Raw genomic sequence first — 47,577 nt, forward strand, 5'->3', positions numbered from 1 at the left:
GACGATCACGTGATCCTCGCGGCGCGTCACGAGGTATATGTCCAGGCGCGGGAACGCAACCCCGCACGCTGGTCAGGCTGCACGCGAGACTGGACACCAATCGGCGCCGTCACCCTCAATCCGGAGCGCGAGTCAGTCGTCACGATGGCCTCGCACGCCACACTTAAACAGCCTTTGGCTGCATGACTGAGGCGACAAGTACCTTGACACGCGCCGACTGCACGTTCCCAGACTTCAGCAGAAAACTTGTTCGACTTGTTCATGGCGCCATTTTCTCAGGAGTTGGAGCCTCCACCAAATCCGGGGCGGTTCACCTCGCGCAATTTGCTTCAGGTTGAGCACTGGAATGCGGGTGCCCATACGTCCTCAATGTCGCCGCCCCGACGGACTCGCTTCCCGCCTTGCTTTCCAGAAGGCGTATCCAATTGATTGAGTATGGGTCAATGGCACGTCCAGATCAAGACCGGCTATACGATGCTTTTACGTAGGTGAACGATTGAGCGATATGCCGCCATGAATTAGTGTTAGCACGCCTACAAGTATTCGCTCGACTACAAGGTGACAAAGACTTGCGCGCACCGCAGTTGTGCATGCGCAATGAGATTCAAGGTTGAATTCCCATCTCAACGCATCTCGTTATCGTGCTACCCAGCTTTCACGGTAACGAGATGATTTCAACGAGCACGTTCAGGCGACTGTTACCAATTATGCGCATCGCATAATTGACTGGCACTCGCTTCGTTGTCCGAGACAAGGACCGACTATTCGGCCTTTGTGAAATGCCGGGACGAGAGATTCGTTTTCTTCTTTAAATGGTTGCTACCACATGAAAGATGAAGTGGTCCGCTTCGCGGTGTCTTGCTTGACTTTCGAAATCCACAACCTAGCTTGAAGGGGATTCGCGCCTCCGATGCGGCTGAAAATCATGAGGTCTGCGATTCGATAGAGATCGATTTCAACGTAGCTAATGCCGCTTGATATTGTCCGCGGGCTGGGGTGCTAGCCATGTTAGTCGGTGCCACGATTATCGATTGATCCGAGGGAAACGATCGTTTAGGTCATTCCGACGCGAACTCGATGCTTGGACATCGCGGCGGCGTCGGCTATCCGTTCTACGGAATTGAACGGCACACTTCTGTACAAGCCAGTGTCTTTTCAGGACCGTCGTTCATGACGCCCGAGGTGATGTGCGATGTGCGTGTCGACTTGGTACCCCGGACGCCGCATCGATGACCCCTGAGCGATGGATGCAACGCGTCTGCGCGAACGGCAAGAATATCAACGCGATCGTTTTCGCGCTGTCGGAAATCGATCATCGAGGCGTCGCACATGAATATGCTGAGTTGTGGAGTTTGTGCAGTGGCTGCACTGGAATCATTGGGCCGCATGGCATACGACGAGTTGCGGGCACAGGTTCCGTCGGAACTCAAGATGATATGGCAGCCACAAGCGTCCGTTCGGGCTGAGTGTGACCTGCTGATACTTTTGGTCCGTGCGGAATCACTGGAACTTGCGACTGGTGAGATCATGCGCCTTCGCGCCGTGTCGCCTGCGTGCAGCATCATAGTTATCTGCATTGATCTTCAGGCAGAGCAGATTACTGCCTTGCTCTGCGCAGGTGCATTCGATTTTGTGTCGTCGCCATATGCGGACAACGAACTGTGCACGCGCGTGCGGCGCGCGGCAGGTTTGCTATCGCGTCTTCGACTGGATGAATCAGCCGCGATAGAGACGGCGCGCGCCCATGGTCTGATCGGCTCCAGCGCCAGTTTTGTGAAGCAGCTCTCAGCACTTCCGATTATCGCCGGTTGCGATGCCAATGTGCTGATCCTCGGCGAGACGGGGACAGGCAAGGAAGTCTTTGCCCGGACCATTCACTACCTGTCGCCGCGCGCCTCTCGCCCGCTGGTGGGAGTCAACTGCGGCGCCATTCCCTCCGAGTTGATGGAGAGCGAACTGTTCGGCTGCGTACGGGGTGCTTATACGTCGGCCCATGCGGCGCGCAGCGGGCTGGTTCGTGAAGCGGAAGGTGGGACGCTGTTTCTCGACGAGATCGATTCGCTGCCTTTGGACGCACAGACCAAGCTGCTGCGTTTCCTCCAGGAGAAGGAATATCGCCCCGTTGGCAGCAGCAGCGTTTGCCATGCCGATGTGCGGGTGATTGCCGCGAGCAATCACAGTCTGGCGGGGCTGGTGGAACAGGGCGCGTTCCGGCGCGATCTGTACTTCCGTATTAATGTATTGAACATGGTGTTGCCCGCGTTGCGCGAGCGCCACGATGATATTCCCGAACTCGCGAGACGTTTCATTGACGAGGCCTGCCGCAAAGGCGGTCGCGCAGTGATCGGGCTGACGCCACAGGCCTTGCGAAAATTGCTGACTTACGACTGGCCGGGCAATGTGCGCGAACTGCAGAACGTCATCGAGCGCGCTGTATTGTTCTGTCACGGCTGCGTCATCGGCGCCGACGACCTGCAACTGCCCGAAGATGGTGCGCAAGACCCGGGCGTCGAATCGTTCCGCGAGGCCAAGGCCCGCACCGTCGAGGCGTTTGAGCGCAACTACATTGAACGCTTGCTGATGGTGAACGCAGGCAACGTCACGCGCGCCGCGTCGGCCGCGCAGAAGAACCGGCGGGCATTTTTCGCGCTGATGCGCAAGCATGCGATTGCACCGGAGCGGTTTCGTGCCTGAATGACATACCTGGTCAACGTCAGAGACATTCTCGAGTGGTCACTCCTGCGTCGCTTCAATAGACGGCGCCTTCCGTGTCCCGGATAGTTACGCCCATCCGTTCGGCGTAGGCGAGCACATCTTCCGGAACGTCTTTGAGAAGTACAGGTACCTCCAGGATCGGTCTGCCCTTGAGAAGCTGGTTTGCAATGCCCAGCTCTTTCATCCGTTTGGTGTTCGCAATCCGGGCGCCTGGATGATACTTTTCCGCCAGTTCAAGGATGTAATCCATGGCGCGCTCGGTTTCCATCACGGCGCCGCGCGGATACTTTCTCGATACGATCTCCAGGCCTTCTACGTATGAATCCAGATATACATATTTGCCAGGGATGCCTGTTGAAATAGTGACTTCATTATAGCGATAGAGATGCGCCCGCTCGGCGTTGAAGGTATTGCCTCGCTCGCGCCCCAGTTCTGCTTCGTCGCGCTCCAGCTGTGTCTGATTGAACAAATCGCTCGGACGTCTGTCGGGCAGCGCGGCTGCAGCATCGTCGACTGCGTCGACATCCGCGCCCGAGGACATCTCGCCCATGTGATGCCCGGGGAGTTCGCTGCCCGCCCGCTCGACGTCGCCCTCCAACTCGCGCAGCATACGCTCTGCGGCTTTTGGATCGGTTTTCGACTTCGCGTAGATTTCTGCGAGCCGATGTTCGGAGCCTGTGTCAATCAGATAGCGCTCGCCTTGCGAGGAGTCCATCAGGGACGTGAGCCTTTTGCCAATGTCTTCCTGTAGCGCTACGTCATAGTCGCCCAGCAGATGGTCGCTCGCAATCATGTGGATTGCATAGTGGCCGTTGCCTTTCGGTTGCGCGTCGAAAGACTTGATCCAGGAGAACTGAAGCTTGAGGCCCATCAACTGCGCGATCAGCCCGGGGACTGGCACACCCGCTAAGCTGTCCGCTGACATGATTGTCTTTGCTTCGGCTTCGGCGGCGCCCAACTCCGCTTCCTTGCGTGCGCTACTGCCTTCTGTTTCCTGTACGTTGCTGCCCCCAGCCTGCTCCTCGATTTTCTTTGTGGCCTCATTGCCTTCGGCGAGTGCCTCTTGTCGCCCGAGCTGCGAGCCTTCACGTTCGGTCAGACTTCCGGTCTCCCTTCCGAGAACACCCAGCTCTTTCGCCTCGACGTGTGCTGCTTTGCCGCCGAGCCTGGCGAAGACCTGTTCGCCGAAAGCAATCAGTTTTTCCCCAATTTGACCGATGGCCCTGGAGACGGTTCTGAATGCCCCACTTGCCGTTTCTTTTATTGCGGAACCCAGGCTTTTGATGCCGTCAAGCAGAAATCTTCCGAGAGACCTGAGTAGTTTGAAAGCCTCTCCCAGTGCCTCCATGGGCCAGTTGATGAATTTCGCAATCCCGATCAGGATCGAATCGGCCTCCGTCCACGTACCAGCGGAGAGGGCATCGAGCACTACCTGGAACACCCACGTGCCGGTGAGCCAGCCAATCTTGTCGCCAAGTTCGGATTCCGCCGCGTCGCCCTTGAAGAACTCCGTGAGTTGACCGGCCAGCCAAGCGCCGCCCTCGGCAATCTTGGTTCGCGCCGCCTCCCAGGCGCTCGACAATCGGCGGATCGTCTCGTCGAACGTCATGTTGCCGCCGTTGAAATAGTCCTGTACAGCACCCCAAAAATTTCCCTTCACCGTGGCGACATTAGGGCCGATGTTCTGTGCGGCTTCTTGCGCAGCGGTTTTGAGCGTTGGAAGATTAGCGCTATCGATGACTTGCTCCGCGGTGTTCTCGGCACTCGCCGTGAACTGCGAGGCTGCGCTCGTCGCATCTGGCGCACGGTTTGTCTGCATGGCCGATTGCTTGGCGTGCGCGGCTGCAAGCGTCGATGCCGGCGCTGCATACGACTGTGTCAAGACGGGTGCATGCTCCGAAGCGCCCGTCGCCGGCGGCGAAGACGGTCCCTCATCCGTAGCTGGCGAGCGTTCGGAAGGGTTCGTGACGCCCGCGAGACTCAACAGATACTGCGTCGCCTTGTCGAGACCTTCAAGCACGGTCCAGATGGCCTTGATTGGGTCGCTGATGCCCTCCCACACGCCCTGCGCGAAACCCTTGACGAAGCCGAGCAAGAAATCGGGATCGGAGCCGCTCAGGATTTTTGCGATCTTGTTGGAAACGGCCTCCTTCACTTCCGTGGGAGACGCACGTAAGGTCTTCAGGAATGCCAGTACGCCCGGCTTCAGCAGTGACCAAAGCAAACCAAACGTCGGCAGCGCCGGAACCTTCGATATGGCCTTGATCGCGATGTCGAGCACGAAGTCCAGGATAGGCGCCTTCACGCAATGGGGGAGTTTTCCCCAAGCCCAGCCCGCAAGCAAAACGGGAATGGTCGGCGGCGCGGCGATCGCGATGATTATGCTCGACATGACGCCCTTGTACGGCTGGACGAACCGGTCGATGCTCTTCGCGCTGGATTCGATGCTGGCGAGCACTTGCGTCGCTTCTTGCTCGACGTCTGCGACCATGGTCTTGAGGGCGCTGTGAGCGTCGTCGAACAGGTTGTGCGCGAAGCTCAACAGAGGCAGTCCGGTCACTTTCGACGCCGCATCGAGCATTGCGTCAGCCAGCCACGAGAGATTCTCCGAGAGCCAATTCAGCCCGCTCTTGAGCGTCTCCTCGAAGTTGTTGACGTTTGCGCCAATGCTTTCCAGCATGTCGCGGATATCGGCCGGCGCCTCACGGATCTGTTGCGGCGAAAGGCCGTTCTCCCAGATCCACTTCACCACTTGCACAAGCTTGGGACCGTATTTGATGATCGCGTGGATTTGCCCCATTGGCGTCAACAGCGCCACGACCGACGCGATCTTCTTCAATGGCTCGATGGCCGGCGCGACTGCGGCCTTGAGCGCATTCCAGACTTTTGCCGCCTCGCTCTTGATCCAGCCCCACACGGTGTCTTCGCTGCTGCCATCGAAGCCCAGCAGCGTGACGAGCTGGCTCCAGACATCGCCTAGCGCTGTCCTGGCCTTGTTGAACCAGCCGGCTATGGTACTTGCGACGGCCTTCAACGTTGACCACGTTCCCGACACATATTGCTTGAGTCCGTCGAAGAATGGCTCGGCGATTACCTTTAGCACGTTCGTCAAAAAGTCGGATACCTTGCCGAGCGCGCCGGTGACGGCGTCCACTATCGGGTTCTCGATCAGTTTGCCGACAAAATCGGAGAGATTGTGCATGGAGGCGGCGAATGCCTTGCACGCTTGTTTGTCGCCTTTCGTCAGATTCGTGATAAAGCCTTTTGCTTGGCCTAGCCAAGAACCCAGGCCCCTGGAGAGCTGGTCGATGCTGAAGCCACCGAGCGCCGCGGGCAGATGGGCATCCAGCGCCTCGGAGACCTTGCGCTTGGCAAAGTCGACCGGCCCTTCGTCGATGATGTCAGCTAGGCCGGGGGAGACCACACGGAGCACCTTCATCAATTGCTGGCCGGTGAAATCGGCGACTTTCTTCGCGCCGGAAGCGACGGCCGATTCAGCCTCGTCGACATTGGTCTTTCCCCAGTCGAGCGCCTCGCCCCAAAGACCCTTTCGCTGAACGAGGCCAGCACCGCTGCCACGCACCCGAAACGTTCGGCCGGCGAGTACAGCGCGCGCGGCGGCGTCTGCTTCGACCTCGGACGGATCGTGCGGCGCGCTGACGTTAAACGTGCGCTTGCGCGAAGGGGCAAGTGCGTTTCCGTTGCGGTTCTGCACAACATGCGCGAGTTCGTGCGCGAGCAGTTCGCGGGAGCCTGCGACTTGCGGCTGGTAGCGACCCGACGCGAAATAGATGGATTGTCCGACCGTGTACGCCTGAGCGGCGAGCGCGTTGCTTGCGCTGTTGGCGAGTGCGTCGGTATGGACGCGCACGTTGCTCAGGTCGACACCATACGCACGTTCCATGTCTCTGCGCACGTCTGTCCCAAGTCTTTCACCGTAGCTGTGCAGCAGTGCTTCGCGCACGATCCGCTCGGTGCGTGAACGGATCGCTTGCTGGGGCGACGCGGCATCTGGCGAAGAGGCTGACGGTAACTCCGGCCATGGTTTGCAATGCAGCCCCGGTTCGTCGTGGTCCTCTGCGGCGCAACCATTGTACTTGCGTTTGAGCAGAACGGTCTCCAAGGCAGGCTCGTCGTCATTTTCCGCGGCGCAGGCGACACATTGACGCTGCGCGAACAATGGCGGAGCGTCGTTGACTCTTTCGGCAGGTAAGACTCGTTCTTCGTAGTTGTCTGCACGTGGCACGGCCTGAATACGCGGGAGGGATAGATGCGCCGGCCGCGCCGCCGGGTTAGCGCGTAGCGGGGACATTGGCAGAACTCTAGCGTCGCCAGGCGCCAGTGCAGGAAATGACGAAAAAGACGCCAGCGACATGGTCGGTTCGAAACCACGCAACTCCTGGCTATGCACAGCTTGGTCGGCGCGCTCACGCGCACGCATGATATTGGCCGCGTGCTGCGATATGGAGGGAGCAGGGCCTTTGACGGCGTTGGCGGATTGCGTGCCCATGGCGATGACCAACGAGCAGAGCCACTACGGCTGTGCTCGCCCCTTCTCCTGAATCGCCGCCTTTGTCGCATTCTCGATGGCATCCAGCGCTTGCTGATCATTCACGCCGGCCCCTTCGGCCGCCAGACGCGCCAACTTTGCCGCGCCCGTTTTCACGCTGTCGCGCGCGGCCTCCTTGATCTTGTCGCGTGCCTGCTTGGACAACCCGTGCGCGACGCGATCGACGACCGGGTCGATGACCCTTTCGCCGATAAAGTCGATCACCGATTTCGGACCCACCCCTTTCGGTGCAGTCGGTATGGGTTTCCAGAAATCCAGCGGCAGTTCGTCGGGGCGGTATGGCGGCCCGCGGTACGACGGATCGAGCGAGCCGTGATAGTTGATATCCGGCGGTGGCGTCTGCGCCAGTCCCGATGTCTTTTCGTCCCCCTTGGGCTCGAGCTTCGGCACTACGCTCACGCTTTGTGCAGCCTGCGGTTCGAAGCGTATGTCCACGCGTCTGTTTTGCGCATTGGGCGCTTCATCCCGGGTCTTCACCGCTTGTGGCGCGGCTTCCCCGGCGCTGGAGGTCGTGACAATGGCCGCCGGCACACCCAGCTTTTCCAGCGCATCGGCCGCTGCCATGGCACGTGCCGCGCCCAGTTCGAGGTTATGCGCCTCAGTGCCCACCGTGTCGGTGTGGCCGATCACGGTAACGGTGGATTGCGGGTAGTGATGCAACAAAGAGGTGATGCTGTATGCGGTTTTTTTCAACTCGGCGATATGAGCCGGCTTCAGGTCGGACTTCCCGGTATCGAAACCGCTCAAGGTGGCCGATCCAATCGAGGCAGCAAGAAATAGTGACGCGTGATCCAGCATCTGGTTGAGAACCGGCTCGTGCGCCGGTTCGCTCGCCTCCTTCTGCGGCTCGCGTTGCGCAGCCGCGGTGGCGGCGATTCGCGGACGGGCGGTTTGGCCTTGCATCAGCGCATCGGCAACGTGGTCGGCTTCCCGCTCGCTCGCGTCCGTCGGTTGACTCACCGCGCGCGTGCGGGGGCCGTCGGGTTGCGCCACATGCGCCAGTTCGTGCGCAAGCAAATGCTGACCGTCGGCAGAGTCCGGCCGGTATTGTCCGACGCCGAACACGATGTCCTGTCCGACGGTGTAGGCCTGCGCCTCGATGCCTTCGGCCGAGCGCGAGGCTTGTTCGCCGGTGTGGATGCGCACATCGCTCAAATCCGTCTGCAGATGCGCGGCGAAGCGCGCCTCAAGCGCATCGTCGAGTGGCCGGCCGGCGCTTTGCGTGGCCTGCCGGATGAGCGGATAGTTCGACGATCCGCGAGCTCCGGCAGCGCGCTCGCCAAGCGCCAGCGCCGGAATGCTGGATGACAATGGCGGTGTCACACTCGGCGTGGCATCCGGCGCCCGCGTGCGCTGAGCGGCCTCCGGTGCGGGGTCCCGAGCCGTCGCACCATGCCGCTTCAGCGAAGGCACAGGGCGGACCACATCGCCGGCGGGTTTGGCAGGTCCGGATGTCATTTCAAGTCCTCGTCAGGCGCTGGCCGAGCTGCACGCAGAGCCGATAGAAATCGAGGTCCTCGCTTTGCATGCGCCGCTCAAGGCGTCGTGCGACATTGGCGTCGCTCTTGCTGGATCCGAGCAGATGGGTATAGCCCGCCTGCGCAGCCCGGGCCGGGTTGAAGGCGTCGGCCCAGCTGGGAAACAGGTGTCTGACGTGCACTCCGCGATACGGCGAGTCCGGATGGAAACGGTGGTAGTCGAGGCAGACCGAGAGCAGCAATTGCTCGACCCGCATGTTGTAGCCGTCCTTATCCGGCAGCTCGTGCCACGCGGCCGCGTTGGCGGGGTCGCGCACCAGCTTGAGTCCGAGCGTCGCGAAATAGCGCAGAAAGTCGACATGCTGACCACCCACGATGCCACAGTTTTCCTCGCGAAAGGACGGCTCTCCCAGCGAGCGCGACCATTCCCATTCCACCGGCAACGAGAGCCCATGTCGCGCAAATGCGGTTTCGATATCCGACGGCGCCGCATACAGGTCCAGCGGCGGGTGATACTCAGGGCACTGCGCGAATACCGGCGCGTTGACCACGGCAGGCGGCAGAGGCTTCCAGAGAAAGACGTCTGCATCGATATGAATGAACGGGCGCTCCTGCAAGCTATACGCATACAGCTTGCCGAGCGCCCACCAGCCTTCTTCCACATCGCGCAACGCTTCGAGCTCGGTGCTGACCTCGCCGAACTCGAGCCCGAGCTGGTCGATCAGCAGTGTTTTCCCAGCCCTGTCCGTGACCAGCACGGTCTCCGGATAGTGCTTGCGCGCGAGCCGCAGCGACAGGCCCCACGCAAGCAGGTGATGGTGCGGCGCGCACCAGGATTTCCCCTTGTGTGCAGTGAAGGGCTTGCTCCAGAACGACCATACGGCGCGCATCGCTTCAGCTCCGCTTGCGTTTGGGGGAAGCGGGCCGTTTCGCCGGCGTCGCCTTGGGAGTGGGCGCCTCGGTGTTCTGCGTGACTGACGGGGCGCTTGCCTCGCCCGGCTGCGTTTTCATCTCCGTCTCTGTCTCCGTAACCGTCTTCGTCTCCGCGATGGGCTGCGCCTGCGCTGGCGCGGGCGCCGGCTTGCCGCCGCGTCCTATCACTGTGAACGAGGCGGTCTGAGAAGTGGCCTGATTGAGCGCCGAAGGCAATGAAGCCGTCAAGGTGAAGCGAGACTGCTGGTCGCTCACCGGCGCGCCGTTGATGGTGACGTTCACCCTCACGCCGCTGTCGCCCGCGTTGACCGCCACGGTCGAAGGCACGCTCGCGATGCTGGAATCACCGGACATGGCGAGCTGAATCGTGGCGGCTACCGTGGCCGCATAGTTGAGCTCGATGGTGGCTTGCTGCACAAGTGGCTTGATCGGGTTAGGCTCAGCATTGACGATGCCCGCTGTTCCTTCGATATCAGCGACGAAGAGCTGCGCATAAGTAAAGGCGACGCTTTCCAAAGCCAGTGCCGGATACAGATAGAACCAGCTTTCGAAATCGCTCGCGCGTGCGTCGTTGCCGGTAGGCAATTGCAGGTCGATACGTTCGCGCTGTTCTGTCTTGCTGATGACGCTCTGGCCGAAAGCCTGTCCATCCAGGTAGAGTTGCGCGCCCGCCGCTGTGCTGGCATAGAGCGCGCGCCCCGGCAACTTCACACGCGCGCGCACCGGCGTGCCCAGAAATGCCCACGGCACGAGCCCGCTGTTGATGGCCTGAAGGTCTGCGATCTGGTGCGAGCTGACATTCTCGCTGGGTAGTGTCCACGTCACGGCTGTGCCCTGGCGCTGAACCGTCGAATCGAGAATGAACTCGGTGCGTATGACGGTCGGTGTCGGGTAGCCATTTTGCACGGGCGCGTTCAGTTCGTTCCCGAGAGCGGCCTGTGTCTGTAGCTGAATCGGCGTCTCGAGCGTCACGATGAAATTGGCGGATGATAGCGGACCCGTCGGTGGCTGATCGAAATCGACCTCCAAGCCGTGAGCCACCAGCGCGTCGAATGTCATCACATCGTCGTTCTGCCAGTTGATGGCGGTAATGTGCAAGGCCTTGGCATTGACGAAGCCGCCCAGTTCGGTGAGGCTGGGGAACCGCCGCCGGCAGTCTTCCACCTTGAACGGGGAATAGACTTCCTCGGCAAACGCCGCTTCCCGAAACATGCCCGTGTCGGTCGTCACCGAGTCATCAGTGTCGCTCAGGCCGATGCATGCCAGCGGTGCGCGGTAGATGTGCGCGTAGTACGCAGGCTGACACGGTTTTCCGTCGTTGCCGCAAGGCGGCCAGTCGATCTGGCCGGTGGCGTTGCGCGCGGCGATGGTCCACGCGTCCCCCGCGAAATAAGTGCCGGTGCCGAAGCGGATCTGGATGCCGTTTTCAATGATGAACCATTTATCGGATAGCGCAACACCATCGGCTGTGGCAGCACTGCCGACCTGATCCCAGCGCCGCAAGCGGGCGTTGCGCGTGGTGTCCACCGGCTGCACTGTCGTGGTCATGACCAGCGTCATGGACGGCCGGTCGATATGCTGGATCTGATACAACTGCCCTGGCTGGTTCGGCTCTTCGCCGAACAGATTGGTGTCGTCGCTGATCTCGACCCATTGGCCTTCCTGGAAACCTAGGTTGGCATCCATGCCAAGGCTGTTCACCGTCACCTTGTTGCCTGACACGGATGCGATCGCAACCACAATCGAGCCGTTTTCGCGCGACCATTTCAGCGTTGCCGTAGCCAGCGTTCCCGAACGATGGATCTCGAACCGGTAGAGCTGGTTCTCCTGTCCCGTGTAACCTGCGGCGGGGATAGGCTGGCAGCCGCAGTCGTCGCCCCGGTCCGCGACCTGCGCGCACAACGTGCCGGTACGTTCGACAGGTGTTGCGCGATACATGGCGTCGCAACTGCAGGCGCGAACCTTCAGCGCGAAAGATGACGGGTCCTGCGCGGTAAAGCCCGATGCGTTGGCCGACGACGGCGTGCCGGGCGCAAATGGATAGGCGACAACGCGCCATACCGTTTGCATGCGCGTGGTGGTGTCCGCCTGACCCAGTGCCGGTTCGCCCAGACAACTGTCGTCGAGCGCGGTCACCATGCGCTGCCATACCTCGAGGTAGACGCACAGGCATGCGTTGCGGCGGTTGCGGCGCATTTCATCGAGGAGGAACCCGATCTGGTCGGTTTCGTCTTGTGCGATCCGGAACGGCTGTTGATCGTAAGCCAATGCCGCTGCGTTTTCGCACAGCAGCCCGTGCACGTAATAGCGGCCCGCGCCAATGCTCAGGTTGTTGCCGGTCACGGTGATGGCGAAACCTGGATCATGCATCGGCGCCCCATACTCGCCGATCACGTCGACCGTTTCAACCGCGCGGCGGTGCCGGTCGATGAAGCGCTGTTCGTTATGGTCCGCGTCGTAGGCAACGCGCCCTTGCTGATCGAGCACGTCCGTGTAATGTTTGTTCTGCTCGAAGCGGATCCGGCTGAAATCACCTTTCATGGCATGCCCCTCTTGCCTGTACATAGGGTGTGCGTCGTGGTGGAACGCCTGCCTACAACAAATTCGCGCCGATGCCTGGCAAACCGGCCAGTTCGTCATCCTCATCGTCACAACAGCTTCGCTGCCGGCCGGAGTAATAGCCGTAATAGATGAACGCGGGGAGTTCAGGCCGCGGCAACGGGCGTGATGGATGCAGGAAAAGTCCGCTTTCCAGCAAGACAGGCAAGTACTCTGGCGTGCGTATCTGCACGTTGGAGACAGCCTCCGTTTCCTGTATCTGGTGATACACGCCCATTTGCGAGCCGTTGTCCGCGCCATGCCACACTGCCATCGGCACATCGCCGCTCAGCAGGCCATAGGCGGGCAGTCCGTAGCGCAACGTAATGAAACTGGGCGCGAACGCTGCGGCGTTGTCTGGATCCGGTGGCAGGCATTCATAGCATCTGGGCGTGATGGCTTGGGTGGGCAGAGAACAGAAGCGTATGCAGCCGTCCTGCCGCCGGCTGCACCATAGCGCGGCCGGCCACGGATCGTGCCGCCCAAGACGGGCAAAGAAAATCGTGTTGCTGGCCAATCGCATCGTGCGGGTACGCACCTTGCCGATGATCGTGCTGTCCTCGACATGCAGGTCAGCGCCGGCTGAGTAGCCGTCTGACCCGGCGTAGGCCACGCAACAAGGCGACGTGGCGTCGACCATGCTGTTGCACAGGCGGACGGCGCCTGCTTGGTTCGCCGCAATGGGACCGGTGATGCAGCGGGTCACGCACAGCGTGGCGTCGTTTTCCACGATCACGCCCGGCTCGCATTGCTTCAGTCCCGGATTGGCCGCTCCGAGCCCCGGCACCAGCGTGCAATCGGAAAGCTGCACGGCTACCGGGTCTTTTCCAATGACAATCTGTCCTTCGATCAACAGGCCGTTGACAATGAGCTGTCCAACCGGCGGCACTTCACCTTCGAGCATGGGCGGCGGCATGCCCGCGATGTCGATATCGCCGAGCAGGGTGACACACGCATTGTTCCAGATCATGTCGCGTGGACCGCCCAAGGGTACGGGCACAGCGGCGGCAATCGCGAGCGTGCTGCCCGATGCGAGGGTGATGGCGTTCGCGCCCGTCAGGTCGATCACATAACGCTCGAAGCCCGGCAGTACGATCACACCGGTCGAGCCGGCCGGTTGCAGATTCCATTGGGCGACGGCTGCCTCCAGGTCGGGACAGGCAGAGGTGCCGACCTGCGCGAAAAAATCCGCCTGCGCCGGATTCTTTGTGGGAATTTCCTGGCCAAGCGTGGCGGTACGATCGTAGGGGCCGCCGCCGATTGCGGCCGGGAAGCCGTAGACGTAGGTCACACGCAGCGATTGTGGCGGCGTAAGGTCGGCCGCGTATTGAATGCGCCCGAGTTCCGGATCGATCGCAATCTTGCCGGCCGCCACGGCACACCAATTGCCATCCACGCGGTCGGCAAGATTGGCGCAGCAGATTTGCGACGGCGCAACCGGCGCGCCATCGGCGAACAGCATCATGCTCTGGCCGTAAAAGTCAGCGAGTTGCCGCAGGAATTCACCGCGGCGAATCGGCTGGGGCACATCCAGCCGGGTGTTGATCACAGTGAAAGGCAGCCCAGCCGCCGGCGGCAACGAAAACAGCGGAATGTCGAGGCCGAGCGCATTGAACTTGAAGCGGCGAGCATCCACCACGAAAGCCGGCGCCTGTTCGTATTGCCAGGGGCTGCAGAGCCATAAATGCACCGCAATGTCGGAGACGTTGATACGTCCCGGGCCGTGCAGCGCGATGTCCAGTGGCGTCGGATCGGGATCGGGCACATCGCGCATACGCGGCGCGATACGGCGCACGTCCAGCGTACGGTTGCTCATGTCAAACGCGGTGTCGTCAAGATCGTCCAGCACCGCATTGCGGCGCAGGTCGATACATGCGACATGATGCGGCCGGGGCAGGCGAAGGCTCTGCGTGGTGATCAGCCGCCGGAATTCCTCCACCACCACCGCGGGGCGTCCGGAGACGTCCATGGCCACCTGCTGCAGCGCAATGGGCGTGCCCTTGCGACGGCGATAGCCAATGGTGTTTGCGACTTCCGCACGGCTGTCGAGACCTGCCGACGTCTGGTAGATCGAGTTGTAGCCAATCAGGTCGCCAATATAAGGAATGACCCATGGCATGCACGTCGTGATGAACTGGTCGTCGTAGAGCTGTTCGATGTTCTGTTCGACGATGCCGGTTTGAGTGGCGATCACCTCGAAGAGTGCCTGCAGCGGTCCGCCATTTGCGGCGTCGCGCGTGCGATAGACCGCGGGCATCAGTGCAAACAGATCGGCGGCGTCGAGGCTCATGACCATGCTCCGATGGCGTTCTGGCAGGCGGGATCGAGCAGCAGCATTTGCGCGCCCCGTGGCGGCGACGCACCGGCGGCGCATAGCTGCCCGGGAACGGCGCCGGGTGAGCTGCCGGTGAGAAACAGCGCCTTCAATTGCATGGCGACAACGCCGGGCGTGGACTGCACGATCTCGATAATGTCGCCCGCGGCGGCATTCTGGCCGAGCAGGCGGGCATCAAACGATAAGGCGTTGACCAGGTTCTGCCATACCTGAGCCCGTACCAGCGTGGAATCGTGATCGCCATCGACCAGCACGTTTGCTGCGATCTGGAACGGCACCGGATCGTAGGACGCGACTTGCAACTGCACGTACTTGTTGCCGTACCGGTGCAACGATTCGATCAGATTGACGATCACCGTATCGGTCGGCTGGAAGGTGGCGCCGTTGGCTCCGGCAATCGTGAGGAATACGCCGCGGGTGCGGTTGAAATAAGTCCACGACGCGACCGCCCTAGCGATGCCGCCGAAGTTCAGCGCATAGTTCTGGTAGTCCTCCAGCGAGACAATGCGGCCAATGGTGAGGGTGGGCAACGGCGCGCGGGCGCGTGCGTCGTCGGCGGTGGCCGGGTCTGCGCCGCCAGCAGCGGCACTCGAATTGGTCGCCGATTTAAGCCCTTGTGGCCGGTCCAGCGGCTGCGACAACTGGCCCGCCGCCACCATGCCGGCAGCGCCTATGCCCTTGCGGTAGACCGCGCGGATATTCATCTGGCCCGTTGGCGTGCGGGCGCCATTCGTGCCGTCGCCGAACTGCACGACGGTATAGCCGGCAGAATTCACACGAGTGACGAAGACGCGGTCGGCGGGCCCGGCGGAAAGCAAGTTTGGCACCTCGTGCCATTGCAGGTTGTTCACCCAAATCTGCAGCGTCGATTGCGTGCCATTGGTGCTGGTCGACGAGACGTAGGTGAGCGGCAACTGTTTCAGCGTGAACGTCAAGGCGACCTGAGAGGCATCACCCGAACCCAGCAACTCCTGGACCGTCTCGCCGTTACTGCTATTGACGGCGTTGGCATTCACACTGACCGTGCCCGCGTCGTACAGGCGGGCGAGCATGCCATCAAGGTTGAGCGTGGTCATGTCCCCGAGCACGGATGGCGTGGTGACGGCGGACGCTTCGCTTGCCACTGCGTCGTTCTTGTCGGACGGCAGCAACCGCACACTGCCATCTTCGACCTGCAGATAGCCGGCGAGGCCGCTCAGCGTGACGACGCTCCACACGGGCGCGCCGTTCGCGGACGCGACTGGGGGGTAGCCGCCGACCAGGAAAACCTGGTTATCGGTCACGCCCAGCGAGGCCGACGAGCCTGCCGGCGCAAAACTCGCATTCGCCCCCGGCAGCACCTGCAGCCGCACGCGTTTGCCGGAAACGCTCAATGGCTGCCCGGCGACGATCTGCTGACCGCCGATCACCGCAACCTCGGTGCCGCCGACCGGCGCGAGCATGCCGTCCTGCATCGCGTAGCCGGGATTGCTGCTCCATTGCACCTGCGGCATGTTGGCCAGTTGCAATTGCACGCTCTGCACATAGACGGTGACGTTGCGCGTATCGGCTTCGAAGGCGGAGAGCGCGTTGTCGAGCGACACGGATGCGCCCGCCGTAAGCACCTCTCCAAAGCCGAAGGTGAGCCGCGTGGTCTTGGTGGTGAGCGTATAAAGATTCGGGTTGGATTCTTCCGCGCCGGTGACGGCGAAGAACGCGGTACTTTGGGAACCGATGAATACCGCCCATTGTGGCGTGTTCGCGGCGGGGGTCAAACCGGTATAGGAAGCGTCGAGATTGAGCTGGTAGGTGCCGTCCTGATAGCTCGCAAAGCTCCAGTCGTCGCCTTGCGTGACCGGCGCCCCGCCGATCATGCTGCCGACGCCTCCAGCCACCAAAGTCGCGGGATTGAGCGCCTGCGCACCGTACAGCGCGGCCTTCTTGCGGAAGACGTACAGACAGACCTGGTCGGCGGTCATGCCGGGCGCGAAAGAGGAGGAGAGTGCGCTGTTCCAGGTGATGCGCGTGATGCCGTTAGCCGAATCCAGCGTCACGGCGGTGACGATATGCACGTCACCGGGACCGGTTGTGTCGGGCACGCTGTTCGTGGCTTTGACAAACAGCAGCGTGTCGCCGATGTTGATATTGTTGACCGTGCCTACGACCCACGTGCTGTTGTCGGCGGTGAGCTGCCATGCCACGAAGGTTTGCGCCGGCAGAGCATTCAAACCGATTTGAGTGACGAGATCTGACGATGTCTCAAACACCTGAGGCGTCTGGCCGGGACCGGGCACACTTTGCACGCGTGTGCCGGCAGGAATCAGCACGTTGTCCGGTGAGCCGGGTGCGTCGGAAAGCGTGAACGCCAGGACATCCGTCGCGGCTACGCCAGGCGAGGGCACATAGCCGATCAGCCGCGACAGCTCGAATACCGAACGCTGGTTGATGGCGGTGCGCAAATATGCTTCGTTGGCGAAACGCTCCTGGTAGAACGTCAGGATATCCAGCACGATCGCATAGCTGTCGATCAGCGCGATCGTGTAGTCGCTCGGGTCGCGCGTGCGCAACAGGCTCATCGGCGTATAGGCCGACTCCAACAGACAGGCCAGCATGCTGGCGTTGAATGTCGCATAGCGGCCCACGCGATAGACAATGGCCGGCAGTGCCGGGCGGTTGCCAATGAATTCAGGCGTCTCTATCGAGACGCCTGTGCAGCAATCGCACAGCTCCTCGGCCGTGATCGGGCAGACGCTCATTTGCCACCGTCCAGTTGCAGCGCGAACACGCCGCGGTCGAGGTGATTGGGATCGTTGTCACAGGCGGCGATTTGCAACGGACCGAGACTGATGTAACCGAGCGCGACGCCGTCCACCCACGGCGCGTCGAGCCGGCTGAACGTGGTGAGCGTAGCGGAGACTACGCCGTCGACCGACTGCGCCGCGGCAATCAACGGACTGGCGTACACCGTTTCGCCGAACACGAAGTTGGCGGCGGCAAGGAGGCCAGGCTGACCGTTGCATTGATTGCCGGTAATGAACAATTTCATCAGCGCGGCAAACACGTCGCCGCGGAAATGGCCGGGCGCCACGCAGATCCGCAGCGTGATCTTCAGGCCGATGATCTGAGCCGCTCTCACGGTCAGGTCGATGCCCAGCATGCGCAACAAGTTGAGATAACGTGTGGTGTCGTGCAGAAGCCGCTTCGTCAATGCGCCCTCGGGTTCCACCGATACAAAGGCGCTGTACCAACTGCCTGTCCAGTGGAACGTGCCGCGCGCCTGGCGGATGCCAGGAAGGGCTGCCGTCATCACGCTGTAGTCGTCCTCGGTCACGCAGCGTTCCTGCGTCTGGAACGCGAATGGCGCGTACTGGCGAATGTGCTCCATGCCTTCCGGATCGGTGCCTCCGGCGGCGGCGAGCGGGTTGCGCACGCTGCGGATCTGATGCGGATTGCCAACCATGTGTGCAATCGTGTCGTGGCCCACATTGCCCACGCTGCCATTACCAATGCGGTAGCGGGCGGTGAGCTGCAAGCCAGGATCGGGCGCCGCGCCATACTGGCCGTCGCCGAAGAGCAGAAACACCGAGCCGTCTAACTCGATCTCCGGCGTGAAACTATCGCTGTCCGGACCGCTGCCGAGGATGTCTTCGGTGACTGTCCAGGTGCGATTGTCGTCGCTGTGAACGACAATCTGCGGCGTTGCGGTTGCAGGGCCAGCCGCGGTAAACGCAGTGGCAGGCGCGCTGGACGCATAGGCGTGCGCGAAGGTCAGGGGCGATTGCGCCAGTTCCGGATAGAAACGTGCGTGCGGGGGCAGCAACGACACAGCGGCCACTGCCTGAATGTCGCAATCGCAGCTGGCTTCGACCAGTGGCGCGGGCGGCAGAGCCGGCACCACGCCGAGGATCTCGTGATCGACCAGCGTGCCATGATCGGCCGGCACGATATTGCCAAACGCGACGCTCACGTCCTCCAGCTGTACGGGGCCATCGTCACCCTGGTAAGTAGACGACAAGCAGAGCGGGAACGGTAAGGCATCGTCGGCCGACCAGCTGACCTGGGTGATGTGCAGCGGCGGGGTGGGAAGCGGGTCGAACAGCAGTTCACCGGCGTCATTGGTCGTGCGCACGCCGGTCAGGCGCACCGCCCAGCGATGTGTGGGGTCGGCGTCATCGGGGCTGCCCGTCAGCGGGCCTACCTTTTCCTGGAAGATCAGCACGCTGCCCTCAGCGAGCGATTCGAGCGTGCCCACCAGGGTCGCCTGGGTCGCGCCGGCCGGCAGGCAGCAGTTGCTGTCGCCCCAGGTGTAGAAGTGCATTTCATTTTGTTCCATATATAGCCACACGTCGCACAGGCTGCTGAAGATCGGCTGCGTGCTATTCTTCAGGAGTGCGACGTGGTACAGGTCGAGCGGATCGACCACCGCTGCCTCGCCCGGGGTGCGCACATAGAACGCAGTGCCGCGCGGCACCAGCAGATCGTCTTTCGCCGTCTCTAGGTACACCCAGGCGCGCGCGTTGCAGCCTTCGCCGACGCTATAGTCGACCAGCCGCGCGTGACGACGCAGCGAGATGCGGCTTCTCGCAGTGCCAATATAGGCCTCAGTGCTCACGGCGTCTTGCTGGTAGCTGAGGTGATCGGCGGCGTAGGCCAGCGACTCGATGATCGCCACGCCCATGTCGGCGGCGTGTGTTTCCGTCCATCCCGGCGCCAGTACCGCGAGGCGGTCGCGCATCACCTGCACGAATCCGGTGTAGTCCTTGGCGAGGTAATTGATATCGGGCGAAGCGGCCGCGGGCGAGGGGCAGCACGGTTGCGGACGGCAATCGACAGGCGAGGGGCAGCCCGCCTTGAAGGAGAACGTCAGCGTCGAGAGTTGCGGATCGAGGCCCGCAGGCGGATCGGTGCCGCTTGGCTTGGCGACCAGAGAGAACGTATAGGGTGAGAAGTCACCGGTCCGGTCGAGGGTGATGACGACGAGCAGCGGATCATCGTCGGTGGCCGCATCGATTGAGACGACCTTCAATGGCGTGTCGCCGGTTACCTCGGCATTGCCGGCATCGAGATCGAGCGCACGCGCATCCTTGAGGAAGGTGACAGCCAACTGCTTGCCGCAGCCGGCGTGGTCGGTCAGCACTTCCAGGTAGTCGATGCCATTGAGCGTGGCGCTACGCAGGACGAGGTCGCGGCGATTTTTCTGTGAGCAGAAGTAGATCATGACCCGGCTCCCGTGTCGCTGCCGCCGTAGACGAACTGCTGGGTCTGTTGCTGCTGGGTCTGCAACACCACATAGACAACGGTGATCTGCAGGGTCGCGTCGCTCGCCACCACCGTCACCGATTGCATCCGGATCAGATCGGAGAGCCACATCTGCAGGCTCGCCTGAATCACATTTTGCTGCGCGGCGGCGAGCACGTCGCTGTTCGGCGCAAACACCAGTTGTGCGGTGCCGCTTCCGAAGGTCGGGCGGTTCACGCGCTCTCCCGGCGAGGTGAAGAGAATCTGCTCGATCATGTCGGTGATATGACTCAATGAATCGGTCTGAGCGGTGTGGCCCGTCGTGTCGAGGTTGTACGGAAAAGCCAGGTTCATTGCGTGCTCACATCGCGCTGACGCGCAACTGGGTCATCACCGGCAGCAGTGGCAGGCCGCTGGGCGCGCAGATCGATACCCCGCTTTGCACCAGCAACGGCTGGCCAAATGAGGTGACACGCGTGGTGCCGACCGCCCACGTCGCGCTCACGCATGGCGGCATCATCGCAGCGGCCGCCGGGCAGCCGGTCACGATCCACGGTGCGGACAACAGACTGGAAGGCATGCCCTCCAGCGTCACCGACGGATTCGGCACGCTCGGCATGGCCGGCGCTCCGTGTGCGCACATCACTACCGCGCCTTGCTGGATGAGCATGCCTGGCATCAGATCACCTCCAGCGCGCCTTCGTTGATGGTCACCGCGGGACCTGTCATCACGATGCTGGCGCCTTGTCCATTGCTGATCGTGATGCCCAGTTCGGTGATCGAGATCAGCGCACCGGCCGTCGTTTTCAGCAGGATGCCGCCGGTGGGTCCAGGGGCGTCACTGATCATCAGCGTGTTCTGCAAGGTGGTCTGCATGACCATCTGTTGCAGGCCGGGCGGGCCGGCCAGGGCCAGCGCCGGCACTTCGGACGCCGACCCCCAGAAGCACCCGACCCAGACCGGATAATCCGGATTGCCCTGCTCGAATTCGATCCAGACGCCCGAACCGATCGCCGGCGCGACAAACATGCCTGACTGGATGCCGCCGAACGGGAGGCACGGCATCGCCCACGTGGAGGGCAGTACGTTGGACACATCGGGCACCTGCACCATCAGCCGGGCCAACTGCAACGGATCGACGTTGTCGATAACCGTGCCGCGGAATTTGCCGTAATGCTTAATCATGATGGCCTCTCGACGGCTCAAGTTAGAACGGATAGGAAGGAACAACGGGCGTATTCGCGATCAGCGCGTTGCGCTTGAGCACGAAATTCTGCTTGTATTCGCCGGGTTTCAGGTGGTGCGTGGTGCTGTCCACGTAGTACATGCCGTCGAAGGCAATGCCCGCGCCGCGCATGCCGACAAGACTGCGCGCGCGCAGGATCTGACCATAGCGCAGCACGTCCAGCGAGCCTTCGCCGGTGACCACATCGGCGCTCTGCACCGCGCGCGCCATGCCTTGCATGATCGCCTGGCTGACCGGCAGCTTCGCCGTGTCGTTCATCTGCTCGACTTTCTGCGGTATCGGCACGGCCAGCCCCAAGGGCGGATTGAACGGCGTCACGGAGGGAATGGGAATCGGAAACACCAGTTTGGTGGTCTGATCCTGCGAGAACACGACCGGCGTCACTGCGTTCTGCGGCTCGTAGCGAAAGCTCAGGCTTTCGACGTTGGTCCACGTATCGAGATTGACGTTGAGGCACTGCTGCGGCATGCCTATGCGAATCTGCGGCCCCCAGTACGCCTGGCTCACACCGGGTAACGGACCGGGCATCATGTAAAAGACGTAGCCGCAGTCTTTCGCCATCTCCTGGATGTAGTTGAGGTCGGTGCTTTTCTGCGATGGTGTCTGCACGAGTGGCACCTCGACATCCGGAATCAGCACGGGCACCACGTCGGGCACCACGCCGAACGCGGCGTACTTTGCCAGAATGGTGAGTACCCGCACGTCCGGACTCATGCCCGGATAGGGCAGGCCGGAGAAATCGATCAGGTCCATCAGAGCGGAAAGATCCTGCCCGGTGACGACGAGCCTGGAAGAGCCCTTCATTGCGTCGGGCACTACCTCGTGATGCAGCACGATGCCGTCGACGACGACCTGCGGCAGTCCGCCAAAATTCGCCATCAGCACAACGCGCAGCAGGGGGATTGGCGAGGCAGCGGCGAGCAGGAAGAAAGTCTGCAGAATCGAGTCGTCGGCCAGCGTAAACGTCAACTGGAAGCCGCTGCGCCCCGTCGCCGATTCGCTTACCTCGGCCGACACCAGTGCATCGATCAACGGCTTGGGCACCGGCAACGCAACGCCGGGTCCAGCCATCAGCGTCAGGTAAAGCGGGCTAGCCATTGCGTGCTCCAGCGGGAATGCCGGACGAGAGCGGTATCAGGATGCTGCGACCGGTCTCCAGCGGCGCGGTGAGTTCGTCGGGGTCGGTGCTGTTGTTGGCATCGCAAATCATCCAGTACAACAGCGGATCGCCAAGGAACTTCGCCGCCAGATTGTCCAGCCGGTCGCCTTCCACCACCGCATAACTCTGCACGGACTGGTAGATGCCCGCTTGCGGCAGGATGCGGCGCGCGAGGTACATCACCTGGGTGCCGTCCTGCTGCGTATAGGTCAACGTAGCCGAACCGTAATAGCGGCTGGAGGTGAGCGTTGGCGCTCCGGTGCCCGCAGCGGAAGTAATCAGTGAAGCCAGTGCTTGGTTCATGTTCATGTCCCTACGCCATCTGCGCCATGGCTTCCTTGGTGGTCTGATAAACGAGGTACAGCGCGCCGGCCGGCGTCAGGAAGCCGACATCATTGACGCTCAGAACGCGCAGCCCGAGTGAGACCTTCGCGCGGATCGGATTGAGTTGCGGGTCAAAAGCCTGCTCGGTGATTTCCATGTCGGTGATGCGCACCGGTGTCACACGCCGGTTGCTCCATGCGAAGACGGTGAGCGCCGACTCCATGGGCAAGATCTCGATGGTGCCGATCAGCGAGAGCACCTCGTTGAGGATCAGCGTTCCGCTGGACGGATAGAGCAGCAGTTCCAGCATGGACAACTGCGGCTGGATGCCGAGCGCCACTGCCGTGGCGTCGCCATCCGCGAGCTGATCGGTGGCGTCGATTTCGATCTCGCATTTGATCGTTTCGATGGGCGGCCCTTTCAGACGCAGGATTTCGGTGCGGTCCGGTTCGTCGCCCACGCTCTGCGGCTTGAGCGAGCGCGTGATCGTGTCCGGGTTGTACTGCAGCATGATGGTGCCAAGCGGGACGCCCAGCGTGGGGTCGAGCGTGAGGAGGGCGCCCTTGCGCAAGAGCGGCGAGATATTAGCCATGGCCGCGCTCCGGTTTGCGCTCGGCAAGTGCACCGATCAAGGCCTGCGCGAGCAGTCGCGCGGCGTCTTCCGGCGTGCTGCCGGGGCGCATGCGTAACGGTTCCAACTGCGCGATGTGCCTTGACGAAAGAGAGGCATCCCCGGCCCCGTCTTCGGCAAGCCGCGAGAGCGTTGCTTCCAGCGCCTGCACGAAACGTTGCTGTTGAACCTGCGTATAGCCGTTCAGGCTCAGGCGCTGGATGTCGATACCGATACGCACGCCGCCCGGCGCGCTGCGCGAGCTTGGCGGCAAATCGGATCGGGGCGGCGCAGGCAGAGCCGCACCACGCGCATGCGAGGCGGTCATGACCATCCCCTTGTTTCCGCCAGAGTCAGCGGCTTCTCCATCTTTGCGTACTCGATTCGCGAGGCGGCGAGGATGTGCCGCGCACCGATCGGCGTGTCCTGGTCGGCGGCGAGGAATGCAGCATGGGTGGCAATGTTCCGGATCACGCCGCCCGATACGTTCAATTGCGACAGCTGCTCGAAATCGAGCTGATCGAGCGGCGCCATCGTGGGGAAGATGCCTTCCCAGATGCGTGCGCGCGACTGCGCGTCCGGAAACGGAAACTGGACGATGAATCGGATGCGCCGCACGAAGGCGGAATCCAGCGCGTGACGCATGTTGGTGGTGAGGATCGCCACGCCGCGATAACTGTCCATCCGCTGCAACAGATAACTGACTTCGAGGTTCGCGTAGCGGTCGTGACTGTCGCGCACCTCGCTGCGCTTGCCGAACAGGGCATCGCACTCGTCGAACAGCAGCACGGCGCCGCTCTCTTCAGCCGCGTCGAACACGCGCCGAAGGTTCTTTTCGGTTTCGCCGATGTACTTGCTAACCATTGAGGCCAGATCGATCTGATAGAGATCCAGGGCGAGTTCGCGCGCGAGGATTTCCGCGGCCATCGTCTTGCCGGTGCCACTGCTGCCGGAGAAGAGCGCACTGAGTCCGTGGCCCCGGCTGTATCGTCCATAGAATCCCCAGCGCTGGTTCACCACGGCGCGCTGGCGCATGTGAACGGCGATCTGCCGCAAGGTCTCGGTCTGCGCGTCGGGCAGGACCATATCGGACCAGGTCGCGCGCGTCTCGATGCGCCGTGCCAGATTGTCCAGCGAACGCCTGCCCTGCTGTCTGCAAACCCGCCACGCGATTGCGCCGATGTCATCGCCATCCTTCAATGGCGTCTCCAGAGCAATCGCGGCGGCGGACTGGATGGCGGATTCGTCGAAGGGAAAATAGTCGACAATGCGCTCGAGCATGCCGTTCAACTGCCTGGAAACGTCGCCCAACTGCCCGATCCATGCCATCTTGCGTTCTTCAGCCGACAACCCGGGCACATCCAGACGCATGCCCGGCAACTGCTCGGCGGCCGAGCCCGGCGACGCGTCGATAGCAACAGGCGCGTGCACGAGGTTCAGCCACCCCGAAAGCGGTTGCAGGTTGTCGTCGTCCGCGCAGCGGATGAAGAGTGCGGCATTCTGCAGGGCCGATTCGCGGGTCCACAATCGTGCAAGCGTCTTGCGTTCTTCGGGCGTAACGGGCAAGTCCGCGGCCTGCAACTGATGCGGCGTCAGCCGTGCACGGCTGCACAGTTCGGCGAACGCCATTTCACGCGATGCAGCGCGATCTCCGCAAATCAGCACCGGCTTGCTACGCTCGGCGCCGCTGAGCCAGTGCCGCAGCGCTTCGTCCAGCGCTGTATTCCAGGCCACGTTGTGATTGCGCAGTCCCGGATGCATCGACGCCGGCATGGGCTGTATCAACGCTTCGAGCCGCTCGTCCACTGCCGGCACGCCCAGCATATAGAGCAGGATGCGTTCATCGATCTGCAGGGGCGCATGCAACAAAGGCGCGCTGCTGGCGGACGTGCGCAGGATGTCGACCAGGCTCCAGTAACGCAACGGGTGCAAGCGGCTGATGGCGCTCCAGTGCGCATCGCCGAGTGTTGCCAGGGCGAGCCCGAACGTGGGCCAGGTGGCTTGCGGATTGCGATGAACGGCTGCGCAGGCGGACAGGAAGCGTGCCTCGACGCTCGCCCCGAGGCACAGCACCAGCACATCGCACTCAAATGCGCTGAGGCTGAAAGTTGTTTGCAGCCGTTGCACTACGTCGTCCGTCGTTGCGCTTGCGCCGGGAAGGCGCGACGACGCATTCGTGCCGGGCGGCTCCGAGCCGGCTGCAGCAAGTAGTCTTCCATAAACGCGGTCAAGCGCATTGGACAGCGATTCGGGTGCCGCCATCAGGGGTGAGAGGGGTGAGGCGGTGTTCATGGCGTCACCTGCAATTGCGGCAGCAGCTCGCCATAGGTGGGACTGCCGCTGGAGGAGTCCAGCGTCAGCTTGCTTTGTGCGCCATCGATTTCCACCCGCAACGGGTACGTGCCGGCCGCGACGCTGGCGGGAACCGAAAACGCCAGCGTGTTCGAATCTGCCGGGCCGCTGACTGGGCGCTGGTCGATGGGAATCGCAGTATCGCCGATAAACAGCGTGGCCTGCTGCATGCTCCCCACGGCGGGCGAGAGGGTCAGCGTGACCGGACCGCCCTGCGCCGCCGGGCTCGGTGTGACGTTGGTGATCGTCGGGATCAACTGGAACGGCATCGGGCTCGAACTGAAACCCCCATGGGGCGTGGGCGACGTCGTATAGGTAACGGTTCGCTGCACGCGCAGTGAGCGCGTGCCGGACTGCAGGCTCGCCGGTAGTACCACGCGAAGCACCTTGCCTTGCACGGTGGCGGGGGCAATGCCCGGCGCACCGTCGAAGGAGACCAGTGTGCTGTTGGGCGTGTCGCCGAGAAAGTTGCTGCCCTGCACGGTGAGCGTGGCGCCGGCTGCAATGGGATTGGGCGCCACGTTGTCAATCGATGGCGACTGTAGCGGCAGCACCATCACCGAGCGCTTGCGCACGGGCAGGTTCGATGCATAGGTCTCAGTGTCCTGAATCACCACCACCGACACCTGGTAGGATGTGGTCGGCCGATAGCTGGTCTGGAACGCGGTCCAGAGCCGGTAGATCTCTTCCGTTGTCAGCGTTTCAGGCGTGATGCGGATATGCTCGATCTGGTTGGCCAGCATGCTGCCGCTGATCAACGTTCCTTCCGTGGTCACGGGACTGAGCAGTTCATTGAAGGCATCGGCGATGGTCTTGCGCGGCACCACCGGTGTGTCGTGCATGATTTTCATCGCCCATGCCAGCAGGATCTCCGGATCGAACTGGTTATTGCCATAGGCGGTGATCAGATAGTGCAGGTTGAGCGCCAACGGCGGATTGCTGATCTGCGCACCCTGAGCGTTGCGCGACGGAAGCCCCTCGTTGCGCAGCGCGGCATTGAGACTCGCGTAGTACATGAAGATATTGAGTTGCGGCTGTTCTTCCGCCCCGACCGGCACCCGGTCGGGCGCGTACGCGGTGATGCCTGGTCCGGTGCCGAGCAGGGCGCCCGGGCCACCGCTCGGCAGGGCGCTGGTAAGGAGATGACGCAGGACGGCGCTGACGCCACCGACGGCCAGGTAGCTGCTCATCGTTCGTCGTTCCCGCGTCGCCGGAGGAACGCGTCGAGGCTGACGCCTGGACGGAACGCAGGCTGCCGTGCCGCGGCGGGCGCGCTGCGCACTTCGACATGACCGATGGAAAGGGTAATTGTCTGCGTGCTGCTATCCCGCGCCGCTAGTGCATCGCTCGTAACAGGCGGAGGGTGTGCTGCATCCGTCGTCGGCGTTAAACGGGATGGCTTGCAGGGTCGCATGGCGGCTATGTGTATCGATCCATCCGGAGCGTCTTCCGCACGTGCGGCGACCCTGTCATGCTCGATGACAGGGCTCACCGGTAACGGTTCAGTGGGCGTGTGAGGGATGGAATCGTGAAGCCGCAGGGAGGCGCTTTCAGACGCCTCCCGCACCGCGGCAGAGGGAGACACCTCCCTCTGCGCGGGAGCGGGCAGGTTCGTGCTCACAGCCCCGGCGCTTGCGTGCCGGGCTTCGAGCGTGACAACAGGGGCGCCGGCAGGCGCAATGGCCACTGTGCAAGCCGGCTCAGGACCTTGCACGGCCTCGCGTGGCGGCATCGTGCTGGTGGGCGCCGCTTCGAACGTTGCCGGCCGGACACGAGGCGGCTCGATCGCTCCCTCATGAATTTCGTGCGGATGCGCTGCGCCACCCGCGCCATGCGCCATGGCATAGCGCGGTGACAGCAGAGGTTCGATCCGCAAGGCGGCGGCCCCGGGGCCACCCCGTGCGCGGCCAACCAGTCGTTGCAGCAGAGTGTTCATGCGTCGAGCAACTCCAGATAGGCGTCACGGCGCGGCTGGCTCATTGCCGCGATGGCGGACTCGCTCCAGCCGTAATGCAGCGCCAGCGTGTGGATATCCGTCAATAGACGTTGTGCGGCGTGGCGTGCTTCGGTCCATACAAAGTGCGCCACGTCCAGGTCCCACGTTTCCTCATGCGCACATTGCGGGCAACAAAGCGCGCAGCGCAACTCGCTGCCCGCATGCAACTGCTCAAAATGCTCACGTACCGACGGCAAGCACGCGGGTTCGATGGCGGCATCACAACCGCGTTCGAAACCCAGGCAGCGGGACAGCAGCAGCGTTTCGGCCGGTTCATCACCGGACGCGTGCATCAATGCAAGCAGGTCCGTGGTGTTCGCCTGGCGCAGGTTCAGGGAAAGGCCGCCTTCGAGCCATGCAACCGATGCCGGCGTCGCCATGTCGTCGAGGCTCTCCAGCGCCGCATCCACGTGGAGGCTGAATTCCATCGCCGCACTGCATCGTGTGCAAGCGGCGTAGCCGCCGAGCACGGGCCCGAAACTGATCCGGCGCAGTTGCAATAGAAGGCGATTGCGCTCGGCAATGGACAGATGCAGCAACTGAGGGCGACCGCACTCCGGCAGCGCTGCGGCGAGCAAAGCGATCGCACGCAGCACGGCGGGCTCGCTTCGGCCCTGCTCCCAGGCTTCAAGCAGCCGTTCGCCGGAGAGGGCGCGCATGGACGTTTGAGCTGTCGCGGACATGGTTGGCCTGGCGATCGGCGGACGCTCAGGCTGCGTTAGAATTGAAGCTCGGTTGGGTCGGTTCGGTCACCGACGTATCGCGCTCCCAACCCTCGTTTTCCAGCTTGATATGCTGAATCGCGACAGCGTTTGCGTTGGCATCGAGATCGGGCAGCGCCTGATATTCGGAGACCCATGCGCGATAAATCTTGTAGCTGATCGCCAACTGCCCGGCTTCGTTGTAGAAGTCGAGGATCACGTCCTTGCGGAAATCGGCGAGCGACACTTCACTGCCGAGCGTGGCCCCCACTTGCCAGACCTTGGCGGCCCACATTTCAAAGTCAAGGTCGTGCGTGACACCGCGTTCCAGCGTGATTGCCTCGAACTCGCTACGCCCAGGCGACTTGCGGCTGGTGCTCGGGTCGCCGCCTTCGCGATGCTTGACCACTTCGGTGGTGCGTTTGAGCGCCGAGACCTTGCTGATGCCCGCGACATAGTGGCCGTCCCACTTCAGCCTGAATTTGAAGTTCTTGTATGGATCGAAACGCTGAGGATTGACGGTAAATTCGGGCATGGCTTATCTCCGCCGGAGAAGGTAAGGGTCGCGCGAGTGCAGACGTTCACGAGGATTGTGCGGTTATCTGCTCGATCTGGATCACCACGAACTCCGCCGGCTTGAGTGGTGCGAAACCGACCAAGATGTTGACGATGCCGGTGTCGATGTCGTTCTGCGTGGTGGTCTCGCTGTCGCACTTGACGAAATACGCCTGCGTCGGGGTGCTTCCCTGGAAAGCGCCCTTGAGAAACAGGTTTTGCATGAACGAACCAACGTTCAGCCGTATGGACGCCCACAGCGGCTCGTCGTTGGGTTCGAACACCACCCATTGCGTACCGCGGTAAAGGCTTTCCTCGATGAACAACGCGGTACGCCGCACCGGCACGTACTTCCACTGGTTCGTCATCGCGTCCGCTCCAACCAGCGTACGCGCACCCCAAAGCACCGAGCCGTACACGGGGAAGTTGCGGAAACAGTTCAGGCCGAGCGGATTGAGCACGCCGTTCTCGGCATCGCTCAGCTTGTAGACCATCGTTTGTACGCCGTTGAGCGTAGCCGCAGTGCCCGCCGGTGCTTTCCATACGCCACGGCTGCCGTCGGTGGTCGCATACACGCCCGCCACCACGCCGCAGGGTGCGAAGGTGCGCAACTGGTAGTTGTTCAAGGGGTCGGACAGACGCAGCCGCGGGAAGAATGCGGCGCCATTGGGATCGACCACTGCCAGCTGTTCGCTTTTCCAGTCCACGGCGCCGGCCACGGTGGTCACATTTGGCGGCGAGTCGATCAGCAGGAAGGCCCGGCGCAGATCACACAGCGCAATGGCAGCGCTGTAGATCGCATTCGAATTGACGTTGGGGTCCGGCGCTGCCGGGTCGCTGGCGTTGGCGCGCGTCGCATCCGGTATGCACAAAAGGTTGAACAGGTCGACCTTTTGCAGCGCATAGAGGCCGGTGAACGTAGCCTGGTCGCCGATGATGTCGGCGGCGGCGGGCAGCCCTGTGCCGTCGGAGCCTTTGCCGGACGACGTCTGCTGCCCCCAGACGTTGTTACCGGTTCCCAACGCATAGTGCGCAACGTTGGCAGCGGCTCCGAGCCCCAGTGTGGCTGTAAGCGCGTTCAGGTTCGAGGTGGCAGACGGATCGCCGATGCTGATCACCGCGTCCGGGTTACCCGGCAACAGCGCATTGATGCGCAGGGCCTGCGTCGCGGACGTGCCCGGCAACTGGGTCACGCTGACCTGCACCGTGGCGCCAGGCATCTGCACCGCGAGCACTGCATTGATGGCCTGCTGCAGTTGCGCGGCGAGACCGCTCAAGGTTGCCGGCAGCTGGCTGTTCTTCGCGATCACCTTTACCGTAACCGGCAGCCCGGCCGGCACGACAGGGGGCTGCGTGGTGGTCAATACCAGACCGAAATCTTTTGTCACTGCCAGGTTGGCGACGACGATGGTCGAGCCGGCAATATTGGCGCCGGTATAGTTTTGTGTGAGCGTCAGGCTGGTATCCGACCCAATAGCGAGAATCCGGTAGGGCGTAGCCGTCGCGTCCGAACCGAAGGTGATCCACTGCCCGAACTTCAGTTCACTCGTGAACTGGGTCCCTGTTCCCGTGACGTCCGCGCTGTTCGCATTGAGCGTGGCCGTGCCCGTGGCCGTGGTGGTGCCACCGATCGTGGCGGCGACGGAGTAGGGTGTGATGGCGGTTCCAACCAGGCCGGTCTGTGCGATGCTGGCGAGACCGGTAATGGCCGTCAGCTGCGCGGCCGTTGGCGTGTCCATCTTGATCAGTTGCGATCCGTTGTCGGGATCGTCGACTACCGTTTGAACCCAGTTGCTCTTGGTGTTGTCGTAGGTGACCGAGGGGAAATATTCCGAGGTCCCGCCGGCGAGGTCGGTCACCGTCAGATTGAACATCTTCGGATCGGCAGAAGCGCTGCCTCCCGGCGTCAGCCCGATGTAGTCGATGTCGATCAGCAGGTTGCCGTTCGCCGCGGCGCTGCTGCTCAGCGCTTCCAAGCTGAAGTCCTGGAAGGCGACGTTGGCGGCCGACGCACCCATCGATGTGGCCGGCGTCCGGACGACGTAAGCTTGCGCTCCGCCGTTCTGGAAGAACTGCTGCACCGCATAGCTGAGCTCGCAATTCGAAGCCAGGCCGCCGTATAGGCGTTCAAAGTCGCCGAAGCTGAAAATTGCCTGCGCGCGATTGTCGATACCGCTCTTGGTGTAGCCAACGAATGCCGCGATGGAAGTCGGCACCCCGGTGATCGGATGGGACGAACTCTGCAATTCCTGTACGTACACGCCGGGGTAGGTATAGGACATCACCATAGGGGTCACCTTGCTGACGTTGAGGAAGAAACATCGGAGCGCCACGGGCGCGGATGGCCTGTTGCGGCGGCAGTGGTGAAGAACGAATTGGGCATGAACCTGGCGGTTTCACCTAACGGTCCCGCTGCGGATTGGCCGGATTGGCGATCAGCCTGTCGAACTGCGCGTTGGTGCTGGCATCGGGTGAGGTGCGCCGGTAATGCACGAGGCCGTCGAGACCGCGCACCGATTCGATCAGGCCAGCCGCCTGAAGCGAAGCGAGCAACTGTTCGACCAGATCGACGGATGCGGGTGTGAGACCAAGCCACCATTGCGTGATGCCCTCCTTGGTATCTCCTGCGAACGGGTTGTCGCGAAGATGACGAGCAAGTCGCCGTACCAGGTCGAGCACCCATTCTTCTCCATCACCTGTAGGACGCCCGGCTTCGTTCATGCGGGAAGAAAACGCAAGGACGGTGCCAGGCGGGCGCTCGCTGCTCACTCCGTGTTTCACCAGAATTCGCGCTGCTGATTCATACGTAGTGGATATTTTTGTCCTACCGGCGAGAGCGATCGGCGACGACCAAACCGCATGGTCACGTGGATGTGGCAGCCCCGGACAAAAATGTCCTGGCGACTCGTCGATTTGTCCTGCGGCATGACGATCAATCGGGCAAACCAGGTCTGGGCACTGGATACGAGCTATCCTCCCGATGGCACGCGGCTTCGTGTATCTGACCGCCGTGGTGGACTGGGCCAGCCGAAAGGTACTGGCCCACCGCGTGGCGAGAGAGTGAACCAAACCGTGGGAGGCCATTTCCGTCGACTTGACCACCGTCATGGCGTGAATTCGTCGTACTCGATCGGATAAGGCGCTTGGAATCTGCGAAGTTCCGACGAAAAGAGCTCAGCGAGCCCGCCCGGCATGCTGGCCGTTTCAGCTACGCTGGCGATGTTGCCAACCGATCGGAGTTGCTATGCGACTGATCATCGAGGCCCACCTAGAGGGTGGGGAAGCGCGTGCGACTGATGCGACGATTGTTGATGTGGTGGAACGAAAAGACCCCAGCCTCGCCGACCTGGGACTCACACTTGCCGAAGGTCGTGCGTTGCTTGCCGAGGTTCACTCGTTTCTTGTGCCGGAGCAGACTGCCGGGTGGATGGAGAGCCAAATGGCTCGCCATCGTTGTGGCTCGATTCTGGCGCACAAGGACGCCTGATCGATCGTGCGGCAAGGTCGACGTGCCGAGTCCGAGGCTGTGGGCGTGCAGCTGTGCGGCAAAGCAAGGGCAGCCGCGCCGCTCTTTCAGCCCGCTGTGCGAGGCCGTTCACCACCGTGTGACGCCGGAATTGGAGTACTTGCAGGCCAGGTGGGCCGCCCATCTACCCTACCGTCAGGCCACTGAGCTGCTTCGAGAGGTCCTTCCGCTGGACCAAGGGATTTCCTTCGGTAGTACTTGCCGTCGGCAGCGCACTGGACGCGCAGATCAAGCGCGATATCGCGTCTGGACCAAAAGCGGTCAGCGGAGAGCAGGTTCGCGAATCGAGCACCGTCGGCTGCGTGAGCGTCGACTCGGCGTGGCTGAGCTTCAGCAGCAGCCCCAAGAGCCGCAAGGCGGCGCGCGACCTTGCGGAGCTGAAATCGCCTTGGGCGCAGAAGGCGATGGACGGACGAGGGAGCGCACTGTCTGGCACAGGTCAGAGTTGCTGTTCTCAACGAAGAATTTTCGGTTGAGAAACTCGCCGTGTTGACCAAGACTTCCGCAGCTGCAAACTCGCCGAGTGCGCGCCGAGCGGCGTAAATAGACGTCCCACGGTTTGGTTCACTCTCTCGCCGTCTTGAAGACGCACGGCGAATACGCGGGTTATGTCGTGACGCCGGCCGGAAAGCGGGCGCGCGGCACGTTTATCGTCTATCACGGTAACGGCGAGTCGGCACAGACCTAGCTGCCACTCGCTGATGTCTTCGTGCGCAATGGATATCGCGTCGTCATCGTCGAGTATCCGGGACACGGCAACCGTTCGGGCGCACGCACGATGAAGGCGGCGGTGGCGGCTTCGCGCGAAGCCCTGGAGGGAACGCTCGCTCAGTGGGGCGGGCCGGTCTTTCTGGTCGGCGAATCGTTGGGCGCCGGCATGGCGTCGCAAGTGGCGAAAGGCAACGAGGCGGCGATAGCGGGCGTCGCGCTTATCACGCCGTGGGACTCGCTCGCCGATGTCGCCGCGGAGAAATACCGGCTTTTTCCGGTGCGCTGGCTGCTGCACGATCCCTTCGATTCGGTCGCCGCGCTGTCGCGCTACGACGGGTCGGTCGTCATCGTCGGTGCGCAGCAGGACACGTTGATTCCCGTCGCGCATGCACGCCGGTTCGCGAGCGAACACGAGCACGCCCGGATTCTCCAATTACCGACGGCCGATCATGACGACTGGTTCGAGGCCATGAGTCAGGACGACTAGAAGCAGATCCTTGCGTGGCTTCGCGCCGGGTGAAGTGGCGCCGGCGTGGCCGAGGACAGCGAGGGACCACTACAGATTGTGCCGACTGCCTCATTGATTTGACATAAAAGAAAAGATCAAAATTTTAATTCGGAATCCTATGTTTAGTGAAATCTTGCGCTCGTCTCTAGCAGAGCTCTGCCCAACGGGGTGGCCTCCGACGGTTGGGAGACTCCAATTGCGGGACGTAACCGAATGGTGACATCGCGCCTGCTCGGCATTAATGCGGTCGCTTACGAGATTCGAACCGGCCTACGTCTGCGCACTTAGCTCCGCCAGAATATCCCGTGCGCGCTCGGACAGATGGCTACCAAAGACTCAGAGTTAAGAGTAGTTCGACGAAGCCGCGACGGACGTCGTCGCTACGACGAGAACGGTAAGCGCGCGTTGATCGAGGCCGCGTTGCAGCCGGGCATGTCGGTTGCACGCCTGGCGCAGGAGCATGGAATCAACGCCAACTTGCTGCGCAAGTGGATTACGAAGTATCTGATGGAGCGGGAAAGCGCTGAGTCGTCCGGGGCGCAGGACAGCCACGCTGTTGAATCCGAAGCGCCGCGCACGATCGGAATGGTTGACGTCATGGCCATCGACACCCCCGGCACAGCCATGCGCAATGTGCCGCCCGAATCTGCGCCGTCGGCGTTCGTGCCGGTTGTTGCGGCACCGCCGGTACCGTTGTCTGTCCCTGCTGCACCATCGTCCTCAAGTTCGTCGATGGCGGTCGCATTACACGTGCGGCTGTCTAACGGCGTCGAGTTCGACCTCGGCGAAGCGAGCATCGACGAACTGACGGCCGTGGTCCAGATGCTGGGGAGGATGCCGTGTTCCGGTTCGACGAAGGGCTGAAGGTTTATCTGCATCGCGAACCCGTCGACTTCCGGATGGGGATCAACAGCCTGTCGATTCTCGTCGAACAGGCGATGCGTCTGAACCCGATGAATCCGGCGCTGTACGTGTTCGGCAACCGGCGTCGTGACCGGATAAAAATCCTGGGCTGGCAGCACAACGGGTTCTGGCTTTTTTTAAAACGACTCGAGGCTGACCATTTCATCTGGCCGGACGGGACGGCAGTCGTCACGCTCACCGTCGAGCAGTTGCACTGGCTTCTCGAAGGCGTTGACCTCAATGCGGTACGCAAACATCCGAAGCGACATTATGCTCAAGTAGGCTGAACATCGGAGCGGCATATCAATCTAAGCAGTATGCCGCTCACGGTCGCCACCACTGCCGAAGAACTGACAGCGTTACTCGCTGCACGCGAGGCATTGAACGAACTTCAGCAGGCTCACGATACGCTGCGCGTTGAGTTGCGTCTGATGAAGGCCGAGCGCGACCTTGCCGAGGAACGGCTACGGGCCTATCGTCGCGAACTGTTCGGTGCGAAGAGCGAAGCACGCGCCTCGGATCAGCCAGGTCTGTTCAATGAAGCCGAGGCCCTCGGCGCGAACACCACACCCGCGCAGGAAGATATCCCGGAAATGAAGGTCACCGCGCACGCGCGCAAGAAGCGTGGCCACCGCAAGCCGCTTGATCCCAATTTGCCGCGCGAGGTCCGCCGTCACGAACTTCCCGAAGCAGAACGTTTCTGCGCTCATGACGGCAATCCTCTTGTTGAGATCGGTGTCGAGACCAGCGAGCAGCTCGACGTGATTCCGGAACAGGTTCGCGTGATCCAGCACCAGCGCGTCAAGTACGCGTGCCCTTGCTGCGATCTCGGCATCAAGGTGACGCCAGCGCCGCCGCGGATCATTCCGCGCGGGCTGTTCACCGAATCGGCGCTTGCGTGGATAGCGGCCGGCAAATACCAATTCGGCATGCCGATCTACCGACAGTCGGGCCTGCTGCGCCGCTTCGGCGGCGACATCTCGTCCAACACGGTCGCCGCTGGCATGGTCCGGGTTGGCCTGGCTGCACAGCCCGTGATCAACCTGATGCGCGACTCGCTACTCGAGGCCGGGCTGATCTACTGCGACGAGACAACGTTCCAGGTCCTGAAGGAGAAAGGCCGTCTCCCGCAGACGAAGAGTTACCTGTGGGCGCAGATGACCGGCTCGGGTCCCCCGATACGATGCTTCACCTATACGCCTGGACGTGGCGGCAAGTTGGCCGACAAGCTGTTCGCCGGCATTCGCGAAGGCACGGTCCTGATGACCGACGGTTACGAACCCTACAACGCCATCGCGCAGCGCTACCAGCTCGTCCACCTTGGGTGCATGGTCCACGCGAGACGGTACTTCGTCAAAGCGGAGGACAACGTACCCAAAGCGGCACGCACGCCGGACCTACTCGCCACGCGCTTCATCAGGTTAATCGGGAAGTTGTTCGCGGCTGAGGCGCGCAGCGAAACTTGGACCGCCGGGCGACGGCACCGCTTGCGACAGCGGTACAGCGCACGGGTGCTCGATGTGATCCAGAAGCTGATGCTCGAAAAGCTGTCCGGTGTTCTACCCAATAGTCTGCTTGGGAAGGCGTTGAACTACCTGCACGGGCAATGGCCGAAGCTCACTCGCTACGTCGAAAATGGCAGCTGGCCGATATCGAATAACCCCTGCGAAAATTCGATTCGCCCATTCTGCCTGGGCCGCCGTTCATGGCTCTTCGCAGACACCGTTGATGGTGCCCACGCAAGTGCGAATCTCTATACCCTGGTCGAAACGGCAAAGGCGAACCAGATCGACCCGTATCGATACCTGACCTGGCTCTTCACGAAGCTGCCGCTAGCAAAAACCGTCGACGACTATGACGCGCTTCTTCCCTGAAAGATGCCCGTCGAACTCCGTTGATTAGCGTCGCTAACAAAATATCATGCTTCTGGTCCCTCACTCTGAGGGGCGTCCTTGATGGACCGCATACACTGGAAATACTTGTACCGTGCCGTCGACAAGGCGGGCAACACTGTCGATTTCCTGCTGCGCGCCCATCGCGATAAGGCTGCAGCTCGCCGCTACTTCGAGAAGGCGATTGAGCAGAACGGCGAGCCCGAGACAATTACCGTGGACAGGAGCGGCGCCAACCTGGCTGCGCTTGAAGCGCTCAATGCCGTGCGTTTAACGCCGATCAAGGTCCGGCAAAACAAATACCTCAACAACGTCGTCGAGCAGGATCACCATGCCATTAAACGCATCATCTAACCGATGATGGGGTTCAAGGAATTCCGCTGTGCGCGCATCATCCTGTCTGGCATAGAGATCGCGCACATGATCCGCAAGGGGCAGATGTGTGACGACGGCGTCGCCTCGACTGCAGCCGAGCAATTCTATTCTTTGGCAGCGTGAGTAGTCCCATATCAGCTTTTTCTCAAGCTGCGATTGTTATCGCGACAGAACCCTCTGATTCATACCTGGGCGTGGAGCACCCCTCCGATCTGACAACTCCTCTATACCATACAGATATTTCTTTTCAACCTATTCATTCTGATAGGACTATCTCGAAAATAAATCGGTTCAAATTACCCATCTTTTACTCTTCGCGTTTCAAGCCGCATGCATTTCGGATGCTATATCGAGCACAGATATCTCAAATATGAAACGATTTTGGCATTTGTAAAAACACCGTACTACTACCTAATAACGTCTCCGTTAGCACTGAACTCACAAATGTCACTGGTCATCGAAAAAAATGTCGGGTGTATCCGAGTAATAACACTGAACCATCAAAACAGGAGCAATCCTTTTAGCGAAGATCTCGAGAACAGTATAAAGCGCGCTCTTGCCAACGCTGATACTGACGCCGCTGTAAAAGCGATTGTGGTGACCGGTGGCCCCAACCGATCATTTAGCGCCGGCGGTGACTTCAATGAAGTCCGGGAGTTGCGCGGTGGGGAAGATGTCGACAAATGGATCGATCGCGTTACCGATCTATATTTGAGTGTACTCCGCGTTCACAAACCCACTGTCGCAGCGATTGATGGTTACGCGATCGGAATGGGATTCCAGTTTTCGATGATGTTCGACTGGCGGGTGGCAGCCTCAACCGCGGAGTTCCGCATGCCAGAATTAAAGCACGGGATTGGGTGTTCTGTTGGAGTCGCTATTCTCCAGCATGCGATTGGGTTCACGACCATGCAGGAAATTGTATTTGCGTGCGACAGTATCCCTGCAGAAAAGGCCGCCCGCTACGGAATTATCAATGAGCTTGTCGATGCTGACTGCCTGCTTGAGCAAGCGATTTCTCGAGCAAACGCTTTAGCGGAATATCCTGAAATTCCCTATCGAGCCACAAAGCATACGATCGTAAGTAGCATGGAGGAGGTTCTGATGCGCTCAGCGCAGTCCTCCAAAGAGGTTCACAGAGCCGCTTTCTCATCGCGCAGTCCCCATGCGCATTTCGACCGGATTCTCCGCAACAGCCACCATCACGGGCACGTATTGACACCATCGATCGATACATAAATATCTTCCTCGAGATCCCGCGATCGCATCTACCCGCAGCTTAGGAGCGAAAGCACGACTTCTCATTGTTTATTCATCAGTCGGAGTATTACATGAGTGAAATTCTTCCCCTCTATGAGGCCGAGTCGTTATTGCCTACCGGATTCGGCACGGAATTTAACAAGCATGCGTTTCTGAGCACTGACCCGGAGATTATCAAGGATATCCTTAAGCAAAAGGGTTTTGCTCTCGTGCGAGGATTAGATCTGGAAAAGCGAGATTTTCTGAAAGTCTACTCGAAATTCGGGAACATCGTCGCGTACGTCAATGAACGAGAGAAGGTGGGGTACGGTTACAAGGACACACTCGAACTCGACGGGGACAAAAAGAAGATCGTAACAGGCCGTGGACAGCTTCCGTTTCACGCGGACGGCGGCTTATTGTTAAGCCAAGTAGATATTGTTTTTCTTTACGGCGCGCGGATCAACAATATCAAGTTCCGCGGCGCTACCCTGATGACCGACCATGTTCTGGCATGTAAGGAGATGCCTCGCCATCTTCTCGAAATCCTCGAGAATGAGGCTTTCGAGGTCCGCGTTACCGAGCGTGGCTACTACGCCGATGTCTCTCCCGACGGCTGGTTTAGGGTCCCGGTATTCACTGATCTCGGATGGGTCAAAAAGATGCTGATCTATTTTCCGTTCGATGAAGGTCAGCCGGCGAGCTGGGAGTCCCGCATTGTTGGCTTCACTAGCAGCGAGACAAAAAAATTCTTCAACGAACTTTCGCGCTTCTTCAAGAACTCTCGTTACACCTATACCCATTACTGGAAGAAGGGCGACCTGCTGATCTCGGACAATCGTCGCAGCATTCACGAGCGGGAAGAGTTCGATGGCGCCGCTGCGGAACGTACTCTCTGGCGCGGACAGACTACAGAAGTTGCCATGTCCGGTCCAGTACGGGACATCGCTATAGGCTAGTAGCCTACCGCACAGCGAGTTTGTGAGCTTTTTTGCATGTGAGCACGCAAGCTGTCATTTCGCGAGATACGGCAACGGGCGTGAAATTCCAATGCGATACTCCGGCACTTTGATTACTCCATAGAGTACCGGATTCAACGAGTCACTTCATGATCGATATATTAAAACCGGATGAAATTGGGTCCGCAAGCAAATATCCGGCTTCCGTTGCACAGATCACACTCGGCGGACATTCACGGGAGAACTATCTAGATGCGAGTGCCAGACGGCAAACTCTCTTCGATATCAGCACCGTTCAAGCAGATCCTGCTATATCAGCCGTCGTCTTGTCTGGACCACCGGAAGGCGCGTTTTGCTCCGGAGGCGATCGGAATGAAGTTCGAAGCGTGCAAAGCGCCAATGATGTTGACGGGTGGCTCGACAGTATCGTCGAGCTCTATCTTGCGGTATTGCAATGCAAAAAGCCCGTCATCGCAGCGATCTCCGGGCACGCCTGCGGACAAGGATTGCAGCTTGCACTTCTCTGCGATATCCGTATCGCTTCCTATGGGGCAAAATTTTCAGAGCCCGGGCTGGTCGACGGGGTGGGATGCGCGATCGGGGCCACGATCCTACGCGAAGTGACATCCGGAAGCGTCACGAGAGAACTCGTATATGGCTGCCGGGAAATCGGCGCCTTGACCGCGCTCGAGCACAATCTGATTAACCACGTCGTTAAGCAAGGCGAACTGCTGGATTCGGCACTTCATTGGGCCGATCGACTTTCTTCGTATGATCATATTGTGTTCGAATATACCAAGAGAATTGCGTCGAGGAGAATGAAGGACGAACTCCAGCGGTGCCTACCTATAGCGCGGGAAATGCACAAACAGCTGAGGTTACGTGAGGGGAGTGGACGAGAAGTCGTTCCGCACTGACCATAAATAGCGGCCCCCATCAAATATATTAGTAGCCGATATCCGTGTCTCCCAAAAATTTCTACCGTAGCTTGAGAACATCTGCCGGAATGTTGGTCTGCGTCGTGATCACTACCCTTCTTGGAGTACCGATCGGAGCGATGCCGTCGCCGGAAATCGTTAATTCATCACACTCGGCTTATTATGCGGAGGTCAATGGAAATAGGTCGTTATCTCTTACGATCGAGCCAACGCAGCTAGGCTTGGATATGAATCCGGAAAATTCCGTACGATCGGAGACGAACGCTTACAAACCTGCGCGGTACTATTTCACGGGTGTCACGGTCCCGTGCACCATTCTGTCGCATCTCAACGAAGGCTATCGTTACGATCGCCGCTGGGATATCCCGATCGTCTCTACTGCAGGCGATTGGGTGATTGCCGAATATTTCAGGGCAAACTCACACATCCCCACAGTGCGATTCAGACTTCTTGGAAACAATGTACAGCGCTAGGAGCAACTCGATGCTTCAGGACGAACCAAAAGGATCGTGCTCGTTGGCTGCTCTCCCCGCAACTCGACTGAAGATGACGTACAGTCGGACAATTCATCGATGCTTGGCGACCATCCAGCATGGATTCGTGTGCTGAAGGTGTCCGCCGACGGACAGAAAACGCTGGTGGCAATTGCGTGGAAAGCTAAGGGTTCTAAGGTTTCTGCGATAACGGACGACGAACCGAAATACAGCGACCTTTACTATGGACTGCCAGACGGAACAAGGCGATGGCATTCAATAGACAAGTTTGCCAATTCGCAAGACATCGATCTTCATGCTGAAGGTCTGTCCGGGAAATTTATGCGATAACGAACGGTCGTAATGGCTTGCTAAATTGCGTGATACCAACCGGAACCACAAATGCGAAAGAACACAGGGTACTGTACGAAATATTTATGTCCTGTCACACGCAGTTTGGCTGTTGCGCTTTTCGCGGTCTGTTTATCCACAGAAAACGCGTGCCCGAAGAACAAATCAATGATAGCGGCATCCTGCCAATCACCTTCATATGTCATGAAGAAGGATGGTGCTTTCGTATACCAAAAAGTGCCGATGGGTGATCCGACAAATCCCGAGTACGTTTTAGTTTGGTATCTGGGAAAACAGGCAGAAAGCCCGTTAATTCGATACCAGGACGGGACTATGACGGCCACACTTACATGTTACGAAAACTGTCAGTATGTGAGGTGGACCGGCAGGTCCGAAGGGCGGGCGAAATTCGGCGGAAGGATTCGAGTGACAAATGACCCCCTGATTTATTCGATCATGCGCGACGCTACAGCAGGTTTTCTCAATTGATGACCGATCGCATGTAGCTTGTTCAATTCTTGACGAACAGCCGGAAATTCGGCTAATTCCTAAAATTCATCCTGTCGAACATCCTGACATGAAATCAGTTTCGAGGACTCTGAAAATAGTTTCGACTTTTCTTCTGGCACCACTGATTTCTACATACAGCTATTCCGCGTGCCACGAAAAGATACGACCTGCCTTGGATGTAAAAGGTGACCTCGCGTTGGACCACAACTCCGGCTTGATATGGCAGAGATGCGCATTGGGAACGCGCTGGAACAACCGCACGAAACAATGCGATGGCAAGGTGAATGGTTTAACGCGAAATGAAGCGCTCGTCGTAGCCAGACGTTCGGGCTCTGAATGGCGTGTTCCGAGCGCAACGGAACTTGCGTCACTTCGCATCAATACGTGCAGAGGGCCGAAGATCGATACACGCGTCTTCCCTAACGTGACGTCGTCTGATCTCGGTGAAGGTATGAATTTCTGGACATCGACGCGAGCCATCTCACCAGATACGTTTTACTATCTGAATTTCGCTGACGGATCATTCGATTTTCATAGCGAAGGTTTCAAGTTGGCAGTCATTCTAGTGAGAGACAAACAAATTCGGTTTGCAAAATAATGTAAAGAAGGCAGACGAGTCAGCGTCGCAGATTCACCCACAAGGATTCGTATCGTCTCGAGACCGCACTACACGAGGTGAGGTCATCGCAATGATATTGCAGTGTTGCCATGCAGACACTTTCACCCTCAATCGACCATGAATACGACTCACACTACGCCAGGAAATACAATAGTTGTAGTCAAGCTTGGCAGTAGCACATTGACATGTGCCGGGGACCCCAATCATGCATTGATCGGCCAGCTGTGCGATGACCTTCAAGAGTTGCGCGCAATTGGCATGCATCCCGTCTTGGTAACGTCCGGAGCGGTACAACTCGGCCAGTGCAATGTCCAGTCAGGCACTGGCGTAACGACGACCTACGCCTGTCAGGCTGCCGTCGGCCAGATACGGCTTGTCGCGGCTTTTTCTGAACATCTGTCAAAGCTCGGCTACAGCGTCGCCCAAATCCTGCTCAAGCTCGAAGACTTTCGTTCGGCCGGCTCACGCGCCGAGATTGCAGCGGTCGTTCAAGCTTTCTTTGGAAGCAACAGCATACCGCTCATCAACGAAAACGATGTTACTTCGTTCGGCGGCCAGTTTCCGAGCAACGACGAACTGAGCGCGGAGTTGGTTGCCGCGCTTGGTGCGCAGCGACTCATCATATTCACGGACCGCCCTGGGGTTTATGAAGTCGACCCACGCGTCGATATGGGAGCGCGGCTCTTTGACACGATCAGTGCCCTTGATGAACGGCTACTTGTAGCGGCTTCGGACCTTCCGACCGCTACAGGCCGGGGCGGCATGAAATCGAAGATCCACGCGGCGCAAATAGCAGCCGCAAGTGGCGCGGTCACGGTCATTACCTGTTATGACGAGGCGCGAAAACTGTCAAGAATCGCCTTGGACGACCGCGTAGGTACCTGGATTGTGCCTACCATCGGCGATAAGCATTCACTTCAGTGTCGACAGCTACACCTAAACCAAGAAAAGGAATCGCCTGCATGACTTATTCACTTATTGCACGCCGACAGGTAGCCGGGTTGCCGAGCACAACGCATTTCCCGAATCGGGACCAATGGGATGCATTTGAGACAATGGGGTGGGATATTTTCGTCCGCTCGCTCGATAGCGTGTGTGTGCAGGATAGGATCGATGTGTCACCCGCGCGTATTTCTATCGTGCTGGGATCGCCGACGAATGTCAACTTTCTGCGATCGATTGCGGTGGCATTCGACGGCGGTGCGACCACTGCGAGCACTGCACAACTGTTCCGTATTCTGTATTCCGTGCTTGGACCATCCGCCTTCAACCTTGTTGAGGGGCCGTTCAACTATCTGGAGTTCACGCGCGATGCACTCTTCGCGGCGAATGACCCGCTCGGCATGCAACCGCTCCACGTCGTCCATGGGCGGGCTGTGTGGCTGTGCTCAGAACTCAAGCATGTAGGGCGAACTGAGCCCGGCGTGTTCCGCTTCCATCCGGTTCACCAGGTGCTGGCATCTGATATACGTCCCGATAACTATCTGCCCATCGAAAACGCGTCGCGCCTCAAACCAGGTACGTACACGACGCTATACGCAGACGGCTTCGGTCAGGTGAGTCTGGATACGTCGGCCTATCACATACCACGTCTTGCCGACGCACAAGTTCTGCCGGCGATCGTGGCCAAACAACGGATTGCTGAGCTATTGGCGTCAACCGTTCAGTCGAGCGTCGATACAGCCGGACGCATCCTCGTCCCGCTTTCAGGGGGACTGGACTCGAGCATGGTAACGTCGCTGGCTTCAAGAAAACGTCCTGATATCGAAACATTTGCGCTCGGTACCGGCCGAAGCAACGAATTTCCTTTTGCACGCATCGTGTCGGACCACCTGAAAACCCAGCACAAAGAGCTTGACTACTCATCCCCCGAGATCATTGCTGGTGTGCATCAGGCCATTTACCACAACGAGATTTTCGACGGGCTATCAGCCGAGATCCAGTCGACACTAATGTGCTTCTACCGAAGTGTCGGCGCAAAAAATGCGCGCGTCATCACCGGTTATGGCTCTGACCTACTGTTTGGAGGAGTTCTCGATCGGAATGATGCCATGGAAGATGTAAACGCACGTCTCTGGGCACAAATCTACCGTACGCGATGGACGGGCGAGTTCTCCTCATTTGGTGCGGCTGCGTTTGGACTCGATGTTCAGCACCCGTTCTGGCGTCCGTCACTCATAGGCTTTGCAGCAAGCCTTGCGCCGCAGCTGAAATTGTCCGAGCGGGACGTGAAGATTGCACTTCGCGAATGCGCTGAAGAGTGCGACCTGCTTCCCGCGAGCATCGTATGGCGCAAAAAAATCGGCATTCACGAAGGCTCGTCGGTTAACGCCATTTTTGCCGACCACATTGGCGCGAGTGCCAAGGATTACACGGCAAAAACGGCGTATTCCTACGATAAGTACGTGTCATACATGAATGGTCAAGCAACGCCGCAAGACTGTCTCGTATAGGCATGATCAGGGTGCGATTCGTCACGCGCCCTAATGTGCGAATCATCGGTCGCGCTTTAGCGCCGATGACGCATGACCTTGCCAGTTTTTATCACGGGGGTTTCCGGAACTGGAGAGCCTCGATTGCCCAGTTCAGTTCGCATGACCGAAAAATCCCTTTCAGGCGCTCGTACAACGATCGCAGGATATCCTCTCCTCTTATCATTTTCAGCCCTTGTTCTTGCTGCGGTGGCTTGGGCGGGCAATGCCGTGGTCGGTCGGGGCCTTCGGGAAGCATACGACCCACTTGAGCTGACCTTCTATCGCTGGAGTCTCGCCAGCCTGTGTCTGTATCTCGTGAGCGGTAGAGCCATTCGCGCCGAGTTTTGTCTGGCGCGGCGCAATGTTTGCCGTTTGCTGACAGGAGCGGTGTGTGGGATGGCGGGCTTCCATTTGCTGCAGTATTTCGCATTGTCGCGCTTACCGGCAAGTGAGGTGGCTGCCGCCGTCGGCATGACCCCGGTCATCGTTGCCGTTGCACAGGGCTTGGGTCGGCGTGCGTTTCCCTCTCCTAGTATCACGCTTGGTATATGCATCGGCATGTGCGGCCTTTACCTTGTCTGTTATGCCAGTCAAACCGCCGTCCACGTCAGCAGTCCGTGGGCCGGCATTGGTGCAGCCACGGCCGCCATGCTGTGCTGGTGCGTCTACTCCATGCGTTTGAGCCAGTGCGAAGGTATGTCGTGGTTCAGTACCCTCTTCTACATGTCGCTAGCTTCGACCGCGATCTTGCTACCTCCTTACGTTTGCGACGTTATCACGTCCGGCGCACACGCACTTACGCTCAAACTCTTTGCACAGATCCTGTATCTCGGTATTCCGGCATCGGTAATTGCTTACGCCTTATATAACTTCGGCATACAGCGCGTCGGCGCGCTAAGGGCCACACAATTCAATTGCCTTATTCCCGCGTTCGCAAGCATCCTTGCGGCAATCGTCCTTGACGAACCGATGACCAAAACCCGGGTTTTCGGCTTGATTTTTCTCACTGTTGGCTTAATTTTGACATCAAGGAAAAATCCCTTGATGTCAGGAGTTGGCGTTAACAAGCGCATTCAGGCACTGACATTAGATCTCCCATTGCGCTTGGGGCGTGGGCCCTTTTTCTCGCACTTCATCAAAGGATTGCAACGTGGATTTATACGACGAGATGCCTCAACCACTGGGGTTCCAAACACTTGCCGGAAACATCGGCATCAAGGACACGAGCGATGACTTCGCCTGCGTTTTCTCGGCCGAACCATGTGCGGTTTCGGCCATGTTCAGCCAGAACTTGTTCGCTGGGCCCAGCATCAAGCTTAGCAGGCAGCACATGCGGCAAGGGCAACCACGCGCAGTTGTCGTCGTTTCGAAGAATGCCAACGTTGCTACAGGCAGTGAAGGAATGGTCAACGCGGTCGAACTGACGAAACGGCTCGCAGCAAAATTGCATTGCGCACCGAATGATATTCTGGTGGCGTCGACCGGTATCATCGGTCGACCCTATCCGATGAACAAAATTCGGGGGTTCGTTGACAAGCTGAAACCTGAGTCGGCTGATTGCGATTTCTCGGCCGTTGCGCGTGCGATCATGACCACTGACACGATTCCGAAGCACGTATTCGCCCGAGTGGGTGATGCGACAATCGTTGGTATCGCCAAGGGAGTTGGCATGATAGAGCCCAACATGGCGACGATGCTTGGCTTCTTCTTTACAGACGCGGCGCTGGCGCAACCGGTATTGGACAGTATCTTCCGAAGGATCGTGGACTCAACATTTAACTGTCTGAGCATCGATACCGATACGTCGACGAGCGACACCGCGGCTATTTTCGCAAACGGATTGGCTGGTGCGGTACCGGAAGATGAGTTCGAAGTCGTACTGCATAGAATGGCTCTGGCGCTGGTCAAAAAGATCGCGCGCGACGGCGAGGGTGCAACGAAGCTACTGGAGGTTAGTGTCAAGGGCGCCCACGACAACGCGCAGGCTAGGCGCGTCGCAAAAGCAATCGTCAATTCTCCCTTGGTCAAGACTGCGGTTCACGGGGCGGACCCGAACTGGGGCCGGGTGGCAATGGCGATCGGCAAATGCGAACAGGACACCGGCATCGAACCTGCGAGAGTGCGTATTGCATTCGACGGTCTCGAGGTATATCCGCTGCAGTTAGGGACAAGTGATCTTCGGCGGCTCTCAGCCCTGATGCTTGGCGAGCACGTGCGCATTGCCGTCCATCTTGGCTGCGGTGGAAGCGAGGCTACGGTCTGGGGGTGCGACCTGTCTGCGAGATATGTCAGCATTAACGCCGATTACTCAACCTAATTGCGTGGCTTCAGCCAACGGCCTCAGGGTGCACCGAGATCTGCAAAGCTCTTTGTAATGAGTCGGGAAAGCCGCATGTGCGAGCCGACCCGATCCATTCAGTCTGCTCACGGGTACCAACAGGGATCATCTGGACACGGCACCTAGTCCAAAGCGCTCACATTGCGCCCGTAGCGCATACTTGGCTTCTTCGATCCCTCGTGCGCCAGCCGTGCAATACCAGTACTCGGATTCACAAGAATTTTGAGGCGTCCCGTATCCTTCGGCAAACATAAATCCTAAAATAAACGAAGCTTCGACATCGCCGCTCATTGCCGCCGTTTTGAAAAGACGCAATGCACGTGCAAAATCCTGCCGCCCTCTCGCATTCCGGAAGTAGGTAGTCGCTAGCGTAAAAGGATCTGATTTGCCTCCGTCGCTGTCCGTTAGCCTGACTTCCATCATCGACTTGACATCCTGCAATGTTCCGACACTGCGTAAAATTTTTTGATCTGCACCGCATGTCATTGGATTTTTCGGGAAAGCAGGCAACGAGATCATCGCCAGAATACATGCTTGGATAGTGGTAAGAACGTATAGATTTCTCAGCATTTTTCGATTGAAATTACGCTTCGTAAAAACAGATTGAGAATAACTTTATAAAGATAATATTGTAATGGTAAAGGTAAAGGTAAGCGGCTCACGACGGCCGGTCTCGATTTCGCACACGCGCGTGAGGCACGATGATGACCTGGATAGTTACGGGTAGATCGGGTGAGATCCTGTCCATGATGGCTATTTTTGCCCATCCCCCGAAATCTGAAAATCACCCTCAAAACCTTGCCCGACAACGCTCTCCGGGGTTGCCAGGCTACGAATCGGCCTTCCTGAAAAGTAGCCGTCAGGTGTCCGCATTCTTCCGGCGCGTGTCAAGGTACTTGTCGCCTCAGTCATGCAGCCAAAGGCTGTTTAAGTGTGGCATGCGAAGCCATCGTGACGACTGACTCGCGCTCC

36 protein-coding genes and 3 pseudogenes are annotated in these 47,577 nt (G+C 59.9%); 18 read left to right on the forward strand and 21 right to left on the reverse strand.

Annotated features, from left to right (window positions below; all coding sequences use genetic code 11):
- Together HDG37_RS35595 and HDG37_RS35600 are read left to right on the forward strand one after the other, a co-directional pair.
- Positions 1–186 (forward strand): annotated as a pseudogene (locus HDG37_RS35595) (hypothetical protein); the annotation flags it as partial.
- 1,143 nt (positions 187–1,329) lie between these two features.
- Entirely contained in the window at positions 1,330–2,694 is a 1,365-nt protein-coding gene (locus HDG37_RS35600; RefSeq protein ID WP_221312260.1) for a sigma-54 dependent transcriptional regulator, read from the forward strand.
- 55 nt (positions 2,695–2,749) lie between these two features.
- Here HDG37_RS35600 and HDG37_RS35605 read toward each other — a convergent pair whose 3' ends face one another.
- The 20 genes from HDG37_RS35605 to HDG37_RS35700 all read right to left on the reverse strand — a co-directional run bounded on the left by HDG37_RS35605 (position 2,750) and on the right by HDG37_RS35700 (position 31,468).
- A complete protein-coding gene (locus HDG37_RS35605; RefSeq protein ID WP_184055850.1) occupies positions 2,750–7,225 on the reverse strand; it encodes a DUF4157 domain-containing protein in 4,476 nt (1,491 codons plus the stop codon).
- 24 nt (positions 7,226–7,249) lie between these two features.
- Entirely contained in the window at positions 7,250–8,743 is a 1,494-nt protein-coding gene (locus tag HDG37_RS35610; RefSeq protein ID WP_184055852.1) for a DUF4157 domain-containing protein, read from the reverse strand.
- A 1-nt stretch (position 8,744) separates the two neighbouring features.
- Complete coding sequence (locus HDG37_RS35615; protein ID WP_184055854.1) at positions 8,745–9,653, reverse strand: DUF6734 family protein; 909 nt, start codon at positions 9,651–9,653, stop codon at positions 8,745–8,747.
- 4 nt (positions 9,654–9,657) lie between these two features.
- Complete coding sequence (locus HDG37_RS35620; protein ID WP_184055856.1) at positions 9,658–12,237, reverse strand: DUF6519 domain-containing protein; 2,580 nt, start codon at positions 12,235–12,237, stop codon at positions 9,658–9,660.
- A gap of 52 nt (positions 12,238–12,289) precedes the next feature.
- On the reverse strand, positions 12,290–14,584 hold the full coding sequence (locus tag HDG37_RS35625) for a hypothetical protein (RefSeq protein ID WP_184055858.1): 2,295 nt from the start codon (positions 14,582–14,584) through the stop codon (positions 12,290–12,292).
- Positions 14,581–17,250, reverse strand: coding sequence for a putative baseplate assembly protein (locus tag HDG37_RS40150; protein WP_184055860.1), 2,670 nt, complete (start codon positions 17,248–17,250; stop codon positions 14,581–14,583). Before HDG37_RS40150 ends, HDG37_RS35625 begins: the two co-directional genes overlap by 4 nt.
- A 110-nt stretch (positions 17,251–17,360) precedes the next feature.
- Positions 17,361–19,826: a baseplate J/gp47 family protein gene (locus tag HDG37_RS35635; RefSeq protein WP_184055861.1), complete on the reverse strand. Its 2,466-nt coding sequence runs from the start codon at positions 19,824–19,826 to the stop codon at positions 17,361–17,363.
- Positions 19,823–20,200: a GPW/gp25 family protein gene (locus tag HDG37_RS35640; RefSeq protein WP_184055863.1), complete on the reverse strand. Its 378-nt coding sequence runs from the start codon at positions 20,198–20,200 to the stop codon at positions 19,823–19,825. The genes HDG37_RS35635 and HDG37_RS35640 overlap by 4 nt, the downstream gene beginning before the upstream one ends.
- 7 nt (positions 20,201–20,207) lie before the next feature.
- On the reverse strand, positions 20,208–20,525 hold the full coding sequence (locus HDG37_RS35645) for a hypothetical protein (protein ID WP_184055865.1): 318 nt from the start codon (positions 20,523–20,525) through the stop codon (positions 20,208–20,210).
- A complete protein-coding gene (locus HDG37_RS35650) occupies positions 20,525–21,076 on the reverse strand; it encodes a phage baseplate assembly protein V (protein WP_260335223.1) in 552 nt (183 codons plus the stop codon). Before HDG37_RS35650 ends, HDG37_RS35645 begins: the two co-directional genes overlap by 1 nt.
- Positions 21,054–22,190 (reverse strand): hypothetical protein, encoded by a 1,137-nt coding sequence (locus HDG37_RS35655; protein WP_184055867.1) that lies wholly within the window; start codon positions 22,188–22,190, stop codon positions 21,054–21,056. Before HDG37_RS35655 ends, HDG37_RS35650 begins: the two co-directional genes overlap by 23 nt.
- Positions 22,183–22,554 (reverse strand): LysM domain-containing protein, encoded by a 372-nt coding sequence (locus tag HDG37_RS35660; RefSeq protein ID WP_184055869.1) that lies wholly within the window; start codon positions 22,552–22,554, stop codon positions 22,183–22,185. Before HDG37_RS35660 ends, HDG37_RS35655 begins: the two co-directional genes overlap by 8 nt.
- Positions 22,555–22,564: 10 nt before the next feature.
- A complete protein-coding gene (locus HDG37_RS35665; protein ID WP_260335224.1) occupies positions 22,565–23,194 on the reverse strand; it encodes a hypothetical protein in 630 nt (209 codons plus the stop codon).
- On the reverse strand, positions 23,160–23,513 hold the full coding sequence (locus HDG37_RS35670) for a hypothetical protein (protein WP_184055871.1): 354 nt from the start codon (positions 23,511–23,513) through the stop codon (positions 23,160–23,162). Before HDG37_RS35670 ends, HDG37_RS35665 begins: the two co-directional genes overlap by 35 nt.
- Complete coding sequence (locus HDG37_RS35675; protein WP_184055873.1) at positions 23,510–25,477, reverse strand: ATP-binding protein; 1,968 nt, start codon at positions 25,475–25,477, stop codon at positions 23,510–23,512. Before HDG37_RS35675 ends, HDG37_RS35670 begins: the two co-directional genes overlap by 4 nt.
- Positions 25,474–26,727: a DUF4255 domain-containing protein gene (locus HDG37_RS35680; RefSeq protein WP_184055875.1), complete on the reverse strand. Its 1,254-nt coding sequence runs from the start codon at positions 26,725–26,727 to the stop codon at positions 25,474–25,476. Before HDG37_RS35680 ends, HDG37_RS35675 begins: the two co-directional genes overlap by 4 nt.
- 742 nt (positions 26,728–27,469) lie before the next feature.
- Positions 27,470–28,192 carry a hypothetical protein gene (locus tag HDG37_RS35685; RefSeq protein ID WP_184055877.1) on the reverse strand — a complete coding sequence of 241 codons (723 nt, stop codon included), beginning with the start codon at positions 28,190–28,192 and terminating at the stop codon, positions 27,470–27,472.
- 49 nt (positions 28,193–28,241) lie between these two features.
- Positions 28,242–28,769, reverse strand: coding sequence for a phage tail protein (locus tag HDG37_RS35690; protein ID WP_184055879.1), 528 nt, complete (start codon positions 28,767–28,769; stop codon positions 28,242–28,244).
- A 46-nt stretch (positions 28,770–28,815) separates the two neighbouring features.
- Positions 28,816–31,077: a phage tail sheath C-terminal domain-containing protein gene (locus HDG37_RS39835; RefSeq protein WP_260335225.1), complete on the reverse strand. Its 2,262-nt coding sequence runs from the start codon at positions 31,075–31,077 to the stop codon at positions 28,816–28,818.
- A 112-nt stretch (positions 31,078–31,189) separates the two neighbouring features.
- Positions 31,190–31,468, reverse strand: coding sequence for a hypothetical protein (locus HDG37_RS35700; RefSeq protein ID WP_184055881.1), 279 nt, complete (start codon positions 31,466–31,468; stop codon positions 31,190–31,192).
- A gap of 246 nt (positions 31,469–31,714) precedes the next feature.
- Between HDG37_RS35700 and HDG37_RS39840 the strand changes: the two are divergent.
- From HDG37_RS39840 to argJ, 16 genes and pseudogenes are all read left to right on the forward strand, one after another.
- Positions 31,715–31,844, forward strand: a pseudogene (locus HDG37_RS39840) (IS3 family transposase); the annotation flags it as partial.
- Positions 31,845–32,033: 189 nt separating this feature from the next.
- The gene (locus tag HDG37_RS35705; protein WP_184055883.1) at positions 32,034–32,276 is read left to right on the forward strand and encodes a hypothetical protein; all 243 of its coding nucleotides are present in this window, start codon (positions 32,034–32,036) and stop codon (positions 32,274–32,276) included.
- 727 nt (positions 32,277–33,003) lie between these two features.
- Entirely contained in the window at positions 33,004–33,513 is a 510-nt protein-coding gene (locus HDG37_RS35710) for an alpha/beta hydrolase (protein WP_260335227.1), read from the forward strand.
- A 342-nt stretch (positions 33,514–33,855) separates the two neighbouring features.
- Positions 33,856–34,398 carry a transposase gene (locus tag HDG37_RS35715; RefSeq protein ID WP_184055885.1) on the forward strand — a complete coding sequence of 181 codons (543 nt, stop codon included), beginning with the start codon at positions 33,856–33,858 and terminating at the stop codon, positions 34,396–34,398.
- The gene (gene tnpB / locus HDG37_RS35720; RefSeq protein WP_184055887.1) at positions 34,374–34,724 is read left to right on the forward strand and encodes an IS66 family insertion sequence element accessory protein TnpB; all 351 of its coding nucleotides are present in this window, start codon (positions 34,374–34,376) and stop codon (positions 34,722–34,724) included. Before HDG37_RS35715 ends, tnpB begins: the two co-directional genes overlap by 25 nt.
- Positions 34,725–34,754: 30 nt before the next feature.
- Entirely contained in the window at positions 34,755–36,311 is a 1,557-nt protein-coding gene (gene tnpC / locus HDG37_RS35725) for an IS66 family transposase (protein ID WP_184055889.1), read from the forward strand.
- Positions 36,312–36,407: 96 nt separating this feature from the next.
- Positions 36,408–36,827: pseudogene (locus HDG37_RS35730) on the forward strand (IS6 family transposase); the annotation flags it as partial.
- 321 nt (positions 36,828–37,148) lie between these two features.
- Complete coding sequence (locus HDG37_RS35735) at positions 37,149–37,943, forward strand: enoyl-CoA hydratase/isomerase family protein (RefSeq protein WP_221312261.1); 795 nt, start codon at positions 37,149–37,151, stop codon at positions 37,941–37,943.
- A gap of 92 nt (positions 37,944–38,035) precedes the next feature.
- Positions 38,036–38,902: a TauD/TfdA family dioxygenase gene (locus HDG37_RS35740; protein ID WP_184055891.1), complete on the forward strand. Its 867-nt coding sequence runs from the start codon at positions 38,036–38,038 to the stop codon at positions 38,900–38,902.
- Positions 38,903–39,051: 149 nt separating this feature from the next.
- Positions 39,052–39,819 (forward strand): enoyl-CoA hydratase/isomerase family protein, encoded by a 768-nt coding sequence (locus HDG37_RS35745; protein ID WP_184055893.1) that lies wholly within the window; start codon positions 39,052–39,054, stop codon positions 39,817–39,819.
- Between the two features lie 593 nt (positions 39,820–40,412).
- Positions 40,413–40,664 carry a hypothetical protein gene (locus HDG37_RS35750; protein ID WP_184055895.1) on the forward strand — a complete coding sequence of 84 codons (252 nt, stop codon included), beginning with the start codon at positions 40,413–40,415 and terminating at the stop codon, positions 40,662–40,664.
- 577 nt (positions 40,665–41,241) lie between these two features.
- Positions 41,242–41,772, forward strand: coding sequence for a DUF1566 domain-containing protein (locus HDG37_RS40490; RefSeq protein ID WP_409260267.1), 531 nt, complete (start codon positions 41,242–41,244; stop codon positions 41,770–41,772).
- A 138-nt stretch (positions 41,773–41,910) separates the two neighbouring features.
- The gene (locus tag HDG37_RS35760) at positions 41,911–42,759 is read left to right on the forward strand and encodes a hypothetical protein (RefSeq protein ID WP_184055899.1); all 849 of its coding nucleotides are present in this window, start codon (positions 41,911–41,913) and stop codon (positions 42,757–42,759) included.
- Positions 42,756–44,246, forward strand: a complete 1,491-nt coding sequence (locus tag HDG37_RS35765) for a carbapenam-3-carboxylate synthase domain-containing protein (protein WP_184055901.1) — start codon at positions 42,756–42,758, stop codon at positions 44,244–44,246. The genes HDG37_RS35760 and HDG37_RS35765 overlap by 4 nt, the downstream gene beginning before the upstream one ends.
- Before the next feature lie 141 nt (positions 44,247–44,387).
- Positions 44,388–45,500 carry a DMT family transporter gene (locus tag HDG37_RS35770; RefSeq protein WP_184055903.1) on the forward strand — a complete coding sequence of 371 codons (1,113 nt, stop codon included), beginning with the start codon at positions 44,388–44,390 and terminating at the stop codon, positions 45,498–45,500.
- On the forward strand, positions 45,418–46,584 hold the full coding sequence (gene argJ / locus HDG37_RS35775) for a bifunctional glutamate N-acetyltransferase/amino-acid acetyltransferase ArgJ (RefSeq protein ID WP_221312262.1): 1,167 nt from the start codon (positions 45,418–45,420) through the stop codon (positions 46,582–46,584). Before HDG37_RS35770 ends, argJ begins: the two co-directional genes overlap by 83 nt.
- Before the next feature lie 126 nt (positions 46,585–46,710).
- On the opposite strand, the gene HDG37_RS35780 is transcribed toward argJ, so the two are convergent.
- Entirely contained in the window at positions 46,711–47,175 is a 465-nt protein-coding gene (locus HDG37_RS35780; protein ID WP_184055905.1) for a tetratricopeptide repeat protein, read from the reverse strand.
- Positions 47,176–47,577 lie beyond the last annotated feature (402 nt).

The organism is Paraburkholderia sp. MM5384-R2 (assembly GCF_014201025.1).
In the GTDB taxonomy this organism is placed as follows: Bacteria; Pseudomonadota; Gammaproteobacteria; order Burkholderiales; family Burkholderiaceae; genus Paraburkholderia; species Paraburkholderia tuberum.

Coding starts and splice junctions, on each gene's coding strand:
- HDG37_RS35635 (WP_184055861.1), bottom strand. CDS start 19,826: ATGATCTACTTCTGCTCACAGAAAAATCGCCGCGACCTCGTCCTGCGT.
- HDG37_RS35655 (WP_184055867.1), bottom strand. CDS start 22,190: ATGGCTAGCCCGCTTTACCTGACGCTGATGGCTGGACCCGGCGTTGCG.
- HDG37_RS35645 (WP_184055865.1), bottom strand. CDS start 20,525: ATGCCAGGCATGCTCATCCAGCAAGGCGCGGTAGTGATGTGCGCACAC.
- HDG37_RS35690 (WP_184055879.1), bottom strand. CDS start 28,769: ATGCCCGAATTTACCGTCAATCCTCAGCGTTTCGATCCATACAAGAAC.
- HDG37_RS35760 (WP_184055899.1), top strand. CDS start 41,911: ATGAATACGACTCACACTACGCCAGGAAATACAATAGTTGTAGTCAAG.
- HDG37_RS35615 (WP_184055854.1), bottom strand. CDS start 9,653: ATGCGCGCCGTATGGTCGTTCTGGAGCAAGCCCTTCACTGCACACAAG.
- HDG37_RS35745 (WP_184055893.1), top strand. CDS start 39,052: ATGATCGATATATTAAAACCGGATGAAATTGGGTCCGCAAGCAAATAT.
- HDG37_RS40490 (WP_409260267.1), top strand. CDS start 41,242: ATGAAATCAGTTTCGAGGACTCTGAAAATAGTTTCGACTTTTCTTCTG.
- tnpC (WP_184055889.1), top strand. CDS start 34,755: ATGCCGCTCACGGTCGCCACCACTGCCGAAGAACTGACAGCGTTACTC.
- HDG37_RS35605 (WP_184055850.1), bottom strand. CDS start 7,225: ATGGGCACGCAATCCGCCAACGCCGTCAAAGGCCCTGCTCCCTCCATA.
- HDG37_RS35640 (WP_184055863.1), bottom strand. CDS start 20,200: ATGAACCTGGCTTTTCCGTACAACCTCGACACGACGGGCCACACCGCT.
- HDG37_RS35625 (WP_184055858.1), bottom strand. CDS start 14,584: ATGAGCCTCGACGCCGCCGATCTGTTTGCACTGATGCCCGCGGTCTAT.
- HDG37_RS35750 (WP_184055895.1), top strand. CDS start 40,413: ATGCTTGGCGACCATCCAGCATGGATTCGTGTGCTGAAGGTGTCCGCC.
- HDG37_RS35780 (WP_184055905.1), bottom strand. CDS start 47,175: ATGCTGAGAAATCTATACGTTCTTACCACTATCCAAGCATGTATTCTG.
- HDG37_RS39835 (WP_260335225.1), bottom strand. CDS start 31,077: ATGGTGATGTCCTATACCTACCCCGGCGTGTACGTACAGGAATTGCAG.
- HDG37_RS35765 (WP_184055901.1), top strand. CDS start 42,756: ATGACTTATTCACTTATTGCACGCCGACAGGTAGCCGGGTTGCCGAGC.
- HDG37_RS35685 (WP_184055877.1), bottom strand. CDS start 28,192: ATGCGCGCCCTCTCCGGCGAACGGCTGCTTGAAGCCTGGGAGCAGGGC.
- HDG37_RS35705 (WP_184055883.1), top strand. CDS start 32,034: ATGCGACTGATCATCGAGGCCCACCTAGAGGGTGGGGAAGCGCGTGCG.
- HDG37_RS35680 (WP_184055875.1), bottom strand. CDS start 26,727: ATGAGCAGCTACCTGGCCGTCGGTGGCGTCAGCGCCGTCCTGCGTCAT.
- HDG37_RS35610 (WP_184055852.1), bottom strand. CDS start 8,743: ATGACATCCGGACCTGCCAAACCCGCCGGCGATGTGGTCCGCCCTGTG.
- HDG37_RS35600 (WP_221312260.1), top strand. CDS start 1,330: ATGAATATGCTGAGTTGTGGAGTTTGTGCAGTGGCTGCACTGGAATCA.
- HDG37_RS35735 (WP_221312261.1), top strand. CDS start 37,149: ATGTCACTGGTCATCGAAAAAAATGTCGGGTGTATCCGAGTAATAACA.
- HDG37_RS35620 (WP_184055856.1), bottom strand. CDS start 12,237: ATGAAAGGTGATTTCAGCCGGATCCGCTTCGAGCAGAACAAACATTAC.
- HDG37_RS35660 (WP_184055869.1), bottom strand. CDS start 22,554: ATGAACCAAGCACTGGCTTCACTGATTACTTCCGCTGCGGGCACCGGA.
- HDG37_RS35770 (WP_184055903.1), top strand. CDS start 44,388: ATGACCGAAAAATCCCTTTCAGGCGCTCGTACAACGATCGCAGGATAT.
- HDG37_RS35675 (WP_184055873.1), bottom strand. CDS start 25,477: ATGAACACCGCCTCACCCCTCTCACCCCTGATGGCGGCACCCGAATCG.
- HDG37_RS35670 (WP_184055871.1), bottom strand. CDS start 23,513: ATGACCGCCTCGCATGCGCGTGGTGCGGCTCTGCCTGCGCCGCCCCGA.
- HDG37_RS35715 (WP_184055885.1), top strand. CDS start 33,856: ATGGCTACCAAAGACTCAGAGTTAAGAGTAGTTCGACGAAGCCGCGAC.
- HDG37_RS35740 (WP_184055891.1), top strand. CDS start 38,036: ATGAGTGAAATTCTTCCCCTCTATGAGGCCGAGTCGTTATTGCCTACC.